Below are 56,501 nucleotides of genomic sequence, written 5' to 3'. Positions count from 1 at the left end.
GCAAGGGGCTCTTGCACAAAGATGCTACCCGAGGAAGCGAGGCAGGGCCGAGGTGGCGACTTTCGCGACGTCCGATCAGCTCCTGGTGGTCATCGATCCGGTCGCCCGTCGCGCGGACGGCGAGTCCGTGCGGATCGCGAAGGACGTGCTCAGCGCGGGTGCCGCGCACACCAAGGTGTGCCTTCCTGAGGGGCCGGAGGAGTTCGCCCGGGTCCTCGGCCGACGGGGGTCGCGGCGGCCGGTGCTGATCGGTGACGACCGGGCGCTGCTGCGGGCGGTGTCCCTGCTGCACCGGCAGCGGGAGCTGACGGCGTGCGCGCTGTCGCTGGTACCGGTCGGTCCGGCGCTCGGGCTCGCCCGCGCGCTCGGCGTGCCGACGGGCGCGGTGGCCGCGGCGCGGGCGGTCCTCGACGGGGCGGAACGGCGGCTGGACCTGCTCGTGGACGACAGCGACGGGGTGGTGCTGGGGACGGTGGGCATTCCGCCGGTGCCGGCGCGGGGCGGCCACCGGACGGGCGGCGGCCCGGACGGCGGGGCGGACGGCGGGGCGGCCGGTCCGCACGGTCGCCCCTGGCTGCGGACGTGCCAGTCCCTGGTCCGCACGCTGGCGCCGGCCCGGCCGGCGCGGACCGCGCTGCCCCTCGGGGGCGGCCCGGCCAGGCTGCGGGTGGAGGTCGACGGGGTCGTCCTGGTCGACCTGGACCAGGAGGTCGAAGGGGTGTCGCTGACGCCGGGCGCGGCGGGGGTGGCCGAGGTGGAGGTACGGCCGCTGCCGGACCCGGCCGGGGTGCGGCGCGGGCCCCTGACGGCGGTGGGCCGCACGGTGACCGTCTCGGGCGCCCACTTCCGCTATCGCGCCGACGCGGTGGAGTCGGGTCCGGTACGGACCCGGACGTGGACGGTCCTGGAGTCGGCGTGGGGGCTGACGCTGCCGGCAAAGTAGAAGTAGGAGTAGGAGTAGGTGCGGTCCGGCCTCCGGGACGGGGCTCGTCCCGGCTCCCCGCTCAGCGTCCGCCGAATCTCTCCTCCCGGTGGACCTGCCAGCGTTCCATCATGGCCGTGATCTCACCGTCGAGGAATTCGAAGAACGCGAGGGTCTCGGCCATGCGGCGGCCCGCCGGGGAGTCGGCGCCGAGGCTGTCCACGCCCTCGCGAAGGGCCGCCTCCCAGCGCCTGATGACCGTCTCGCGGCTGGTGAGCGCCTTGTACCACTGGTCGCCGTGCACCCGGTACCGCTCGCGCCGTGAGCCGGGTTCCCGCTCGCGCGAGACCATGTGCTGCTGGGCGAGGTAGCGCACGGCCCCGGAGACGGCGGCCGGGCTGACCTGGAGCTGCTCGCCGAGTTCGGCGGAGGTCAGGGTGCCCGGGTCGGAGGAGAGCAGCGCGGCGAAGACCCGGGCCGGCATCCGCTGCATCCCGGCCTCGACGAGCTGCGCGGCGAAGCCCTCCACGAACCTCGACACGGCGACGGGGTCGCGGCGCCGGGGGCGGGCCGCATCCGGCGATTCCGCCGGTTCCGCCGGCCTCGCCGGCCCCGCCGCCCTCGCTGTCTCCTTCGGATCCGTCATCGGTCGATCATCTCTCACCGCCGGCCCGGCACAGTCCTGCCCGTCCTGCCCAATGCCCGTCCTGACGATATTGATTGTTTCGTATATTCACAAAGTTCTGAAGTAAGAGTACTTTCCTCGGCATGACGAAGGCAATCACCGTCTCCGGTCTCCACAAGTCGTTCGGACGCACGCACGCGCTCGACGGTCTTGATCTGGCGGTCGAGTCCGGCGAGGTGCATGGTTTCCTCGGCCCCAACGGCGCGGGCAAGTCCACCGCCATCCGGGTCCTGCTCGGCCTGTTACGGGCCGACTCCGGCGCCGCCCAGGTGCTCGGCCGCGACCCGTGGGCCGACGCGGTGGAGGTGCGCCGCAGGATCGCGTACGTCCCCGGCGACGTGACCCTGTGGCGCAACCTCTCCGGCGGGGAGGTCATCGACCTCCTCGGACGGCTGCGCGGCGGCCTGGACCGGCGCCGCCGGGCCGAGCTGACCGAGCGGTTCGAGCTGGACCCGACGAAGAAGGGACGGACGTACTCCAAGGGCAACCGGCAGAAGGTCGCGCTGGTCGCCGCGTTCGCCTCGGACGTGGACCTGCTGATCCTGGACGAGCCGACGAGCGGGCTCGATCCGCTGATGGAGGGCGTCTTCCAGCGGTGCGTGGCCGAGGAGCGCGAGCGCGGCCGGACCGTCCTGCTCTCCTCCCACATCCTCAGCGAGGCCGAGGAGCTGTGCGACCGGGTCAGCATCATCCGCAACGGGCGCACGGTGCAGAGCGGTTCCCTCGCCGACCTGCGCCATCTGACGCGGACGAGCGTCACGGCCGAGCTGGCCGGCGAGCCGAACGGGCTGTCGGAGCTGCCCGGCGTGCACGGCCTGGACGTACAGGGTCACCGGGTACGGCTCCAGGTCGACACCGGTCACCTCGACGCGGTGCTCCGCTCGCTCGGCGCGTCCGGCGTACGGTCGCTGACGTCGGCGCCACCGACGCTGGAGGAACTGTTCCTGCGCCACTACCGGACCGAGCGGGCGGGCACGGGCACGGACGAGGCGCCCGGCACGGACGCGATGCCCGGCACGGACGAGGCGCCCGGCACGGACGACGAGGCGGCCGCGCGATGACCGCCGCGAGCCTCGCGGTGCGGGGCGCGGGGGCCGGGCGGCACCTGGCCGGCACCGGTACGCTGCTGCGCCTCGCGCTGCGCCGCGACCGCGTCCTGATCCCGGTCTGGGTGGGCGTGAACGCCCTGCTGGTGCTCTCCATGCCGAGCACCCTGGAGAACCTGTACGGCACCGCCGCCGAACGCGCCGACCTGCTGCGCCAGGTGGGCGGCAACGCCTCGCTGCGGGCCATGATCGGCCCGGTGCTCGGCGACTCCCTCGGCGCCCTGACCGCGTGGCGCGCCGGAGTGTACGCGGGGGCGCTGGCCGCGGTGGCCGGCCTGCTCGTCGTCGTACGGCACACCCGGGACGAGGAGGAGAGCGGCCGTCAGGAGCTGGTCTCGGCCGGGGTGGTGGGCCGCCGGGCCCCGCTGACGGCGGCCCTGCTGACGGCGGCGGTGACCCAGGCCGTCACGGCGCTGCTGGTCGCCGGTGGCCTGGCCGGGCTGGGCACCGGCGGGGCAATGGCCCTCGGGCTCGGGATCGCGGGCGTCGGCATGGTCTTCGCGACCGCGGCGGCGATCGTCGCCCAGTTCACCGAGAGCGCGCGGCTGGCCCGCGGGGTGACGGCCGCGGTACTGGGCGCGGCCTTCGTCCTGCGCGCGGCGGGCGACTCGGCGGTGGACGACGGTACGTCGGTGCTGACCTGGCTGTCACCGCTCGGCTGGCTGGAGAACGTGCGGCCGTTCGCGACCGAACGGTGGTGGGTGCTGCTGCTGTTCGCCGGGGTGACGGTCGCACAGGGGGCGGTGGCGTACGCGCTCGCCGGACGGCGGGACGTCGGCATGAGCTTCCTGCCCGGCCGGCCGGGGCCCGCGGAGGGGCGGTTGGGTACGGCGGGGGCGCTGGCCTGGCGTCTGCAGCGGGGCGGTGTGCTCGGCTGGAGCACCGGTTTCCTGCTCGCCGGGGTGGTGTTCGGTGCGATGACCGAGGGCGCGGCGGACCTGGTCGGCGACAACGACGGTACGCGGGAGATCTTCCAGCGGCTGGGCGGCCGGTCCGGGCTGACCGACACCTTCCTCACGGCGATGGCGGGGATGCTCGGTCTGGTGGCCGCGCTGTTCGTCGTGGCGTCGGTACTGCGGCTGCACGGCGAGGAGACGTCGGGCCGGGCGGAACCGGTGCTGGCGGGCGCGGTGGGGTGGTGGCGGTGGGCGGGGGGACACCTGGCCGTGGCCTTCGGCGGCTCGCTACTGATCATGCTGCTCGGCGGGTTGGGCCTCGGCCTCGGGTACGGCGCGGACCACGGGCGGGTCCTCGCCTCCTGCCTGGTGCAGCTCCCGGCGGTCTGGGTGGTCGGCGGGGTGGCGGTACTGCTGTACGGGCTGGTGCCGCGCGCAGCCCCGGTGGCCTGGGCCGTGGCCGGGGCGGTCCTGCTGATCGGCTGGGTGGGCCCGGCGCTGGACGTGCCGCGCGCGGTGCTGGACCTCTCCCCCTTCGGCCACCTGCCGAAGATCCCGGGCGAGGAGATGAACTGGCCCCCCGTGCTGACGCTTACCGCAGTCGCCGCGGCGCTGGTGGCCGGGGGGCTGGCGGGACTGCGACGCCGGGACCTGACGACGTAGTGGCGGCTGTCCCTCCCCGTCGCCGCCACCCGCCGACGGTCAGTTCACCCCCGTCGCTCAGTCCACCCCGGACGCCGATACCTCCACCGGCAGCCCGGCCAGCCCCCTGATGACGAAGTTCGGCTTGCGTTCGGGGTCCGTCGTGGGGGTGAGCCGCGGGGCTCGTTCCAGCAGGGCCCGCATCGAGGCGGCCAGTTCGATGCGGGCGAGCGGGGCGCCGATGCAGTAGTGGAGGCCGGCGCTGAAGGAGATGTGCGGGTTGTCCGCGCGGGTCAGGTCCAGGCGGGCGGGGTCGGCGAAGACGGCCGGGTCGTGGTTGGCCGAGCCGAAGAGGAGGGCCACCTCCGCGCCCCGGGGCAGGACCGTGCCGTCGATCTCGGTCTCCTCCAGGACCCAGCGTTCGAAGAGCTGGAGCGGGGTGTCGTAGCGCATCAGCTCCTCCACGGCCGTCGGGACCAGGGAGTGGTCGGCGCGGAGGGCGGCGAGCTGGGCGGGGTTGCGGAACAGCGCCCACCAGCCGTTGACGGTGGCGTTCACCGTGGCCTCGTGACCGGCGTTGAGCAGCAGTACGCAGGTGGAGATCATCTCCTGCTCGGTGAGCCGGCCGTCGTCCCCGTCGTGCGCGGCGATCAGCCCGGAGACCAGATCCTCGCCGGGTTCCTCGCGGCGGGCGGCGATCAGGCCGCGCAGGTACTCCGTGAACTCGACCGACGCGCGGACCGCCCGCGCCGCGGTCTCCTCGGACGGGTTCAGCTCGTACATGCCGCAGATGTCGGCGGACCAGGGGCGCAGCGGTCCACGTTCGGACTCCGGGATGCCGAGCATCTCGGCGATCACCGCGACGGGGAGCGGTTCGGCGACATCGGTCAGCAGATCGCCGCCGCCGGCCGCGACCAGCCGGTCCACCAGGTCGCCGGCGAGCCCGCGCACGTACGGCGTCAGCCGCTCCACCGTGCGGGGGGTGAACGCCTTCGACACCAGGCGGCGGATGCGGGGGTGGTCCGGCGGTTCCAGGTCGAGCAGGCCGTGGTCGTTGAGGGTGTGGAACGGCTCGTGCTCCGGCGGCGGCGCGGTGCGGCCGAACTCCTCGTGGGAGAAGCGGTGGGTGTAGGTACGGCCCAGGCGCCGGTCGCGCAACAGCGCCGAGACGTCGGCGTGGTGCGGGACCAGCCACTGGCCGGTGGGCGCGAAGTAGTGCACCCGGCCCCGGGCGCGCAGTTCGGCGTAGGCCGGATACGGGTCGGCGAGGAAGGCGGAGTCCCAGGGATCGAACGCGAGGTCGGGTGCAGCCGTCATGGACGGACGATAAGGGTTCGCGACGAGGCCGACACGTTCTGGGACGGAGACGCCGCCGAGGGCACCGGAGTGTTCGGCAGCCTGAAGGTCGGCACCGCCTACACCGACGTGGACTGACCCCCGCCCCGGACAACGACAAAGGCAGCGGCAGCGGCAGCGGCAGCGGCAGCGGCAGCGGCAGCGGCAGCGGAAATGACAAAGGCAAGGAGACGTCTCGCTCTCCTTGCCACTCTCAACGTATAGCGCACCGGGGGGCTTGCCACAAGGCCCTGGTCACGGCGGAGAATCGGCGGCCGACGGCCACCGCGCCCAGCGGAGTACGGCCGGCTCGGAGGTGGCGCGATGGTTGAGCGGGTTGAGCGGGTTGCGCGGTACGTGTGGGATCTGCGGGAGATCGATGAGACGTGGGTCGCGGCGGTCGGCGGTAAGGGCGCGCACCTGGGCGGGCTGTCGCGGATCGACGGCATCCGCGTGCCGGAGGGCTTCTGTGTGACGACGGACGCCTTCCGCCTGGTCCTGGCGCAGGCACCCTCGGTCGGCGACCGGCTCGAACAGCTCGACCGGCTGTCGGGCGCGACCCCGGACGGCCGGGAGGCGGTCCGCGGGCTCAGCGCGGAGATCCGCCGGACCGTCGAAGGCATCGCCGTCCCCGGCGACCTCGCGGCGGAGATCACCCGGGCGCTCGCCGGGCTCGGCGAGGGGGCCGCCTGTGCCGTCCGGTCCAGCGCGACGGCGGAGGACCTGCCGACGGCCTCGTTCGCCGGCCAGCAGGACACGTACCTGAACGTCGTGGGGCCGACGGAGGTCCTCCGGCACCTCAGCCGGTGCTGGGCGTCCCTGTTCACCGAGCGGGCCGTGACCTACCGGCGGCAGCACGGCATCGATCACCGTACGGTCCACATGGCCGTGGTCGTGCAGCGGATGGTGTTCCCGCAGGCGTCCGGCGTCCTGTTCACGGCCGACCCTGTCACCGGCAACCGCACGGTGGCCACCGTGGACGCGGGTTTCGGCCTCGGCGAGGCCCTGGTCTCCGGCCTGGTGAACCCGGACGTCTTCAAGGTGCGGCACGGCGAGGTGGTCGCCAGGACCATCGCCGCCAAGGAGCGTGCCGTGCGGGCGCTGCCGGCCGGGGGCACGCGGGAGGTGGCGATCGACGCGGAGCGGCAGGGGCAGCCGGCGTTGACGGATGCGCAGGCCGTGCGGCTGGTGCGGCTCGGGCGGCGGATCGAAGCGCACTTCGGCCGCCCGCAGGACATCGAATGGTGCCTGGCCGACGACGACTTCCAGATCGTCCAGAGCCGCCCGATCACGACACTGTTCCCCGTCCCCGAGAGCGAGACCGAGACCGGGAGCGAGAGCGAGACCGACGGCCGGGAGAATCGCGTCTACGTCTCCGTCGGCCACCAGCAGATGATGACCGACGCCATGAGGCCCCTGGGGCTCTCCATGTGGCGGTTGACGGCCATGGTGCCGATGCACGAGGCCGGCGGGAGGCTGTTCGTCGACGTCACCCCGCGCCTGGCCGGGCCCGCGAGCCGCGCCGCGCTCCTGGACCTCATGGGGAAGGGCGACCCGCTGGTCAGGGACGCGCTGGAGACCGTACTCGACCGCGACGACTTCGCCCTGTCGCTCCCGGACGCGGCTCCGGGCGGACCACCGTCCGGACCCGCGCCCGCCCCGATCGAGAACGACCCGGCCCTCGTCACCGAGCTGATCGAGCGCAGCCGGGCCTCCGTGGCCGCCCTGGAGCGCGACCTCCGGACGAAGAGCGGACCCGCGCTGTTCGACTTCCTGCCGACGGCGTTCGAGGAGCACAAGCGGGTCCTCAGCGACCCGTTGAGCATCCAGGTGATCATGGCCGGGATGGAGGCCACGTGGTGGCTCAACGACAAGCTGGGGCAGTGGCTGGGCGAGAAGAACGCGGCTGACACGCTCACGCTCTCCGCCCCCGACAACATCACCTCGGAGATGGGACTGGCGCTGCTCGACGTCGCGGACGTGATCCGCCCGCATCCGGAAGTGGTCGCGTTCCTGCGGGGCGTGGGCGTGGGCGTGGGCGTCGAGAACGACGACTTCCTGGACGAGCTGGCGAAACTCCCGGGCGGGGCCGAAGCGCGCGACGCCGTCGAGACCTACCTCGACCGGTACGGCATGCGCTGCGTCGGCGAGATCGACATCACGAGGCCACGGTGGCGCGAACGTCCCGCCACGCTCGTACCCGTGATCCTCGACAACGTCCGGAACTTCGAGGCGGGCGCGGCCGGGCGCCGCTTCGAGGAGGGGCGGCGGAAGGCGCGGGAGAAGGAACGGGACGTGCTGTCCCGCCTGCGGTCCCTCCCGGACGGGGACCGGAAGGCCGACGAGACGAAGCGGATGATCGACCGGGTCAGGACGTTCATCGGCTACCGGGAGTACCCGAAGTACGGCATCGTCAGCCGCTACTTCCTCTACAAGCGGGCCCTGCTGGCGGAGGCCGACCGCCTCGTGCGGGCCGGCGTGCTGCCCGAGCGGGAGGACGTCTTCTACCTCACCTTCCAGGAACTCGACGCCGCCGTGCGCTCGCACAAGGTGGACGACCGGCTCATCCAGCGACGCAAGGACGCGTTCCGGTCGTACCAGGCGCTCACCGTGCCCCGGGTGCTCACCTCGGACGGCGAGGCCGTCACCGGGGCGTACCGGCGCGACGACGTACCGGCCGGCGCCCTGACCGGCCTGGCGGTCTCCGCCGGGACCGTCGAGGGAAGGGCCCGCGTCGTCCTCGACATGGCGGACGCCGACCTCGAAGCGGGCGACATCCTGGTCACCACCTTCACCGACCCGAGCTGGTCACCGCTGTTCGTCGGCATCGCGGGCCTGGTGACGGAGGTGGGCGGCCTGATGACCCATGGCGCGGTGATCGCCCGCGAGTACGGGCTGCCCGCCGTCGTGGGCGTGGACCGGGCCACCCGCCTGATCCGGGACGGCCAGCGGATCCGCGTCCACGGGAGGGACGGGTACGTCGAGATCCTGCCCGCGTGAGGGTCACGCCGGGAAGGAGAGGGGGCTCGGGTGGGGCTCTTGTCAGTGCGGGTGTCCGGTGGCCTGCTCGTGCGGGTCCTGGTCCCCGCTTGGCTCACCGGGTCCGAAGAATGGGTCCTGCATGGGCAGGAGGATCGTCACATCGCAGACCTCACAGACGCTACAGCCTCCACCAGACTCCGAAGGGCAACTCATGAGACCTCTCGTGTTGTGGATGGGTAAAGCCCCGTCCGGTGCCACGAGGAGAGCACACGAACGGGGCCCTCTTCCCTGCGCCGGTGCTCGTGATCACCGACAGCAGCGGGTCTACACGGCCCTTCCCCGGGCGACTGTCAGGGCAACGACAGTCACCCATGCGAGCCACCCGCAGAGGGCCGCCAAGTGGCTCAGACGACGCGCAGCGCGCTTGGGGGCGCCGTCCACTCCACACCCCCGCCCACAGGCCGGACGAACGCCATGGGTTCCGTTATGCGCTTTCCCTCGCGAGGCTGCGCCGGATCGGTCCAGCGACGGTCAACAGCCGTCAGCACGCCGACCCGTTCGCCATCCGTCACGCGCTGGCCGATGAGGCGGTGAGTCACCATCACGCACCCCCCTTCCCGGGGGACGTGAACAAGTGGGGCAGGCCGGGTTCCCTGACCGACTGGTCAGCTTCCGCCTGCGCGGCCACCATGGACGGGTCGATGTACTCCCAGTCGCACCTGCCAGGGTGACCACGGAAAATCGTGCACCCCGAGGCCATCGGGTTCTCTGCCCTGAGGCAGACCTCGCCATCCGCAAGCCATTGAGGGCCCGACTCGTCACGCCAGCAGAGGTAAACGTCAGTACAGGGTTCCGAACTTGCCCCGTTACGGAGGAACGCCGCGTGATGGTCGTGCGGTACGTCCTCCACCTCGCAGCGAAACAGGTACTCCCCCACGGATTCCGACACCCACTCGATGCTGTCGAACGCGGTGGGCATCAGCTCCGCCGTCGCCTGGACGTCGCTGTCGAGCAGGGTTCGTGCCTCGCAGCGGTACATCACGCGACTCCGAACGCGTCGCACATCCAGCACTGACCGGGCGGGCAGGGTCCGTGCGGTTCGGTGTCCTGAAGACGGAACACGATCCATCCGTTCTCCAGCACTCCGCCGCACAGTTCCCACCAGAGGCCGTCAGGGCCCGTCTGCGGCTCTACGGGAACGTCCTGGGGGCTCGGCTCCGGGCCCGATAAGGCGCTCTCATGGGCCGTCAGGTGCTTTGAGGGGTGGTTCATGTCCTGCGTCCTGCCCGCCGGCAGTCGGTGTGCTCGTGCATGTGGGTGTGCGTCGTTTGGGTCTTCCCCGTCATACCTACCGTCCCCTCACGTCGTCAGTTCGGCTGCTCACAGAAAGCAACCGCGTAACCCAGCGGACGGGTACCGTTGCAAGAGCGTCGGAACTTAAGAGCTTTGAGCGGCTTACAGATGCGGGGAGTTGATCATCGGTGACCGGTCCCAACGAAACGCTCGTCCGGCTGCACCAGCAAACCGGCTGGACCCTCAGGCAGTTTGCCCAAGAAGTCAACAAGCTGGGAACTGAACGGGGTACGCCCCTCAAGTACCGCGAACCATCCGTGCACCAGTGGCTCAAAGGGCACCTTCCCAAAGAGTCGGTCCGCCCGCTGATTTTGGAAGCGTTGGCCCGCAAGTTAGGCCGCCCGATCACGCACAGCGAGGCGGGTTTCCCGGCTCCTCCAGCCGACGACTCCAATGCGCTCCGCGGTACCGCGGAAGGATTGCTGGACCTGGGAAGACAGGATATGGATCCGACGCGCCGCAGCGTGCTCGGCGTCGGCCTGTTCTCTGTCGCCCTCACGGTGCCGAATTGGCCGGACGTCGTAGGCCGCATGGAAGCTGTTCAAAGCGGCGATACTCAGCGCATAGGAATGTCTGACGTTCAGACAGTCATCGCGATGACGGAACGCCTTTCAGAAATTGATGACCAGTTCGGCGGCCGAACAGCACGACCGATGGCCGCCGCATATCTCGTGAACACCATTGCTCCATATCTCCGCGCTGACGCGCCGGAAGACGTACGCAAAGCAATGATGGCAGCGGCATCAGATCTTTTATACCTCACGGGATACATGGCGGTGGATGAGGGCGTGCACGGGATGGCACAGCGCTATTACCTAAAGGCCCTCGAACTTGCCGGGGCAGCCGAGGATCACCTCACGTTCTGCACCACTCTCCGGGGGATGAGTGTTCAGGCCGTGGACCTCGGGCACGGGCCCGAAGCCCTGCGCCTTGCTGACGCAGCCGCCGCAGCCGCCCCGCAGGCCAGTCCCCGCATGCGTGCTTTCCTCGCCGGACAACAGGCGCACGCAGCCGCGAAGGAGGGAGACAGGCGAACGGCTCTACAGCGCATCAAGGAAGCCGAAACAGCAATGGAAAAAGCTGAATCCCAGTACAGGATTTTCGGATCCTACAACCCTTCTGCATTGGCTTACCATATTGGTCAGGTGCGTTACGAACTCGGGGATGTGACCGGCTCTATTGCTTCTCTGGGGGAGTCGGACCGGTTGCGCCCAAGCTTCTTCCGGAGAACGAGCATTCGATACCTGTCCATGCTTGCTGAACGTCAGTTGCAGGTGGGTCATTTGGAAGCAGCATGCGATACCTGGGGTCGAGTCCTGGAGATCTACCCTCTCGTTCAATCCGGGCAATGCGACCGAAACATCATCGACATGCATAGGCGAATCCGCCCCTTCCTGAAGAACGCCAAAGCGCGCGATCTCCACGAACGGGCACGGACAGTAACTCCCGCAAACTTGCTCCCGTGAATCTGAATGCTTCAACCCTGGCATAACCGGGATGTGTAACAACCCCCGTAACGCACCCGTCGCCAGAAGACCGTGAAGCGATAGGGAAATACGTCTGGTGCGAACTCGGCGCCGCTCAGCCCGGCGTCACCAGTCGCGCCTCGTAGGCGAAGACCGCCGCCTGAGTGCGGTCCCGCAGGCCGAGTTTGACCAGGACTCTGCTCACATGGGTCTTGATCGTGGACTCGGCGACCACCAGCCGCGAGGCGATCTCCGCGTTGGACAGGCCCTGCGCGATCAGGACCAGCACCTCCGTCTCCCGGTCGGTCAGGTCGCCGTAGGCCGCGTGTGCGGTGGGCATCAGGCGCGGGGTGTCGGAGAGCTTGGAGAACTCGGTGATCAGACGCCGGGTGACGGAGGGGGCGAGGAGGGCCTCGCCGGAGGCGACCACCCGGACGCCGTCCGCGAGTTGGCGTGCCGAGGCGTCTTTCAGGAGGAACCCGGAGGCTCCCGCGCGCAGCGCCTGGTACACGTACTCGTCGAGGTCGAACGTGGTGAGGACCAGCACCTTCGACGTGCTGTCCGCGGCGACGATCTCGCGGGTCGCCTCGATACCGTTCAGCTCCGGCATACGGATGTCCATCAGGACGACGTCGGGGACGAGTTCGCGGACCTTGTCGACCGCGTCCCGGCCGTTGACGGCCTCGCCGGCCACCTCGATGCCGGGCATCGCGTTCAGCAGTACCGAGAAGCCCTCGCGGACCATCATCTGGTCGTCGGCGATCAGCACCCGGATCGTACGGCTGGTCATGCGTCCCCTTCGCGCACGGCGGCGACCGGCAGGAACACCGCCACCTCGTAGCCGCCGTCCGCCGTCGCACCGGCCGTCATCTCACCGTCGAGCATGCTCACCCGTTCCCGCATGCCGGTGACTCCGTGCCCGGCACCGGGTGAGGGCTTGATCAGGGCGGCGGCGGGCGGGGCGGCGTTGACGATCCGCAGGCCGAGGCCGCCCAGGACGTAGGAGACCTCGACGCGGGCGCTCGCGCCGGGCGCGTGCCGCAGCGTGTTGCTCAGCGCCTCCTGCACGATCCGGTACGCCGACAGCTCGACGCCGGGCGGCAGCTCACGGACCGCGCCGGTCACCGCCTTGTCCACCGCGAGCCCCGCCTCCCGCACGTTGGCGAGCAGGGCGTCCAGGTCGGCGAGGGTGGGCTGCGGGGCGTCGGGAGCCTCGTAGTCCTCGGCGCGCACGACGCCCAGGACGCGCCGCAGCTCGGTCAGGGCGGCCACCGCGTTCTCCCGGATGGTGGCGAAGGCCCGCTCCAGTTCCTCCGGCGGGTTCTGCACCCGGTAGGGCGCCGCCTCGGCCTGGATGGCGACCACCGACATGTGGTGGGCGACCACGTCGTGCAGCTCACGGGCGATGGTGGTGCGCTCCTCCAGCAGGGTGCGGCGGGACCGCTCGTGCGCGGTGACCGTCCGCTGTGCGGTGACCTCCTGCACCGCCTCGCGCCGGACGTGCCGGACGGCGACCGTCAGGAGGGCCAGCGCGGAGACGATCAGCATGGGGGCGGTGTTGGAGAAGTAGTAGTCCGCGCCGAGGAACGTGTCGGCGCCGAGGCTGTAGACGGCGGTGAGCGCCCACATCCAGGCCGCCGTCCGGGGCCGGGTGCGCAGTGCCACCACCGTCAGCACGATCAGATGGCAGGCGAAGCTCCCGGGAGACCAGGGCCACTCCTCCCCCTGTTCGGCGAACAGCACGGTGACCGGCGCCGCCGCCAGCGACACCCAGAACGCGCCGACCGGCCGCACCAGGGTCAGCAGGACGGGGACCAGGGCGAGCAAGGCGTACAGCAGCTCCACGACGCCGCCGGCGCCGATCGTCCCGCCGAAGGCGATGAGCATGGCGATCAGTCCGGCCGCCGCCACCGCGGCGTGCGGGGCGTGGGCCGCCAACTCCCGCGTGCGGCCGGACAGCCGCCGGGTGAGGCGGCCGTCGGTCCGCATGGGAGGCAGCGGGCGGTACGCGAAAGCGTCGTGGCACAGGTCCTGCCGCAGCCCGCGCAGGGCGTCCGCGGCCACCCGGAACTCCGGGCTGCGCGGTCCCTCCCCACGTTTCGGCGGAGTGGACGGTATCTGGGTCGTCTCGGTCACGTACCCAAACGTAGGGGCGCGCGGGCGGCGGCGTCGTCCGCTGCGAGAGGGGTCCTCAGGGGTCCCTCTCAAGTACTACGCACGGGGGCACCAGGAAAACGGGTCACCACGCGAGTTGGGCGATCTCCTCCGCCACCACCGCGCAGGCGTCCGCCGCCGGGTCGATCAGCGGGAAGTGGCCGACGTCCTCCAGCAGCGTCACCCCCACCACCTCCCCCGCCCTGGCCGCCGCGTCCGCGTACGAGTCGGCGACCGCCTGCGGCACGTCCGTGTCGGTCCGGCCCTGGACGAGGGTGGTGGCGATGCCGGTCGGCAGCAGCAGCGCCGGATCGGCGTACGGCCGACGCGCTACGAAGTCGTCGGCGCCGCCTAGGAGTTGGCGCGCGGCGTCCCCGCACACCTCCAGCTTGCCGGCGACCTCGAAGTCGGCGATCGGGGCGAGGGCGACCACCCCGCGCAGGGGCGGGGCGTGCTCGGTGCGCCAGGGGGCGTCGGCGGGCAGCACATGACGGGCCGCGGCCCACAGGGCGAGATGGCCGCCCGCCGAGTGACCGGTGAGGACGGTCCGGCGCGGGTCGGCGCCCGGCAGGTGCGCGCGGACCAGCGCGGGCAGGGCGTCGAGGGCGGCGGCCACGTCGTCGAAGGTGTCCGGCCAGCGCCCGGCCACCGGCGCGCCGCCCGCCTCGCCGCCGCCCCTGCGGTACTCCACGCTCGCCACCGCGAACCCCCGGCCGGCCAGGAAACCGGCGAACGGGCTGAGGTGGCGGCGGTCGTACGGGGCACGCCAGGCACCGCCGTGCAGGGCGACGACGACGGGCGCCGGTCCGCCGGGGCCGGCCGAGGTACGCGGGAGGTAGAAGTCGATCACCTGGTCGGCGTGGTCGCCGTAAGCGGCGGAGGCGTCGGGGGCGACCGGGGGGTGCGCCAGGAGCGACCTCTCCTCGGCGGCGTTCCGCGCGACGGCGTTCCCCGTTTCTGCGGCAGCGTCCGGCATGCTCCAACCTTCCTGCGACGAAACGGCGTTGACCCACCAGGAGAAAGGAATCGGCCGTTGGCGGGACGTTATCAGGCCCGTGACGTGCGCGAACACGGGGTTGTCACGCTGGGTGAGGGCAACCGGTACGGCAGGGGATGGGGGTGGACGGCGGTGAACGGCGGTGAACGGCGACTGACGGCGGCTGACGGCGATTGACCTGGTGATCCCGGTGATCCCGGTGATCCCGGTGATCCTGGTGATCCCGGTGATCCCGGTGTCACTCCCGGAACACCGGGGGCCCGGACGGCTCCCACCAAGCGGTGAGCCCCCACACCCCGAGCGCGAGGGCGGCCACCGCCCCCAGCACCGCCGCCCACGGCCGGCCCACCACCGTCAGCCCGGCCCGCCAGGCGACGACCGGCAGCAGTGCGCCGCCGAGGGCGATGAGCGGAAAGTCGAGATAGAGCACGCTGAGGTCGCGGTGCTGCCCCTCGAAGCCGCCGGTCACGTTGACCCGGGCGAGCGGGGCCCAGGCCAGCACGGCGATCACGGCCCCGGCACCCGCCAGCAGACAGCCGGCACCGCTACCGGCACCGGCACCGGCACCGGCCTGAGTCCGTCTCTTCACACCCGCCTCGACGTGCGGACTCCCCCGCACGGTTCCCGGCCCCTCTCAGAGCACCTCCGCCAGCACCCGTGCCGCCCGCTCCACGTCCGCGAAGGAGACGTACAGCGGGGTGAAACCGAAGCGCAGGAGGTCCGGGGGGCGGAAGTCGCCGACGACCCCGCGCCCGATCAGCCGCTCCATCACGGCGCCGGCGTCCGCGCAGCGCAGGGCGACCTGGCTGCCCCGCTCGGCGTGCGCGACCGGCGTCACCGACTCCACCCGGCCCGCGGGCACGTACTCCCCGACGCACCGCAGGAAGAAGTCGGTCAGCGCCAGCGACTTGGCCCGCACCGCCTCGACCGTCACGCCGTCCCACACGTCGAGGGCGGCTTCCAGGGCGAGCAGGGACAGGATGTCCGGCGTGCCGACCCGGCCGCGCGGGGCGCCCGGGGCCGGTGCGTACGCGGACCGCATACCGAACGGCTCGACGTGCGAGTTCCAGCCGGGCAGCGGCGAGTCGAAACGGTCCTGGAGGCCGTGGCGGACGTACAGGTAGGCGGGTGAACCGGGGCCGCCGTTCAGGTACTTGTAGGTGCAGCCGACCGCGAGGTCCACGCCGTGCGCGTCGAGCCCGACGGGCAGCGCGCCCGCGCTGTGGCAGAGGTCCCACACCGTGTACGCCCCCGCCGCGTGCACGGCGGCCGTGAGCGCGGGCAGGTCGTGGAGCCGGCCGGTGCGGTAGTCGACGTGGTTGAGCAGCACGGCGGCGGTGCGCGGGCCGAGCGCCGCCGGGACGTCTGCGGGCGCCACCGGCCGCAGCGTCCGGCCGGTCATCCGGGCCGCCGAGGCGGCGATGTACCCGTCGGTGGGGAAGGTGGTCGCGTCGACGAGGATCTCGTCCCGGTCCTCCCCCGCCATCCGCACCGCCGCCACGACGGCCTTGAAGACGTTGACGCTGGTGGAGTCGCCGACCACGACCTGCCCCGGCGCGGCCCCGACCAGCGGCGCGATCCGGTCGCCGATCCGCTCCGGCGCCGTCCACCAGTCGCTCTCGTCCCAGGACCGGATGCGCAGCTCGCCCCACTGCCGCCGTACGACGTCCTCGACCCGGCCGGGGACGTGCGCGGGCAGCGCGCCCAGCGAGTTCCCGTCCAGATACACCCCGTCGTCGAGGACGAACCGGCCGCGCACCGCGGCCAGTTCGTCACTCGCGTCCCACTCCGCCGCGCTGCTCGTCAGCTCAGACATACGACCGCGCCGTCCACAGCTCGGGGAACACGTTCTTCCGGGCCCGCTTCTCCAGCCAGGCCACCCCGGCGGAGCCGCCGGTGCCGGTCTTGGCGCCCATCGCGCGGCGGGTGGCGACCAGGTGGTCGTTGCGCCAGCGCCACACCAGCTCGGCGACGTCGCTCAGCGCCTCGCCGAGCCGCGCCAGCTCGCCGTTCTGGTCGCCCGAGTAGACGGCCGTCCAGGCCGCCTCCACCTCGGGCGCCGCCTCGTACGCCCGGGAGAGGTCACGGCCGAGCACGGCGTCCGGGATGTCGTACCCGCGCCGCGCCAGCAGCCGTACCGCCTCGTCGTACAGGCTCGGCTCGTGCAGCGCCTTCTCCAGCTCGGCGTGGGCGCGCGGCGACCCGCGGTGCGGGACCAGCATGGACGCGGACTTGTCGCCGAGCAGGAACTCCAGGCGCCGGTACATCGCGGACTGGAAGCCGGAGCCCTCGCCGAGGGAGTCCCGGTAGGAGTTGAACTGGGCCGGCGTGAGCCCGCCGAGCGGCTTCCAGGAGGCGTTGAGCGCCTCCAGCTCCCGCACCGACCGCTTCAGCGCGTCCTTGGCCACCTCGGTCCGGTCCTCGCGCAGCGCGCGGGCCGCGGTCTCCCACTCGTGGACGATGACGGTGAACCACAACTCCATGACCTGCGTCGTCACCAGGAACACCATCTCCCCGGGGTCGTCGGAGAGGAGGTGCTGAAGGTGGGTGAGCACGTCCGCCTTGACATAGTCCTCGTACGGCGTGCTGCCCTCGAAGTCGAGATTCGGGTCGGCATCCACCACGGGACGCGGGTCCGGGTTCGAGTTCGGGTCCGGGTTCGGGTTCGGGGCGTCGTGGGACATCGCTGTCTCCTGAGGGCACTACGGGTAGCGGTCCGCCCTGCCGTTACCGGCACGGGGCCCCGGTCCCCGACGGCATCCTCCGCAATCATCCCAGGTGACCGCAAGGCCCGCCCGTGCGGACGGGCCCCAAGGGGTCACGCGCGGGGTCAGCCGAGTACGTCGGCCGCCTCCGGCGAGGAGTCGCGCAGGAACTGGCTGCAGCGCTCGTACTCCTCCTTCTCGCCGATCGCCTGGGCGGCGCGGGCGAGGGCGTGCAGGGCGCGCAGGAAGCCGCGGTTCGGCTCGTGCTCCCAGGGCACCGGGCCGTGGCCCTTCCAGCCGCCCCGGCGCAGGGCGTCCAGGCCGCGGTGGTAGCCGGTACGGGCGTAGGCGTACGACTCGACCACACCGCCCCGGTCGAAGGCGTCGTCGGCGAGCTGGGCCCACGCGAGCGAGGACGTCGGGTACCGGGCCGCGACATCGGTGGGGGAGGCACCGCCCGCGAGCAGCTCACGCGGCCCGGGGTCGTCGGGAAGGAGGGTCGGAGGAGGTCCTCCGAGCAGGTTCTCGTGAATGGCCATGCACCCAGTCTGCTGCATGCCGGGGGCCCGGCACCGCGAGGGTGCCGGACCCGTCGTTCACTTGATCCGGGTGCCCGCCGAGCGGAGGTTGCCGCAGGCCTCGACGACGCGCGCGGCCATGCCGGCCTCGGCCAGCTTGCCCCAGGTGCGCGGGTCGTAGGTCTTCTTGTTGCCGACCTCGCCGTCGACCTTCAGGACGCCGTCGTAGTGGGCGAACATGTGGCCGGCCACCGGACGCGTGAACGCGTACTGGGTGTCGGTGTCCAGGTTCATCTTGATCACGCCGTTCTCCAGCGCGGTGGCGATCTCCGCCGCGGAGGAACCGGAACCGCCGTGGAAGACGAAGTCGAACGGCTTGGCGCCGGCCGGCTGCCCGTACTTCGCGGCGATGCCCTCGTTCAGCTCCTTGAGCAGCTCGGGACGGAGCACGACGTTGCCCGGCTTGTACACGCCGTGCACGTTGCCGAACGAGGCGGCGAGCAGGTAGCGGCCCTTCTCGCCCAGGCCCAGGGCCTCGACCGTACGGACCGCGTCGTCGACGGTCGTGTACAGCGAGTCGTTGATCTCGTGGGTGACGCCGTCCTCCTCGCCGCCGGTCGGGGTGATCTCGACCTCAAGGATGATCTTGGCGGCGCGGGCGCGCTCCAGCAGCTCGGTGGCGATGGCGAGGTTGTCGGCCAGCGTCTCCGCCGAGCCGTCCCACATGTGGGACTGGAAGAGCGGGTTGCGGCCGGCCTTGACGCGCTCCTCGGAGACCGCGATCAGCGGACGCACGTACCCGTCGAGCTTGTCCTTCGGGCAGTGGTCGGTGTGCAGGGCGATCGTCACGTCGTACTTCGCGGCGACGATGTGCGCGAACTCGGCGAGGGCGACGGCGCCGGTCACCATGTCCTTGCTGTGCTGGCCGCCCAGGAACTCGGCGCCGCCGGTGGAGATCTGGACGATGCCGTCGCTCTCCGCCTCCGCGAAACCACGCAGGGCCGCGTGCAGCGTCTGGGAAGAGGTCACGTTGATGGCCGGGTAGGCGAACTTTCCTGCCTTCGCCCGGTCCAGCATCTCGTTGTAGACCTCGGGAGTTGCGATGGGCATGTCCGCTCCTTGTTGTGCGGGTGGGCGTGGTGCGTGCTTACGGCCCTGACCTAGACCTTGCGGGCGACGTCATCGTCGGCCCCATCTTTCCAGACCCGGGGGCCGGGTGAAATGCGCCGAGTGGGCTCGGAACGGATCAGGGGCGGAGGGCCGGGCGGAGGGCCGGGCAGGGGGGCCGGGCGGGGGGTCAGTCCAGGCCCAGTTCGTCCTTGCCGAAGGCGAAGCGGTACGGGACGCCCGCGGCGTCCTGGATCTTCTCGGCGGCGCCGGTCGCCCGGTCGACGATGGTGGCGACGGCGACGACCTCGGCACCGGCCTCGCGGACGGCCTCCACCGCGGTGAGCGGGGAACCACCGGTGGTGGAGGTGTCCTCGACGACCAGGACGCGGCGGCCCGCGATGTCCGGGCCCTCGACGCGGCGCTGCAGGCCGTGCGCCTTCGCCGCCTTCCGTACGACGAAGGCGTCCAGCCGCCTGCCGCGCGCGGCGGCGGCGTGCAGCATGCTCGCGGCGACCGGGTCGGCGCCCATGGTCAGGCCGCCGACCGCGTCGAAGTCGAGGTCCTCGGTCAGGTCCAGGAGCACCTGCCCGACCAGCGGCGCGGCCTCACCGTCGAGGGTGACGCGGCGCAGGTCGACGTAGTAGTCGGCCTCCAGACCCGAGGAGAGGGTCACCTTGCCGTGCACCACGGCCTTGTCCTTGATCTGCTGCAGCAACACGCCACGTACATCACTCATGCCGGCCAGCTTAGAGGCGGCGCCAGCGCCACGTCGTGGTGGCCTCCAACGGCTCCAGGGGCGTGACCAGGCGCGGGGCGGTGTTGAGCCCGTTGGGCGGCCCGGTCTGCGGCTCCACGCACACGGCGGCCTCCTGCTCGTCGTAGACCACGGCCCACGGCTCGGGGCTGGTCACGTTCAGCTCCAGCGTGCCGGGCCAGGTGAGGGTGACGTCGACACCGTCGGGCATGCCGAAGCAGTCGTCCCAGGGGCCGGGGCGGGGGGCGGTGCGGTTGCCGGTGGGCAGGTGGTCCGCGCCGCGCTCCTCCTGCCAGGCGGCGTCGAAGGCGATCTGCACGCCGGTGCCGTCCAGCTCCCGCTGGAACCAGGGGTGCCAGCCGAGCTGCGCCGGGAAGGACGAGTCGTACGTCTCCACGGCCAGGGTGAGCGTCAGCGCGTCCGGCGCGAGGGCGAACACCTGGGTGACCCGGCCCGGGTAGGGCCAGGGATCGGTGAGGTCGTACGTGAGGACGGCCTCGTCGGGCGCGGTGCGGGCGGTGGCCCAGGCGCCGTCGCGGGCGAAGCCGTGGATGGCGTGCGGCGGGGAGTTCAGCGGCATCTGGTGGACGGTGGCCCCGTCGTGGAAGCGGCCGTCGCGGATGCGGCCGCACCAGGGGACCATCGGGAAGCAGCCGTAGCGGTCGCCCTGGCGGAGCAGTTCGACGCCGCCGAGGCGCAGCGAGCCGAGCCGGCCGCCATTGTCCGGCAGTACGGTCGCCTCCGCGTCGCCCGCGGTCAGAGTGATCTTCTTGGTACTCACGCCCCGACCCTACTGGGGTGAGGGCCGCCGATATGGCCCGTCCGGGTCAACGGCGTCGGCGCAGCGCGCGGCCCACGACGATCGCCGACGCGAGGACCACCGCGGCGGCGGGCGCGGCCCAGCGCAGGGAGGTGACGGAGGCGGAGTCCTCCGGGACCGGGACGGGTGCGTACCGTCCACGCGGCGGGGCGTGGTCGACCTCCTCGGCGCTGCGCCCGATCATCGTCCGCCGGGCATGAGCCGCCTCGGCCGGCGGCACCACCGCCCCGTCGTCCTCCGGCTCCCTGCCGAGGGCGGACGGGGGGACGTCGGCGTCGAAGACGGAGGAGGGGGGATCGGGGAGGGCCGGCGGCTCGGCATCCGTACCCGTGCCCGTACCCGCAGCCTCCTCCGTTTCCGTACCCGCCGCCGTGTCCGCGGCCCCCGTTTCCGTACCCGCCGCCGTGTCCGCGGCCTCCGCCTCCGTGGCCGATCCCTGACCTGCCGTTTCGGCGAGGCGTTCCGCGAAGCGGGTGAGCAGGCGGGTCGCGGAGGCGGCGACGGCGTCCGCGGGGAGTTCGGTGAGACGTCCGTCCGCCGTGGCCGTGCCGGTGAACGCCAGTGTGCAGCCGCCGTCGCTCTCCCGGACCCGCAGGGCCAGCGCCAGCGCCACCGTGCCGGTGCCCCGCGTCTCCGTGGCGTCGCCCTCCAGGACGTAGCCGCCGTCGCCCCCGGCGGACAGCCGCACCGCGCCGCGGTAGGTGACCGAGTGGCTGCCGACGCGGACCTTCAGCCGGCCCGCGATCGGCTCGGCGCCGGCGTCCTGCTGGAGCCCGGGCACCGCGCCGGCGACCCGGGCGGGGTCCGCCAGCGCCTCCCTGAGCCGCTCGGCCGGAACCGGAACGAACACCTCATGCTCCATGTCTGCGGAGCCTACCCAGCGGACGGCCGGAGCACCCCCTGTCCGAGCGAAGTAACGCTTCCCCCCTGGTGCCAGGCGGGTGAACGCCTCAGTAGCGGGGGTGCACGAGGGTCGAGGGCGGCAGATCCCGTACCCGGGTGGCGGCCGCGTCCCGGACGGCGCGGTCGAGCGTGTCGGGGGTGAGCGTGCCCGGCCGCGGCCCGGCCGGGTCCAGGCGCGGGACCGGCGGCGTACGGGCGGCGAGGACGAAGCCCCAGTCGGCGGGCGCGTGCCCCGCGGCCGTGCCCGCGTCGGTGCCGGTGCCGGTGCCGGTGTCGGCGTGGGTGCCGGGCGCGGTGCCGGGGCCGCGCACGCGGTACGCGGCGGTGCGCAGGCCGGCCGCGCGCAGCGTCGACTCCACCGTCCAGAACCGGGAGGGGCGCGCGGAGGTCGGCCCGGCGTGCACCACCAGCCGTCCGCCGGGCGCGAGCACCCGCCGGGCGAGACCGTAGAACTCCTGCGAGTACAGCTTCGTACTGGCCGTCAGGCGAGGATCGGGCAGGTCGGAGATGACCACGTCGTACTCGGCGACGGGCGCCAGGCGCAGCCGTCCGAAAGCGTCGTCGGTGCGCACGCGCAGCCGGGGATCGGCGTAGGCGTGCTCGTTGAGCGCGGACAGGCCGGGGTCCCGGCGCCCCAGGGTGACCAGGCGCGGGTCCAGTTCGACGAGGTCGACGCGGCGCACGCCCGGGTGGCGCAGCACCTCCCGGGCGGCGAGTCCGTCACCGCCGCCGAGAATGAGCACGCGGGCGTGGGTTCCCGCCATGGCGGGGTGGACGAGGGTCTCGTGGTAGCGGCGCTCGTCGCTCCCGGCGACCCGCAGCCGGCCGTCCAGGTACAGGTCGAGGGGCCGGCCGCCGGTGCCGCCGACGAGGACCACCTCCTGTACGGCGGTCTGCTCGGCCACCCGGACGTCGGGGCCGTACACGGCGTGCCGGGCGGCCCGTTCGAAGTCGTCGACGAGGACGGCGGCGGAGGCGAGCAGCCCGACCACGACGACGTTGGCGACCAGCAGCAGCCAGCGGGCCCGGCGGCTCAGGTCGCGCCGGAACAGGCCGAGCACCAGGGCGGCGCCGACGACCGCGTTGACGGTCCCGGTGAGCAGCGCGCCCTCCAACTGCCCGAAGAACGGCAGCAGCAGGAAGGGAAAGGCCAGCCCTCCGACGAGCGACCCGGTGTAGTCCGCGGCGAACAGGTCGGCGACGGCACCGCCCGCGTCCTGCCGCCGGATCCGCTGGATCAGCTCCATCAGCAGCGGCACCTCGGCGCCGATCAGCAGGCCGATGGCGAGCGAGAAGGCGACCAGCAGGAAGCGCGGCCCCTGGACCCACAGGCCGCCCCAGTCGCCGGTCCAGGCGAAGACGGCGTACAACACCATGGCACTGCACCCGCCGACCAGGGCGAGGGCGGTCTCGATGGCGCCGAAGCCGGCCGCCCCGAGCCGGCGCAGCCGCTTGGCGGCGAGCGAGCCGATGCCCATCGCGAACACCATCACGGAGAGCACGACGGACGCCTGGGTGACCGAGTCGCCCATCAAATAGGAGGCCAGGGCGACGAGTTCGAGTTCGTAGACGAGTCCGCAGGCGGCGCAGACGAAGACACCGGCGAGGACCAGGAAGCGTCCGGTACCGGGCCGGACGGGCAGCCGCGCGGGGGCGGGGGCGGGGTCGGGCCCGCGGGGGCCGTCCCAGGGCGGCGGGGAGCCCGGTGGGGCGGGCGCGCGCGGTTCGATCACTCTGTGACGTTACGTTACTTCTCCGCTGCGCATCGTCACCCACACGAGTGGAATCGCCGGTGGGAACGGCGCCGGAGGTTTAACTCGGGTCACACACCGGAGGAGGCGGTGAACCGGGGTGCACCGGCGTGCGCGCCGACCCGGGTCCGGGTGGCCACGAGCTGGCCCTCCTGGGGGTAGGCGTGCCAGGTCCGCCAGTGCACCTGCCCCGCGTGGCGCTGGGCGAGCAGCGCGGTGAAGGCGTACGGGCTGCCCGGGAAGACCCCGACCAGTCCGTGCGGATGCTCGGAGACCAGGGCGAGCAACTCCTGGGCGCGGCCCGCGAACGAGCCCGGTGACAGCACCTCGACATGGGCCGCGAACTCGTACTCCCAGTCACCCACGCGCTTGGCGACGCCCAGCGGGAGCGGGGTCCGGCTGCCCGGCATGCAGGCGACGGTCTCCGAGCAGGTGCCCCGCTCCTCCTCCAGGAGTACCTGGTGCGAGGCACCGAGAAGTCTCAACTGAATCTTGGAACGGTCCAGTTCGAGATCGAGCCAGGCCAGTGCGGGTAGTGGTTCGCGGCCCAGAGCCCAGGCGAGGTCCGCGGCGCGCGTGTCGGTGTAGACGGTGTTCAGGGTGGTGAGCATGGATCGGCTCCGCAAACACACAAGGAAGGGAGGGGTGGGCCCTGGACATCCCGATCACCGAAGGATGCGGCCCGGTCAGCCCAGTCGGCCGGTCAGGAGGGGCCGCGGGAACGTCCCAGGGGCTGCGTTGCTGTCTGAGAGGGAACCACGAACAGGGGCGCCGCCACAGCGGTTTTACCCAACTTCAGAGGGTTTCCATCCCTCAGAGGGCTCCTCAGCGCAACTGTTCAGTCTGGCGTGCGCCTGCCGCGTGCCTCGCACGCCGGTGCACGTGAGCGTCCGCCGGGCGTGCTGCCCGGCGGACGCTCGTGTTCCGGCCCGGGGTCCGCGTCGCGCGCGGGCCCCGGGCCGGGGATGCGGCCCCCCGTTCGGGGAGCTGGCTGCCCCGTGTCAGCTACCTCCCCCGCCGCATCCGCCTCCTCCGCCCCCGCAGGAGGAGGAGCCGCCTCCGCACGAGGACGAACCGCCCCCGCACGAGTGCCCTCCCGAGTGACCGCCCGAATGGCCACCCGAGTGACCACCAGAACCGCCACCCGAGTTCCCGTCCGCATACCCGTCCGAGGACGAGGACCCGCCGGCCTCCCCGCCGGCCGCCCACCAGCTCGGGCCGCCGCTGTCGCCGCTGTGCCCGCCGCCGCTCCCACCGCGCGACGACCGTCCGGCGCGGCTCCGCGTCCGGCGGGCGTTCGCGTCCCGGCGGGTGACGGACTTCCAGGTGATGGCCGTGATCACGATGAATACCAGGATGATGCCGATGATCATGACGTCACCCTCCTTCCGATGCCGACCCCGGAGATCTCTCCCGGGGGCTCCCCCGAAGCAACCCCCCGTAGGGTGCCTCGCTCGTTGCGCTGGTCGTTCTCGTTCCGCTGGTCGTTCTCGTCGCGCTGGTCGTTCTCGTCGCGTTGGTCGTTCTCGTCGCGCTGGTCGTTCTCGTCGCGTGACCGGGAGATGCCCATGCCCGCGACGGCCCAAAGCGGAGTTGAGCAACTCCAGAGCTTCGGCGCAGGATGACCGGCATGACCTCCAGCGCACGCCCTCTGCTCAACCGCCGGCTCGCCGGGTTCGGGACGACGATCTTCGCGGAGATGTCCGCCCTGGCCGTGAAGACCGGCGCGATCAACCTGGGCCAGGGCTTCCCGGACACCGACGGCCCCGAAGAGGTCAGGGAGGCCGCCGTGCGGGCCCTGCGCGAGGGCCGCGGCAACCAGTACCCGCCGGGCCCCGGCGTCCCCGAGCTGCGCGCCGCCGTCACCGCCCACCAACAGCGGCACCACGGCCTGTCCTACGACCCCGACACGGAGGTCCTGGTCACCGCCGGGGCGACGGAGGCCATCGCCGCCTCCCTGCTGGCCCTGGTCGAGCCCGGCGACGAGGTCGTCGCCCTGGAGCCCTACTACGACTCCTACGCCGCCTGCATCGCCATGGCGGGCGGCACGCGCGTGCCGGTCACCCTGCGCCCGCACGAGGGTGTCTTCCGCCTCGACCTGGACGAGCTGCGCGCCGCGGTCACCGACCGCACCCGGCTGCTGCTGATCAACACCCCGCACAACCCGACCGGCACCGTACTGACCCGCGCCGAGCTGGCGGCCGTCGCCGAACTGGCCGTCGAGCGGGACCTGCTGGTGGTCACCGACGAGGTCTACGAACACCTGGTCTACGACGACGCCACGCATGTGCCGCTGGCGTCCTTCCCGGGCATGCGCGAGCGCACGGTCACGATCAGCTCGGCGGGCAAGACGTTCTCGTTCACCGGCTGGAAGGTCGGCTGGATCACCGCCGCCCCCGCCCTGGTCACGGCGGTCCGCTCGGCGAAGCAGTACCTGACGTACGTGTCGGCGGGCCCGCTGCAGTACGCCGTCGCCGAGGCGCTCGCCCTGCCCGACTCCTACTTCACCGGCTTCCGCGACGACATGCGGGCCAGGCGGGACCTGCTCACGGCGGGCCTGGAGGAGGCGGGCTTCGGCGTCTTCCGCCCCGCCGGCACGTACTTCGTCACCACCGACATCCGCCCCCTCGGCTACGACGACGGCTTCGCCTTCTGCCGCGCCCTGCCGGAACGCGCGGGCGTCGTCGCCGTGCCCAACGCGGTCTTCTACGACCACCGGGAGGCGGGGGCCCCGTTCGTCCGGTTCGCGTTCTGCAAGCGGCACGAGGTGATCCAGCAGGCGATCGAAAGGCTGTCCACCCTGCGCCGGCAGCTCTGACGGCACGCTCGCCGTCCGGGCGCCAGGTCCGGCGTCCACAGCCTGTGGACGCGCGGGAGCCCGGTCGGGCGCGTCGCCACCTGGGGGGGGTGCGCGGCCGGCCGGGCTCTCGCGGGCGGGAGGGGGTTACTCCTCCTCGTCGCCCGGCTTCTCCGCCTCGTCGACCTCCTGCTCCAGGCCGAGCTGTTCCACGAGCCACTTGTCGAACTCGATGGCGGCGCGGACCCAGCTCACCGTGGAGGAGACGAAGTGCTCCAGGCTCACGCCCATGCCGATCAGCATCTGGGCCTCGCCGATCAGGCGGACCGTGCCGTCGTCATGGGTGTGGGAGTACACCTTGGGCCACAGGGTGCGCCGGTTCCAGTCGTCGATCGACTCCAGGAGCTGCGGCTTCTCCTCGATCTGGTGGGGGCGGTCGTAGAAGGTCCGCACCGAGAAGACCTTCTGGTCGTCCTCGCCGCGGAACATGAAGTACGTACGGAACTGCTCCCACGGCGCCGCGAGGTCACCCTCGTCGTCGACGACGTACTTCAGCTCCATCTGTTCGAGGAGCTGCTTCACCAGGTCCTGATCCGGGACGACGGGGCCCGCCGGTCCTTGCGGCTGCGGCTCGGGCTGGCCCCCGAAGTTCGGAATCGAGGACGGGTCGATGGTCACCGTGATTTTCCCTTCGTACGGATTCCGCCATCCTCCCCCATGCGGGGAGGGGGGTGGCAAGCCCTGCCGGGCGCGTCAGCCGTGGGCTGACCCGATCCGGTCAGCGATCCTCTGTCCGCCGCACGAGACGCCACACTCCGGTGGCCGGATCGGGGCTGTGCCCGACACCGCTGGGATCGAGCCCGCGGGCCCGCGCGACGGGCCGGAGAACCGCCGGCCGTCAGAGCGACTTCTCCGTCGCCCCGGACGCCGCCGGTCCCACGATCAGGTCGTCGCCGAAGCGGTCCACCCGGACCGTGTCGCCGTCCTTGACCTCGCCGGAGAGGATCTCCCGGGCCAGCCGGTCGCCGATCGCGGTCTGGACGAGGCGCCGCAGCGGGCGCGCGCCGTACGCCGGGTCGTTGCCCTCGTCGGCGAGCCACTCCAGGGCCTCGTCGGTGACCTCAAGGGTGAGGCGCCGCTCGGCCAGCCGGCGGGACAGGGAGCCGATCTGGAGCCGCGCGATCCGGCTCAGCTCGTCCTTGGTGAGGGCGGAGAAGACCACCAGGTCGTCCAGGCGGTTGAGGAACTCCGGCTTGAAGGAGGTCCGGACCACCTCCAGGACCTGTTCCTTCTTCTCCGCGGCGGTGGTCAGCGGGTCGACCAGGAACTGGCTGCCCAGGTTGGAGGTGAGCACCAGGATCGTGTTGCGGAAGTCGACCGTGCGGCCCTGCCCGTCGGTGAGCCGCCCGTCGTCCAGTACCTGGAGCAGGATGTCGAAGACCTCGGGGTGGGCCTTCTCCACCTCGTCGAGCAGGACGACGCTGTACGGACGCCGGCGCACCGCCTCGGTGAGCTGGCCGCCCTCCTCGTAGCCGACGTAGCCGGGAGGGGCGCCGACCAGGCGGGCCACCGAGTGCTTCTCGCTGTACTCGCTCATGTCGATGCGGACCATCGCCCGCTCGTCGTCGAAGAGGAAGTCCGCGAGGGCCTTGGCCAGCTCGGTCTTGCCGACGCCGGTGGGGCCGAGGAAGAGGAAGGAACCGGTGGGGCGGTCGGGGTCGGCGATCCCGGCCCGGCTGCGGCGCACGGCGTCCGAGACGGCCCGTACGGCCTCGGTCTGGCCGATCAGCCGCCGGCCGAGTTCGTCCTCCATCCGCAGCAGCTTCTGCGTCTCGCCCTCCAGCAGACGGCCGGCCGGGATGCCGGTCCAGGCGGCCACGACGTCGGCGATGTCGTCGGCGCCGACCTCGTCCTTGACCATGGTGTCCCTGGCGACCTCCTCCTCGGCCTCGGAGGCGGCCTCCAGGTCCCGTTCCAGGGTGGGGATCTCGCCGTAGAGCAGCTTGGAGGCGGTGTCGAAGTCGCCGTCACGCTGGGCGCGTTCGGCCTGCCCGCGCAGCTCGTCCAGCTTCTCCTTCAGCGCACCGACGCGGTTGAGGGACTGCTTCTCCTTCTCCCAGCGGGCGTTGAGGCCGCGCAGCTCCTCCTCCTTGTCGGCGAGGTCGCGGCGGAGCTTCTCCAGGCGCTGGAGGGAGGCGGCGTCGGTCTCCTTGCCGATCGCCAGCTCCTCCATCTTCAGCCGGTCCACGGCGCGCTGGAGCTCGTCGATCTCGACGGGCGAGGAGTCGATCTCCATGCGCAGCCGCGAGGCGGCCTCGTCCACCAGGTCGATCGCCTTGTCGGGCAGGAAGCGGGAGGTGATGTACCGGTCGGAGAGGGTCGCGGCGGCCACCAGCGCGCTGTCGGCGATCTGCACCTTGTGGTGGGCCTCGTAGCGGCCCTTGAGTCCGCGCAGGATCGCGATGGAGTCCTCGACGCTCGGCTCGGCGACCAGCACCTGCTGGAAGCGGCGCTCCAGCGCCGGGTCCTTCTCGATCCGCTCGCGGTACTCGTCCAGCGTGGTCGCGCCGACCATGCGCAGCTCGCCGCGGGCCAGCATCGGCTTGAGCATGTTGCCGGCGTCCATCGCGGAGTCGCCGCCGGCGCCCGCGCCGACGACCGTGTGCAGCTCGTCGATGAAGGTGATGATCTGGCCGTCGGAGTCCTTGATCTCGGCCAGGACGGTCTTCAGCCGCTCCTCGAACTCACCGCGGTACTTGGCGCCGGCCACCATGGCGCCCAGGTCGAGCGAGACCAGCCGCTTGTTCTTCAGCGACTCGGGCACGTCGCCCTTGACGATCCGCTGGGCCAGCCCCTCCACGACGGCGGTCTTGCCGACGCCGGGCTCGCCGATGAGGACGGGGTTGTTCTTGGTGCGGCGGGAGAGCACCTGCACGACCCGCCGGATCTCCTGGTCCCGCCCGATGACCGGGTCGAGCCGGCCCTCACGGGCGGCGGCGGTGAAGTCGGTGCCGAACTTCTCCAGCGCCTTGTACTGACCCTCCGGGTCCGCGGTGGTCACCCGGCGCCCTCCCCTCGCCTTCTGGAAGGCGTCCTGGAGCCTCTTGACATCGGCTCCCTGCTGCTTGAGCACCTCACCGGCCGCCCCGCCCTTGGCGGCGATGCCGAGCAGGAGGTGTTCAGTGGAGAGGTACTCGTCGCCGAGGTCCTTGGCGCGCGTCTGCGCGTCGGCGACGACGGCGAGCATCTCACGGCTGGGCTGCGGCGGCGCCACGGTCGACCCGGTCACGCTGGGCAGCCCGGCGACCACCCGCTCGGCCCCGGTGCGTACGGCCGCCTGGTCGGCGTCGACGGCCGCGAGCAGGTCGGTGATGTTCTCGTTGTCCTGCCTGCGGCCTTGCCCCTGGAGCAGAGCCAGGAGCAGGTGGGCGGGGGTGAGGTCGGCGTTCCCCTCGGTCACGGCCCGGTTGCTGGCGGCGTTGATCGCGTCCCGGCTCCGGTTGGTCAGCTCGGCGTCCACGTTCGAGTACTCCTCCTGGCGACGGCGGTCGGCCTTGTTGTCCAGTTACGTGTTTCCAGTGGTGCTTCCTCCGGTGGCGCCTCCGACGGCGCTTCCGGTGGCGCTTCCCGTTGCGCGTTCCCTTGTGTCTCCGTGCTGACTCAAGCAACGTGCACAAAGTTGAGTCTATTCCACTCAAGGCGCGGGTGGGAGGTGCGTCGGTGGCGACTTCCCGGCCGGACGGTAGGTTCCCGGGTCATGGCCTCAGCGAACACGGTCGACCCAGGCGCCCCGGACCCGCTCTACCTCGCCTTCTGGCGCGAGCGGCACGTCTGCACCCTGACCACACTCCGCCCGGACGGCTCCCCGCACGTCGTGCCGGTGGGCGTCACCTACGACCCCGGGGCGCGGCTGGCCCGGGTGATCACGGACGGGGGCAGCGCGAAGGCCCGGCACGTCCTGGCGGCCGGCCCCGGGGGCGCGCGGGTGGCGGTGTGCCAGGTGGACGGCAGGCGGTGGGCGACGCTGGAGGGCCGGGCGCGGGCGTACACGGACCCGGAGCGGATCGCGGAGGCGGAGCGGCGGTACGCCGAGCGGTACCGGCCACCGCGTCCGAATCCGACGCGGGTGGTGATCGAGATCGCGCTGGAGCGCGCGCTGGGGCACGGCTGAGCGCGTCCCGCGCCGCCGATGCGGACCGACCGGTTCCGGCCAGTGATCGAACCGCCCGCCACCCGGACACGCCGGGGAAAAATGCAGCGGCGTCACCGTGTTCAGGTCACGGTGACGCCGCTGCGGGGGGAAGCACCTGAGCGATCTGTTGCGACGGGGGAATCGCGTCAGGCACTGCGGGGGGTGGCAGAGATGGTCCTCGGTTCCGGTTCCTCCGGCTGAGCGAGCCGGTGGTCCCGCTGGTCCAGGTTCACAAAGATCATTCCGTACCGGATGGCACAGCGCACGGGCTGCGGAGCCCCGCGTGGCCGCCGCAGACACCGGTACGCCCGTACGTCGTCGTCATCGTCCCGGGTGACGACGACCGGCTCGCCGAAGACGGTCACCATCAACGAGTCACCGCTGTGGGGGATGGCGGTGGCCAGGTCGATGAAGTGCCAGCCGGACCGGTAGGCGGTGGCCATCTCACGACGGAAGGAGCGGTCGTCGGGTGGAATCGTCATGTCATGACCAAACGCTGTCATCCGTGCCGGACTCGACGTCCGTACCGACAGGCCCGGCAGACACCACCGTCATCGACCACACGCTGTCCGCTCGCCCGTCGCCCTGCGCAGCATCGAGGCCATTCAGCGTTCCGAAGGCCACAACGGCGGAGAAGGCGGCGACAAGCACCGAGCGAAGCAATCTCTTAGACATAGTCGGCTTCGTCCTCACTTGAAGGTCCCCTCGTTCCCCCGTCGGATAAGACGATGGCTCATATAAGCACGTCATGGCCACACAATCGGTGCATCATGTTCCTGCATGTTCAGGACCCTGGGGGGTGGAGATATGACAACAAATCAGGCACAAGCGAGACATCCCCATGCTGTCACTGAGCTGTGCGAGGAAGGTGGGCGTCTGTACGCAAACGCCCTGCGCATGGGGCGGATCGCCCGCGCGGACGCGGAACCCGCTCCGTGTCTGCTGGAACTCGCGCTGCTGCACGCCGATCCCGACGACCCGAACTGGCTGCGCCCCGTACCTCCCTCGGTGGCGCTGGCCCGGCGCCTGATGCCGATCGAGCGCGAGATCTCCGAACGCCGGCACACCTCGATCGCGCTGGCCGAGACGTTCGAACCGTTCCTGGCACTCAGTGCGCAGGGAGCGGCCCCCACCCACTCCATCACCGTGCTGGAGGGACTCGACCGCATCAACGGCGCCCTCGATCTGGCCACCGAGCAGTGCCGCGGCGAGATGCTCACGGTCCAGCCGAGCGCCCGCCATCCGGAGCGCCGGCTCATCGAGGGCATGGAACGCGACAAGACCCTGATCGACCGGGGCGTGCGGATCCGCACCCTCTACCAGCACACGGCGCGCTACAGCCCGGAGCGACTGGCCTACGTGGACCGGTTCGCGAGCGGCAAGGCCGAGTACCGCACCATCGACGAACTGGTGGAGCGGCTCATCGTCTGCGACGAGACCGTCGCCTTCATCCCCATCCGGGAGGACCGCCAGGTCGCCCTGGAGATCCGGCACGTCGGCCTCGTCCGCTACCTGGTCAAGGTCTTCGAGTTCATGTGGGGCCGGGCGGTCCCGCTGAGCGCCGGCGCCCCCTACGAGACCGCCGCCGACGGCATCACCGACATCCAGCACTCCATCGCCAAGCTGCTGGTCGAGGGCCACGTCGACGAGGCGATCGCCCGCCGCCTGGGCATGAACGTCCGCACCTGCCGCGCCCACATCGCCAAGCTGGCCCTCGTGCTCGGCAGCGGCAGCCGCGCCCAGCTCGGCTACCTCATCGCGCAGTCCGGAATCCTCGACAAGAAGCACAAGGTCGCCCACACCCCGCCGGACCCCCAGGACCCCTGAGCCTCTCGGACCCCCTGGGCCTCTCGGACCCCCTGGGCCTCTTGGACCCCCTGGGCCCCGTGGGCTCTCCGCGTCCCCCGGACCGGCCCGGCCGGGCCCCTACGGGCCGTCTCAGCGCGCGGTCGGGGTCCCCCGGCCACCGGGCGCCCCGACCGGCGCGGAGGAGCCCGGCAGCGCGTCCAGGCCGGTCTGCGCTATCCGCACGCCCAACTGGGTGCGGCTGGCCGCGCCCAGCGTCTCCGAGAGCCGCGCGATGTGGGCCCGGCAGGTGCGCACGCTGATCCCCAGCCGCTCGGCGATCACCGCGTCCTGATGGCCCTCCGCCAACAGCGCGGCGATGGACCGCTCGCGGTGCGAGATGCCCTCGATGCCGGTGTCCGGCAGCGGGGCGGTGAGCGGGAGCGCCAGCCGCCACAACCGCTCGAAGACGGTCACCAGGTACTCCACCAGCGCCGGGTGGCGCAGCTCCAGCGCCATCGTGCGGTCGGTGTTGGCCGGGACGAAGGCCACCGTGCGGTCGAAGAGGATCAGCCGGTCGATCACCTCGTCCAGCGTCCGCGCCTCCACCGCGTCACCCATCAGCTCCAGATAGTTGAGCAGCCCCTGACCGTGCCGGGCGACATGGGTGTACAGGTCCCGCATCCGCACCCCGCGCCCGCGCAGCGCCAGCGCCCGGTGCAGCCCCTCGGAGAGTTCGTGCTCGCGCCGGATGCCGCCCGGCTGGACGGTGAGCACCTCCGTGGTGCACGCCTGGGTCGCCTCGTCCATCGCGGCCTGGATACGGGCCAGGCCGTCCAGTACGCGGATCGAGGTGCCCTCGGCCGCCGCGGGCGCGAGCCGGCGCTGCCCCAGGTCGGCGTACCACTCGAAGGCCGTCACCGCCGAGCCCACCCGGCGCTGGCTGGCGCTGACCTCGTCGTAGAGGCCGCGCAGCAGCCGGGTCATGACCTCCTGCGGGGAGGTGGGCACCAGCCAGTCCATGTCGTCCGGATCGGGGTGCAGCAGGGCGAGGTCGAGCAGACAGGGCACCGGCCCGGCGTCCCGGCGCGGCACGCGGCCCCGCCGTACGGCCCGGGAGTACACGCGGTCCCCGGCAGCGCACAGTCGGTCAGCACCGTGTGGATGCTCGTCCGTCCCGTGCCCGGCCATCGCCCGTCCCACCCCCGGTATCCGGCTCTTTCCGCAGCGCAACTATGCGCGGCCCGGACCCGGTCCGCAACACGGCTCCTGATACCCCGAAAAGCGGAAAACAGGGGTAGGGACGGGTATGCCCCTCGCTGAGGAGACGGGGGAGGGGGGAGACAGGGGGACGGGGAGGCGGGACGGGCAGACAGGCGCCTCCTCCGGGAGTTCGGGTCCGCCGGGCCCACCGGGCCCACCGGGCCTACTTGAGGCCGGCCGCCTCGCACCGCTCCTCGTACGCGGCGGTGCAGATGTCGGAGACCTTGTGGATGCCGTCGGCGACCACGGTCTCCGCGATGTTGTCCTTCGTCAGGGCGACCACCGGGACCAACTGGGCGGGAATGCCCTTGTGGGTGGGGCTGTCGACCTTGTCGCGGGTGAACGAGTCGAACTGGATGTCCCGGCCCTGGACCCGGGCCACCGCCATCTCGGCGGCGCTCTCCGCCTCCTGCGGGTACGACTTGTAGACGCTCATGTACTGCTCGCCGGCCAGGATCCGCTGTACGGCGCCGAGTTCGGCGTCCTGGCCGGTGACGGCCGGCAGGTCGGTCACGCCCGCCGCCTTCAGCGCCTTGATGATGCCGCCGGCCATGCCGTCGTTGGCGGAGTAGACGGCGGCGATGTTGTCGACGCCGTACTTGCCGATCGCCTCGGCCATGTTCGCCTGCGCGTTCTCCGGCTTCCAGTCCACGGTGTCGTACTCGGCGGCGATCTTCACCTTGCCGGCCAGCTCGGTCAGCGCCCCCGCCTTGAACTGCCGGGCGTTGGGGTCGGTCTTGGAGCCGTTCATCATGACGATCTCCTTGGCGGCGGCGTCGCTGCCGAGGGCGTCGAGCAGGGAGCGGCCCTGGACCTCGCCGACCAGCTCGTTGTCGAAGGAGATGTAGGCGTCGATCGGGCCCTCGGCCAGCCGGTCGTACGCGATCACCGGGATGCCCGCGTCCTTGGCCGCCCGCACCCCGTCCGCGATGGCGTGCGCGTCGACCGCGTCCAGGACGATCACGTCGATCCGGTCCTCGACCATCCGCCGGAGCTGCTCGTCCTGCCTGCTCGCGCTCGCGTCCGCGTTGGCGTACTCGACCTTGCCCTTGCCGTCGGTGAGGGAGTCGATCTTCTTGGCGAACATGGGGTGGTCGAACTGGTCGTAGCGGGTGTTCGCCTTCTCCGGCAGCAGCAGCCCGACCGTGAGGTCGTCGCCCCTGGTGGGACTCGCTCCGCCGGTGCCGCCGGCGGCACCGACCATCCCGCAGCCGGCCAGGGAGACGGCCATCGTGGACGCGGCCAGGAACAGGGCGGTACGACGGATACGTGAGCTCACTTCTGGTGCCTTCCGGACGCGGGGGCCGCGGTGCAACCCGAGTGACTGAAAAGCCAACGCTGCCGACGTCGACAGCGTCAAGCACCATCCACTTAACGAGATGGCAACATCACACTCCGCGATCATGGTGAAGACGGAGCGGATTCTTCACCCACTCCTCTTCACACACCGCCCACCGAAAACGCTCGGACGACCGGACAAGATCCGTACAACCAACGGCATTCCCCGCGAGTCGTGATCACGGAGGAGGCCACCTACGCCTCCGTGTTCCCTGAGCAGAGGACCGAATGAACCCAGCCAGACGTACGACCACGGCCGCCGCCGCGACCGCTGTCGTGCTCGCCACCGCGGGCGGGCTTCTCACCGCGGCCACCACGTCGGCCGCGGCGGCCACGACCTGTGCCTCGCCGGTCTTCACCCGGCAGTTCTTCGCGAACACCGCCTTCTCCGGCAAGCCGAAGAAGACCGACTGCGACAGCGTCATCGACCAGAACTGGGGCACCAAGGCCCCGGCCTCCGGTCTGCCGTCCGACAACTTCGGCGTCCGCTGGTCCGTCACCCGCGACTTCGGCGGCGGCGGCCCGTTCACGTTCAGCGCCGCCGCCCAGGACGGCATCCGCGTCTACCTCGACGGCACCCGCAAGGTCGACGTGTGGAAGAACGTGTCGTCGACGAAGAAGAAGACGGTCGACGTCACCGTCCCCAAGGGCAAGCACACCCTGCGGATCGACTTCGTCAACTGGACCGGCGCCGCCGACGTCAAGTTCTCCTACTCGCCGAGGACGTCGGCGACCGTCGACAAGGTCGAGCCGCTCACGCCCGCGGGCGCGGCCGTCACCTACGACAAGGCGACCGCCAAGGCCACCCTGACCTGGACGAAGAACAAGGAGATGGACCTCGCCGGGTACCGCGTCTACCGGCGGCTGAAGGGCGCCGCCTACCCCGCCGAGCCGCTGGCCAAGACGACGAGCACGACGTACAAGGACTCCGCCCTGCCGAGGTCGGGAGAGACCTACTACTACGAGGTCCGCGCCTACGACAAGGCGGGCGGCGAGTCGGCGGGGACGGCCGACAAGGCGGTGACCACGGTCCGCGACGCCACCGCTCCCGCCGCGCCGAAGGGCGTCGAGGACAACTGGGAGATCGGCCACTCCACCGAGGCGAAGCTGTGGTGGGACGGCAACACCGAGAGCGATTTGGCCGGTTACCGCGTCTACCGCTCGACCGGGCCGACCGTGCCGACCACGGCCGACCACCTGGTGGCGACCCCGGCCAACAGCTACTACGCGGAGCCGCTGCCGCAGACCGGCGACGACTACCGGTACGTGGTCACCGCCGTGGACATCTACGGCAACGAGTCGGCCGCCTCGCAGCCCGCCTTCTTCTCCACCCTGGACGAGACCCCGCCCACCTGGACCCCGCGGGGGCTGACGGTGGTCGACAGCGAGCACTCCATCACCGTGACCTGGTCCCCCATGGCCGATTCCGACGAGGGGGAGTTCCAGCTCTACCGCGACGACGCGATCATGGCCACCACCCGGGGCACGAGCTTCACCGACGACTGGGGCCTGAAGCCGGGCGACACCCACACCTACTGGCTGCGGTCCATCGACTCGGCCGGCAACCCCGGCCCGTCCTCCGAGAAGGTCACCGTCCGCCACGAAGGCGATGTCGTCGCCCCCGCCGCGGTCACCGGCCTGACGGCGACGGCCCGGGACAACGGGGTGTTCCTCGACTGGGACGACAGCACCGCGGAGGACTTCGACCACTACCGGGTCGTCTTCCAGGACGTCGACGACCCCGGCCAGTGGTACGGCTCGGACGAGCCGCGGACCTCCGAGCTGACGCACCACACGCTCCCCGACGGCGCCCGGCTGCGCTACGTGGTGATCGCCGTCGACGACGACGGCAACGCCCTGGCCCAGGACGACCCGGCCGCCGCCACCGTCGAGGTCACGGAGCACAACGTGGTCCCGCCGCACGAGAACGTGCCCACCGACCACGCCATCCAGGCGTTCGACGTGGAGGCCTACGACTCGGCCGCCGGCACCATGACGCTGCACTGGAACTACACACCGGAGTACGACCACCGCGGCGCGGCGGCCTCCTTCCGGGTGGAGCGCTGGAACGCGGCGGCCGGTACCTGGACGGCCGTCACGGTCGTCGCCAGGGACAAGGAGGACAGCGCCTACTACTTCGCCACCGATCCCCAGGCGCCCGCCGCGAGCACCGTCTTCTACCGCGTCGCGCCCGTGTACCCGGACGGCTCCACCGCGCCGACCGACGACGTGGTCCAGCACTACACCTGATCCGCACCGTACGTACGGAGCCGCAGCGCACGTACGGAGCCGCACGCACGGACGGAGGGGCCCGCGGGCAAACTGCCCGCGGGCCCCTCCGTCCGTGTCCGTCCCGGTTCCGGTCCGCCCGGCCCTCAGTCCGGGGACTGCCGTCCCTTCGGGCGCCACACCACCAGCGCGCTGGTCTGCTGGACCTCCTGATACGGGACCAGGTCCCGGCGGTAGGAGGCGTGCACGGCCGCCTCGCGCTGGCGCATCGCCGCCGCCGCGCCGTCCAGCGCGGACTCCATCTCGGCCACCCGGGACTGCAGGGCCAGGACCTGGTTCTCCAGCTCGATGATGCGCTTGATGCCGGCCAGGTTGATGCCCTCGTCCTGCGACAACTGCTGCACCTGACGGAGCAGGTCGATGTCCCGGGCCGAGTAGCGCCGGCCCCGCCCCGCGGTCCGGTCCGGGGAGACCAGGCCCAGGCGGTCGTACTGACGCAGGGTCTGCGGGTGCAGGCCGGAGAGCTGGGCCGCCACCGAGATGACGTAGACCGGGGTCTCCTCGGTCAGTTCATACGGATTGCGTCGACGGCCGTCCATCTCCCTCAAGCTCCCTTCGCGGCCTGGAACAGCTCCGCCCGCGGATCCTCGTCCGCGGTCGCCTCGCGATACGCCTCCAGTGCGTCACGAGCCTTCCCCGTCAGGTCCTGCGGCACACTCACCTCGACGGTGACCAACAGGTCGCCGCGGGTGCCGTCCTTGCGGACCGCGCCCTTGCCCCGGGCGCGCATGGTCCGTCCGTTGGGCGTGCCGGCCGGCAGCTTCAGCGTCACCGGCGGGCCGCCGAGCGTCGGGACCCGGATCTCCCCGCCGAGGCACGCCTCCGCGAAGGTGACCGGGACGGTGACGGTGAGGTTGTCGCCCTTGCGGCCGAAGACGGGGTGGTCCTTGACGTGCACCACCACGTACAGGTCGCCCGCCGGACCGCCCCGCTCGCCCGGCGCGCCCTTGCCGCGCAGCCGGATGCGCTGCCCGTCCGACACCCCGGCCGGGACCCGGACCTGCATGGTCCGGGAGGACTTGGCGCGTCCGGAGCCCTTGCAGATGTCGCAGGGGGTCTCCGCGATCAGGCCGCGGCCCTTGCAGTCGGGGCAGGGGTCGGTCAGCGAGAAGCCGCCGCCGGAACCCCGCGCGACCTGCCCGGTGCCGACGCAGGTCGGGCACACGCGCGGCGTGCCGTTCTTGTCGCCGGTGCCCGAGCACGCCTTGCAGGGCGCCTGCGAGGACATCCGCAGCGGAACGGTGGCACCCTCGATGGCCTCGGTGAAGCTCAGGGTGACCTCGGACTCGACGTCCTGGCCGCGTCTGGGCTGGGTCCGGGGGCCACCGGCGGCGCCGCGGTTGAACAGGCCCCCGAAGACGTCACCCAGTCCGCCGCCGAAACCGCCGGCGCCCTGGCCCTGGCCCTGGGCGCCGCCTCCGAAGAGGTCGCCCAGGTCGAAGTTGAAGTTGCCGCCGCCGCCCGCGCCCGGCCCCGGACGGAAACCGCCGTTGCCGAAGAGCGCGCGCGCCTCGTCGTACTCCTTGCGCTTCTTGGTGTCCCCGAGGATGTCGTTCGCCTCGGAGATCTCCTTGAAGCGCTCCTCCGCCTTGACGTTTCCCTTGTTGGCGTCCGGGTGGTTCTCGCGGGCGAGCTTCCGGTACGCCTTCTTGATCTCGGCGTCGGTGGCGTCCTTGGGGACGCCGAGGACCTTGTAGTAGTCCTTCTCGATGAAGTCCTTGGTGCTCATCCCCGACGTCCCTCCTCTCTCCTTCGTACGTCAGCCCTCGTCCGGGCCACCGCTCTCCTTGTCCTCGGCGGAGTCCGCCTTCGGCTCGGTGCTCTCCTCGGCCGCCTTGGCCGGCTGCGCGCCCGGCTGCGGTTCGGCCACCGCTACCCGCGCGGGGCGGATGGTGCGCTCGCCGAGCCGGTACCCGGGCTGCAGGATGGCCACGCAGGTCGTCTCGGTGACGTCCGGCGCGTAGCTGTGCATCAGGGCCTCGTGGATGGTCGGGTCGAAGGGCTCGCCCTCCTTGCCGAACTGCTGCAGGCCCAGCTTGGCCGCGACCGCCTCGGTGGACTCCCCGACGGACTTGAAACCGCCGACGAGTTCGCCGTGTTCCCGCGCGCGGCCGATGTCGTCGAGCACCGGGAGGAGTTCGGTCAGGAGGTTCGCCACGGCGACCTCCTTGACCGCGACCCGGTCCCGCTCGACCCGGCGCCGGTAGTTCTGGTACTCGGCCTGGAGCCGCTGCAGGTCCGCCGTGCGCTCGGTGAGCGCCGTACGCACCTGGTCGAGCTGGGCCAGCAGACCCGCGTCCTGGTTCACGTCCCCGGCCGGGGCCGCCCCCGCCTCCGAAGAGGCGGCGGCGGCCTTCGGCTCGGCGTCGTCGGGGGTGGCGCCGGAAGGGACGTCGGGCTTCTCGTCAAAACCCGGGGTCTCCTCCGTCACGCGGCACCGTCCTTGCGCTCGTCGTCCACGATCTCCGCGTCCACCACGTCGTCGTCGGCCTTGGCCTGGCCGGCGTCGGCGCCCGGCGCCTCGCCGCCCGCGGCCTGCGCGCCCTGGGCGTCGGCGTAGAGCGCCTGGCCCAGCTTCTGCGAGACGGCGGCGACCTTCTCGGTGGCGGTACGGATCTCCGCGGTGTTGTCGCCCTCGGCGGACTCGCCCTTGAGCTTCTCCTTCAGCTCGGCGACCGCTTCCTCGACCTCGGTCTTGACGTCACCCGGGACCTTGTCCTCGTTGTCCTTGAGGAACTTCTCGGTCTGGTAGACGAGCTGCTCGCCCTGGTTGCGGGTCTCGGCGGCCTCGCGGCGGGCGTGGTCCTCCTCCGCGTACTTCTCGGCCTCTTCGCGCATCCGGTTGACCTCGTCCTTCGGCAGCGAGGAGCCACCGGTGACGGTCATCTTCTGCTCCTTGCCCGTGCCGAGGTCCTTCGCGGTCACGTGCATGATGCCGTTGGCGTCGATGTCGAAGGAGACCTCGATCTGCGGGACACCGCGCGGGGCCGGCGGCAGACCGGTCAGCTCGAACATCCCGAGCTTCTTGTTGTACGCCGCGATCTCGCGCTCGCCCTGGTAGACCTGGATCTGCACGGAGGGCTGGTTGTCCTCGGCGGTGGTGAAGATCTCGGACCGCTTGGTCGGGATCGTCGTGTTCCGCTCGATCAGCTTGGTCATGATGCCGCCCTTGGTCTCGATACCGAGGGACAGCGGGGTGACGTCGAGGAGCAGGACGTCCTTGACCTCACCCTTGAGGACACCGGCCTGCAGGGCGGCGCCGATGGCGACGACCTCGTCCGGGTTGACGCCCTTGTTGGCGTCCTTGCCGCCGGTCAGCTCGCGGACCAGCTCGGCGACGGCCGGCATACGGGTCGAGCCACCGACGAGAACGACGTGGTCGATCTCGGAGAGCTGGATGCCCGCGTCCTTGATGACGTTGTGGAACGGCGTCTTGCAGCGCTCCAGCAGGTCGGCCGTGAGCTGCTGGAACTGGGCGCGGGTGAGCTTCTCGTCCAGGTGCAGCGGGCCCTCGGCGGAAGCCGTGATGTAGGGCAGGTTGATCGAGGTCTCGGTGGACGAGGACAGCTCGATCTTGGCCTTCTCGGCGGCCTCACGCAGGCGCTGGAGGGCCATCTTGTCCTTGGCGAGGTCCACGCCGTGACCGGACTTGAACTGCTGCACCAGGTAGTCGACGACGCGCTGGTCCCAGTCGTCACCACCGAGGTGGTTGTCACCGTTGGTGGCCTTCACCTCGACGACGCCGTCGCCGATCTCCAGGAGGGACACGTCGAAGGTGCCGCCACCGAGGTCGAAGACGAGGATCGTCTGGTCGTCCTTGTCGAGGCCGTACGCCAGGGCGGCGGCGGTCGGCTCGTTGACGATGCGCAGGACGTTCAGGCCCGCGATCTCGCCGGCCTCCTTGGTGGCCTGGCGCTCCGAGTCGTTGAAGTACGCCGGGACGGTGATGACCGCGTCGGTCACCTTCTCGCCCAGGTACGCCTCGGCGTCCCGCTTCAGCTTCTGCAGGACGAAGGCGCTGATCTGCTGCGGGTTGAACGGCTTGCCGTCCAGCTCGATCTTCCAGTCGGTGCCCATGTGGCGCTTGACCGACCGGATGGTCCTGTCGACGTTCGTGACCGCCTGGCGCTTGGCCACCTCGCCGACCAGCACCTCGCCGTTCTTGGCGAAGGCGACGACGGACGGCGTGGTCCTGGCGCCCTCTGCGTTGGTGATGACGGTGGGCTCGCCGCCCTCCAGAACGCTGACGACGGAATTAGTCGTGCCCAGGTCGATGCCGACCGCACGTGCCATGGTGATTCCTCCAACGGACTTGAGTGGAACAGGCTCAAGTGTGCACGACGACGGCCGTCCGGTCAACAGACCTGAGCCGAGCAGGCTCAAGTCTTATCCGTTCCTTACGCGCAACCCCGCCCTGACCTGCGAAGACGTGCTCCGCCGAGTCTGCCGAACCGGGAAATCCGATACCGGCCGAGGCTCCCCAAGCGGCTCCGGCAGGGGCTCCGGCGGGGACTTCGGCCGCGATACGGGGCGGGCGGCGGGGCCGGATCCGGCTCGGCACCCGGCAGGCCCCGCGGGCAGCCGCCGCAGCCGCGGCATCCGCACCCGCAGCATCGCGAGCACTCCGACGATCACCACACCGGCCACCCACAGCACGGCGACCTCTCCCAGCCGGCCGGTGTGCACGAGTACCCCGACGAGCACGCACCCGAACGTCACGGCGGTCAGCACCACCACCGCGCCGCGCGCCGTCAGCCCGAGCCGCCGCAGCCGGTGACCGAGGTGACCGGGCGCCCCGCGCGCCGCCGGGCGCCCGGTCCGCCGGCGCGCGAGCAGCACCAGTAGGGCGTCACCGGCCGCCACGGCGGTGAGCGCGAACAGCACCAGGCCGCCCGAGGCCGGATCGTGCCCCGCGCGTGCGAACACCGCCCCCGCGGCGACCACGAACCCGGTGAACAGCGAGCCGCAGGCGCCGAGCCCCACCCGCGCCGGAGCCCAGTTGTGCAGCAGGAACCCGGCGAGGGCCGCGGCCAGCACGCTCAGCAGCACCGCCAGCCCGTCCATCAGCTCCGCCGCCGCGCAGGCGGCGACACCGAAGGCGGTCACCACCCCCACCGCACCGGCCAGCCCGTCGACGTGGTCGAGCCCCCGGAAGGCGACGGCGACGAACGCCACCCACACCGCCGCCAGCGCCCCGGCCACCACCCCGGTCTCCTCGTACGGCATCACGCACGCCGCCGCCGCGGCCGTCCCCGCGAGCAGCCGGCGCGGGCGCAGCCGCCACACATCGGCGGCCAGCCCCAGCAGGCCGACCGCGGCCCCGGCGACGAGCAGGCCGCCCACCGCCGGGCCGAGCGGGACGACACCGGCCCGGGTGAGGACACCCGCGACCAGCCCGGTGGCGAGCACGACGGCGACCCCGCCGAGCAGCGGCACAGGACGACGGCGTCGGCGTTCGACGAGCCCCAGCCGCAGGGCCGGGGCCCGCACCAGCGAGGCGAGCAGGGCGGCGAGGAGGAAGGAGACGGTGGCTGCGACGATCGCTGAGAGCACGGACCCAAACTAAGCGGAATATCACCATTTACGATGATGACCTGTCCGATGCGGCGTGGCGGACCGGAGTGCCGGGTGCCCGACCGGAGGGCCGGGTGCCGGACCGGCCGACCAGTTCCCGGGGCCGGGGCCGGGGCCGGTCGCCCGGGATATGGATCTCGGCCTTCTTCCGGTGAGGGCCGTCGCCCCGCTGGTCAGGGTCGCCTCAGCGACACAGATCACCGCACGCCCGGCTACAGTGCGGCCCAGGATCGGGGTAGTCTCAGACGGACTACCTAAGTTACCGCTTAGTAATACCGCCCCCTCGTCACCTCGCAGGCCCGAGGAGCCCCCAAATGCAACTCGCCGCGATCATCGTGTCGCTGGTCCTGATCGTGGTCGGCGTGGCTCTGTTCGGCCGCGCCCTCCTGCAGATCTTCCACTTCATGCGGCTGGGCCAGCCCGTACCGGCCGGCACCCGGACCGACGAACCCGTCCAGCGCACCCTGACCGTGGCCAGGGAATTCCTGGGTCATACCCGGATGAACCGCTGGGGTGTCGTCGGGGTGGCGCACTGGTTCGTGGCGGTGGGCTTCTTCTCCCTGCTGCTGACGATCGTCAACGCGATCGGCCAGCTCTTCCAGGCCGACTGGATCCTGCCGGTCATCGGCGAGTGGGCGCCGTACAACGTCTTCGTCGAGTTCATCGGCACCATGACCGTGCTCGGCATCCTCGCCCTGATCGTCATCCGGCAGCTCAGCCACCCGCGCGAGCCGGGCCGCAAGTCCCGTTTCGCCGGCTCCAACTTCGGCCAGGCGTACTTCGTCGAGGCGGTCATCCTGATCGTCGGCGTCTGCATCTTCATGCTGCACGCCCTCGAAGGCGCCCTCCACCACGTCGACGGCTACGAGGCGTCCTTCTTCATCTCCTACCCCGTGGTGTCGGGCCTGAGCGGCCTGGACGTCGCCACCCTCCAGAACCTCGTCTACCTCTTCGCCGGCCTGAAGATCGCGACCTCCTTCATCTGGATGATCACGGTCGCCCTGAAGACGGACATGGGCGTCGCCTGGCACCGCTTCCTGGCCTTCCCCAACATCTTCTTCAAGCGCGACGCCAAGGGCGGCACCTCGCTGGGCGCCCTGCTCCCGATGACGAGCGGCGGCGAGCCGATCGACTTCACCGACCCCGGTGACGACGACGTGTTCGGCGTCTCCCAGGTCGAGCAGTTCTCCTGGAAGGGCCTGCTGGACTTCTCCACCTGCACCGAGTGCGGCCGCTGCCAGTCGCAGTGCCCCGCCTGGAACACCGGCAAGCCGCTCTCCCCCAAGCTCCTGATCATGTCGCTGCGCGACCACGCGCACGCCAAGGCCCCCTACCTGCTGGCCGGCGGCGGCAAGACCATGGAGGGCGCGGAGAAGGCGTCCGAGGAGCAGCTCAAGGACGTCCCCGCCGCCGCCCTGGCGGAGGCCGAACGGCCCCTGATCGGCACCCTCGAAGAGAACGGCGTCATCGACCCGGACGTCCTGTGGTCCTGCACCACCTGCGGCGCCTGCGTCGAGCAGTGCCCCGTCGACATCGAGCACGTCGACCACATCGTCGACATGCGCCGCTACCAGGTCATGATCGAGTCGGCGTTCCCGTCCGAGGCGGGCACGATGCTCAAGAACCTGGAGAAGAAGGGCAACCCCTGGGGCCTGGCGAAGAAGCAGCGCCTGGAGTGGCTCAAGGAGGTCGACTTCGAGGTCCCGGTCGTCGGCAAGGACATCGAGGACCTCTCCGAGGTCGAGTACCTGTACTGGGTCGGCTGCGCCGGCGCCCTGGAGGACCGCGCCAAGAAGACCACCAAGGCCTTCGCCGAGCTGCTGCACACCGCGGGCGTGAAGTTCGCGATCATGGGCGGCGACGAGAAGTGCACCGGTGACTCCGCGCGCCGCCTGGGCAACGAGCCGTTGTTCCAGGAGCTGGGCATGGAGAACGTCATGGCGCTGAACATGGCCTTCGGCGAGGAGACGGACGACGAGGGCAAGGTGACCGAGGAGTCCCGCAAGCCCAAGTCGGCCAAGAAGATCGTCGCGACCTGCCCGCACTGCCTGAACACCCTCGGCAACGAGTACCCGCAGCTCGGCGGCGACTACGAGGTCATCCACCACACCCAGTTGCTCCAGCACCTGGTGGACGAGGGCAAGCTGGTCCCGGTCACCCCGGTCGAGGGCATCATCACCTACCACGACCCCTGCTACCTGGGCCGGCACAACAAGATCTACACGCCCCCGCGCGAGATCATCGCCGCCGTCCCGGGCGTCCGCAACGAGGAGATGCACCGCCACAAGGAACGCGGCTTCTGCTGCGGAGCCGGCGGCGCGCGGATGTGGATGGAGGAGCGGATCGGCAAGCGCGTCAACAACGAGCGCGTCGACGAGGCCCTCTCCGTCAACCCCGACATCGTCTCCACCGCCTGCCCGTTCTGCCTGGTGATGCTCACCGACTCCGTCAACGGCAAGAAGAACGACGGCCAGGCCAAGGAGTCCATCCAGGTCGTGGACGTGGCCCAGCTCCTCCTCGACTCCGTCCGCACCCCGCTGGACGAGGAGCCCCCGGCGGGGACGACCGACTCGGAGAACGCGCCGGAGCCACAGCCGGTGAAGTAACCGGAGCCATAGCCGACCCCTGTCCACGCCGCCGTGCCGGACGGGGGCATCGGCGTTCCCCGCCCGCCCGCCCGCCTCACGTTCCAACGACCCGCCCCGCCCCGACCTGTCTCGTCTCGGCTCGACCCGTCTCGAACTCATGTACAACCCTCACCCCCCGTCGGCGGTCTCCTGATCGCCGACCGCAGCATGAACGTGGAGCCAACTCCCGTCGAACGCGCCCCGCGAGGGGTGCCCGCGGTCGCACCCCATCCCCTGCGGGTGTCCACCGGGCATCCCGCGTGCAGCAGGAGAACCGCATGCACAGACACGTGCGTCTCGCCCTCGCCACGGCCGCAGCGGCCGGGCTGACGGGCGGACTGCTCTCGGCCGCCACCGTGACCGCGACGGCCGCCGACTCCACAGCCGTCGCCCGGGCCGACTTCAACGGCGACGGCCGCGGCGACATCGCCTTCTCCGCCCCCGGCGCCCACGTCGCCGGCCGGACCACGGCCGGCCAGATGGTCGTCCTCTACGGCACGGCCACCGGCGTCTCGGCCGCCAAGCGCACCACCCTCAGCCAGAACAGCACCGGCGTCCCCGGCTCCGCGGAGGCCGCCGACTGGTTCGGCAACGACTCCGCCTACGCGGACTTCAACGGCGACGGCTACGACGACCTCGTCGTCAGCTCCCCCGGCGAGGACGTCGGGGGCGACAAGGACGGCGGCGCCGTCACCCTCCTGTGGGGCTCCAGGTCCGGCCTCACCGGCAGCAGCGTCACCGTCGCCGACCCGGCCGCCGGCGGCCACGACTTCTGGGGCACGAACCTCGCCGCCGGCGACTTCGACGGCGACGGGAAGGCCGACCTCGCCGTCGGCAGCGACAACGCCACCGTCCACGTCCTCAAGGGCGGCTTCAGCAGCGCGGGCAAGCCCGGCGGCAAGTACACCGTCAAGCCCCCGATCCTGGACAAGGGGGCGGGCGGCCCGCTCAACCTCACCGCCGGCGACATCAACGGCGACCGGCGCACCGACCTCGTGGTCGACGGCTACGAGACGGCCACCGAGTACGGCTGGAACCGCAACTACTACCTCCCCGGCTCCGCGAGCGGCCTCAAGACGTCCTCCGCCCAGGCCCTCAAGCCCGGCGTGATCACCGCGATCGGCGACATCGACCACGACGGACGCGGCGACATCGTCAGCGGCGCCTACTGGAACACCAAGAGCGAGGACGGCACCGCGATCCCCGACTCCGCCAACGGCGGCAAGGTCTGGGTCACCTACGGCACGAGCACCGGCCCCGGCTCCGCCACCGGCATCACCCAGAACACCGGCAACGTCCCCGGCACCGCCGAGGGCAACGACTTCTTCGGCTACGAGCTGGACCTCGGCGACGTCAACGGCGACGGCTTCCTCGACCTCGCGATCGGCGTCGCCGGGGAGAACATCGGCAGCGCCACCAACGCCGGTTCGGTCACCCTGCTCTACGGCACCGCGGACGGCCTGAACACCGGCTCCGGCGCCCAGTCCTTCTCCCAGGACTCCGCGGGCATCCCCGGCGCCAACGAGAAGGACGACTTCTTCGGCACCGACGTCAAGCTCGACGACGTCACCGGCGACGGCCGCGCCGACCTCGTCATCGGCTCCCAGGAGAACGCGGGCAACGGCGCGGTGACCTACCTGCCGTCCAACGGCGCGAAGATCGCCCCCGCCGGCGCCCGTACCGTCTCCCCGAGCCAGGCGGGCGTGTCGACGACCGGTACACCGGTGTTCGGCGCCAACTTCGCCGACTGATCCCGACCCGGGGACCCGGACGACCCGGCGGCCGGACGGCCCGGGTCCCCTAGGGACCTGGTGTCCCGTCCCCGTAAGGGATGTCACAGCTCGGCCGCAAAGCCGGGTCCGGACGCCCGGGTCCGGCACGTCACTCTCCGGGACCAGGTACGTTCGAAGACGTGGCTGGATTCAGGATCGGACGCGGCCGGGACAACGGCGCTCCTCAGACGCGACCGCACAACCCCTCGCACGGGCAGCAGGCGCCGCAGGGACAGTCGTACGGCTATCCCCCGGCGCCGCAGCAGCCGTACCCGCAGCAGCAGCCGTACGGCGCGGGCGGCGGCCAGTGGCCGCAGCCCCACGGCGGCGGGCAGGCCGGCGGGCACGGCGGCCAGGGCGGGGGGCACGGCGAGCCGGAGTACTTCGGCGACGGCGGGTACGCCGGACAGGGCGGCCCCGCGTACGGTGCGCCCGGCGGACCCGGCGGACCCGGCGGGCCCGGCGCGCCGCACGACCCGTACGCGGCCAACAACCCCGGCCACACCCAGGCGTTCTCGGTCGGCGAGGACCCCTACCAGCAGGGCGACACCTACCGCGCGGGCTCGGCCGCGGCCGGTCCGGTCGGCCCGCGGCTGCACTGGAAGGCGCTGCTGAGGGGCGTCTTCACCGCCCCCAACCAGACCTTCCTCCAGATGCGGGACTACACGATGTGGGGCCCCGCCCTCGTCGTGACCTTCATCTACGGCCTGATCGCGGTCTTCGGCTTCGACGGCGCCCGCGAGGACGCGATCAACGCCACGCTCTCCAACGCGATCCCGATCGTGCTGGTCACCGCCGTGGCGATGGTCCTCGCCGCGTTCGTCCTGGGCGTGGTCACCCATACCCTGGCCCGGCAGTTCGGCGGCGACGGAGCCTGGCAGCCCACGGTCGGCCTCTCCATGCTGATCATGTCGCTGACGGACGCGCCCCGGCTGATCGTGGCGATGTTCGCGGGCGGTGACGCGCCCTTCGTCCAGATCCTGGGCTGGATCACCTGGGTCGCGGCCGGTGTCCTGCTGACCCTGATGGTCAGCCGCTCCCACGACCTGCCCTGGCCCAAGGCGCTCGGCGCCTCCGCGATCCAGTTGATCGCGCTGCTGTCGATCGTGAAGCTGGGCACGTTCTGAGCGGGCGGGCGCGCGACCGGACCTGACGCAGGCATGAGGAAAGGGGCTCCCGAGGGAGCCCCTTCGCCGCGTTTCACGCCCCTCAGGCGTCGAGCACCTGCCCGCTCCGCTTCACCACGGGCTTCTCGACCGACCACGGGAAGTTGATCCAGTCGTCGGTCCGCTTCCACACGTACTCGCACTTCACCAGCGAGTGGGACTTCTCGTAGATGACCGCGCTGCGCACCTCGGCGACGGTGTCGAGGCAGAAGTCCCGCACCAGCTTCAGCGTCTTGCCGGTGTCGGCGACGTCGTCGGCGATGAGGACCTTCTTGGCGGAGAAGTCGATGGCGTTGGGGACGGGGGCCAGCATGACCGGCATCTCCAGCGTGGTCCCCACACCGGTGTAGAACTCCACGTTCACGAGGTGGATGTTCTTGCAGTCGAGCGCGTAGGCGAGCCCGCCCGCGACGAAGACCCCGCCCCGGGCGATGGAGAGCACGACGTCGGGCTCGAACCCGTCGTCGGCGACCGTCTGCGCCAGCTCGCGGACGGCGACGCCGAACTGCTCGTAGCTCAGGTTCTCCCGTACGTCACTCATACCTGCGTCACTCGTCCCTGCGTCGTGCTCGTGTGGGTGTGCTGCTCGGAGGGGTGTGCTGCTCAGACCTGGGTCCGGTGGAAGTTGAGGAAGGACCGGGAGGCGGTCGGTCCCCGCTGGCCCTGGTACCGCGATCCGTAGCGCTCACTGCCGTACGGGTGCTCGGACGGCGAGCTGAGCCGGAACATGCAGAGCTGGCCGATCTTCATGCCGGGCCAGAGCTTGATGGGCAGCGTCGCGAGGTTGCTCAGTTCGAGCGTCACGTGCCCGGAGAAACCGGGGTCGATGAAGCCGGCCGTGGAGTGCGTGACGAGCCCGAGCCGCCCGAGCGAGGACTTCCCCTCCAGCCGCGAGGCGAGGTCGTCGGGGAGCGAGATCACCTCGTACGTGCTGGCCAGCACGAACTCACCGGGGTGCAGGATGAACGGCTCGTCCCCCTCGGGCTCGACCAACCGCGTGAGGTCCACCTGCTCGACCGACGGGTCGATGTGGGGGTAGCGGTGGTTCTCGAACACCCGGAAATACCGGTCGAGACGTACGTCGATGCTCGACGGCTGCACCATGGAGTCGTCGTACGGATCGATCCGTACCCGTCCGGCGTCGATCTCGGCCCGGATGTCCTTGTCTGAGAGAAGCACGTCCCGAGGATACGCAAGGCGCGCGGAGCAGCCACAATCGACCGCCCCGCGCGCCTCGGAGTCCGCTAGCGCGGCTCCAGACTCACCGGTACGACGCTGCGCAGCCGTGTGCACCGCGGGCAGCGCACGAGCCGTCCGGGGCCGAGTCGCTCGGCCTGCCGCATCGGCAGCGAAGAGGTGCTGAACACATGCCCGTCACCACAACGGACGAGAGTGCCCTCCGCCAACCCCTGCGACCCCTGCGACCCCATCAAGTCCTTCAAGTCCCTCAAGTCCCTCAAGTCCCTTCCCCAAGAGCCCCGTCTGGCCATGTCTTCCCTGACGACAAAAGCCACACTACGGGATGAAAGGAACGCCCTTGCCGACGGCACGACACCGCGCCGCACCCCTCACCGAAGACCCCCACGCTACGCCCCAACTCCCTTCCCCCACAGCCGCGTCCCACACCCCGGAAAGACCCCCCGCAAACACGCACAGGCCCCACGGCACGAGCACCGGGGACCTGCCATGGGGTAGAGTGACCAAGCATCCGGACACCGGTTCCGACCGGGCTCCGTGCGCGCATGCGGGTGTAGTTTAATGGTAGAACATCAGCTTCCCAAGCTGAGAGCGCGAGTTCGATTCTCGTCACCCGCTCCATGAAGAAGGCCCAGGTCAGAGACCCGGGCCTTTTTGCTGTGCGTTGTCATCAGTCGTCGCGTGCCAGATCCGTGCCAGAAGGCCCGGCGGGCGGCTTCCCAGTCGCCGCGGCTCTCGCCTTCCGGACGGTGGCGTCGAGTCCGGCGGCGACCTCCTGCTGTCGCTCCTCGTCGGAGTGCTGGTAGATCAGCGCGGCCTTCTCGGAGGACTGGCCGGCGCGGACCATTGTGTCCTTGAGGGTGGCGCCGGAGCGGGTCGAGAGCGTGTGTCCGGTGTGCCGGAGGTCGTAGAACCGGAAGCCTTCCGGCATGCCCACCACGTCCCGAGCCTTCCGCCACTTCCGCCCGAAGCTGCTGCGCCGGAAGGGCGCCCCCTTCTCCCCCACGAAGAGCAGCCCGTCCGGGCCCGGTTCGGCGTAGCTCTCCAGGTGCCAGCGGAGCTCCCGGCGGAGGAACGCGGGAAGAATCACAGTCCGGGTTCCGGCCTCCGACTTGGTGTCGCCCCGGACGCGCCGACCGTTCATCCGCTCAGGCTCGGCGAGGCGGACACGGACGCGGAGGGTGTCGACGTCGACGTCCCGGCGGCAGAGGCCGGCCAGCTCCTCCGGACGCATCGGGCCGTAAGCGCCGAGGTAGACCATGAGCCGCCAGCGCATCCCCACGGCGTCGGCGAGCGCGTCGACCTGGGTGACGGTGGCAATGCGCCGCTCTGCTGCCTTTTCCTTGCCGGCGCCCTTGATCCGGCACGGGTTGCGCTGGATCAGCTCGTCGTCGACGGCCGTCTCCATGATGGCTTTCAGAAGGCGGTACGCCTTTGCCGTCATCGTCTTGGCGTTCGTGGTGCGGAGCCGTTCGGCACGCCACTCACGGACGCGGGGTGCGGTGATCTCGTCGAGGTCGAGGTCCGAGAAGGCGGTCAGGTGCTTGTCGAGGAGGTAGCGGTAAAGGTCCCGGGTGAGGGGTGCGAGGTCGCGTTCGTCCACCCACTTGTCGGCGTAGGCCCGGAAGCTCACGGCACCGGCATCAGGGTCCCGCCACTCGCCCCGGCGGATCTCCGTCTGTTTCTCGGCCAGCCAGTCGTCAGCGTCCGCCGTCGTCGCGAAGGTTTCAGGGGCCGGACGCATCACACCGTCCGGGCCCGGATAACGAGCCTGGTAACGGCCGGAAGGCAGCTTCCTGATCGCGCCGAAGCGGCGACGCCTGCCACGGTTGTTGGCCATCAGGCGGCCCTCCCGTAGCGGGAGCGGGACCGCCTGACCGGCTCGACCGTGCGGGCCCGGAGGAACTCGTCGACCGCGCTCTCCGGGATGCGGACGTGACGGCCCACCTTCACGTACCGGATGCGCCGCTCCTCGATGAGGCGACGGGGGAAGCGGGACGTGGTGCCGAGCAGCTCGGCGACCTGGTCGACGGAGAGATGGCGCTCAGCCACGGGTGGGTTCCCCTTCCGTTCCGGGGGCGGGTTCGAGGGTTTCGACGAGCCAGGCTTCGGCGTCGGTGAGGCCCGTACCGGCGTAGACCCAGTGGGCAAGGACGAGCGTGGTCGTCTCCGAGCCGTCCTCGTGCGCGGCTGCTGCTGTGGCCTGGGCGCGGCGCCATTCGGCGCGGGCGGTGCGCAGCGCGCCGAGGGTGGTGGAGTAGCGGCGGGACTTGGTGGAGAAGTGGCCGCGGAAGCCGAGCATGTGGACCCAGGCGCGCAGGCGGAGGTGTTCGAGGTCTTTGCGGGCGCCGAGAGTCCAGGCGGTGCGTATGAGGCGGCGGGCGTGGTCGGTGATGTCGAGCTGGGCGAGTTCGGCGAGGAACTTCAGCAGCCGGTCCAGGCCTCCCGTGGCGGTCTCGGCGCCCTTGGTGGCGTACTTGGCGATGTACGCGGCCACGGCGCGTTCGGTCAGCTCCTGGCCGCTGCTGAAGTCGGCGGAGCGGATGGTGCGGACGTCGAGCTGTCGTCCGAAGGCGAAGGTGTGGGCCCGGCCGTCGATGGTCGGGCCGTCGACGCGGGCGGCGGTGGCGGCGGCGCGGATGGCGTCGGTGAGCAGCTCAGCGGTGGCCCAGGCCGGGGGCGGGGTGTCGCCACCTTCCGGGCCGTCGATGCGGATCACCGCATGGAAGTGGACCGCGCCGCGCTTTTGGTACTCGGCGACCTTGGCGAAGGACACCCGCGCGTGTTCGCGGAAGTCGCGTTGGGTGAGGCCGGCCCGCTTGGCGACTTCCCGGCGGAGGTAGATGGAGAAGCGCCGCCACAGGAGGCCGGCGTGCGCGTTCCACAGGACGGCCGCTTCGTAGTCGTAGGTGTCGGGGTCGAGGGCGGTGCCGAGGGCGGGGTCGTCGGGGTGGTGGAGGGTGCCGCAGCGGCAGGGGCGGACGGTGCGGGCGGGGCCGGTGGGGCGGTTGTGGACCGGGCCGAAGCCGGGGGCGGTGAAGGTGACGAAGACGCAGGGGTGTGCGGCGACGCGTTCGGGGACGCCCTTGCCGCCGCGCAGGCCCGAGGTGATCAGGTGGAAGGTGTCGCGGCGGTAGACCTCCGCGCAGGCCGGGCAGCGGGTGGTGCGGCGGTTGTTGCAGCGGACCAAGAGGTGACCGGCGGGGAGGGTGGTGGAGGCGGTTGCCTATCTCGCCGGTGCGGGTGTTCACGGCGTACTCGGTGCGGTGGCCGTCGAGGCGGATCGGGTGGGTGCAGCCGCCCAGGCCGGAGAGCTGGTGGGCGAGCTGGGGGAGGTTGCCGGATGCGGCCAGCTTGGAGAGTTCCGCCAGCGGGGGCGGAGTCTGCCGGGTGATGATGGGGGTTCCTTTCGGCTGTTACGGCGGTCGGGAGGGACGGCCCCGGGGCGGCGGGATGCTTGGCGGCTTGTTGCCGCCCCGGCGGCCGGTCAGCGCTTGGTCGCGCTGGTGACGAGGGAGCGCAGGACGACGGCGGCGACGGCCACCGAGACGGCCGTGATGGCGACCGCCGCCAGGAGCGCGGTGAGGACGACGCCGACGATGACCACGGCGGCGACCGGGCCGACGTACGGGACGAGGGCGCGGCCGGCGGAGGGCACCGGGTCGTGGGTGTGGTGCTGGGTGAGGGTGGTCGGGGTCGGGACGTCGGGCAGCTTGGGACGGAACACGGCGGATCTCCTTGTCAGTCGTGGGTGCCGTTGATGACGTCGACCCCGGAGCGGGTGCCGGAGTCGATGAGCGGGGCGAGGACGGTCCGGGAGAGCAGGAAGCCGAAGAGCGCGATCACGACGACGATCCAGACGCGGACGCCGAGGAAGCGGACCGCGCCCCAGGCGATGAGGCCCAGGACCAGGACGAGCGGCAGTGAGACGGTCACGGGGGCTCCCTCAGCGGACGCGACAGCGGTGGGTACGGGCGGCGAGTTCGGCGGCGGCGCGGCTGTCGTAGTCGGCGGAGAAGCCGCAGCGCGGGGCTGTGCAGGCGGCGGTGTGCTTCTCGCGGCCCCGGTCGTCGTAGTAGGTGGCGACCTGTACGGGGCCGATGCGGACGGCGCGGCGGAAGCGTGGGGTGCGGGGCATCAGGGCAGCTCCTTCGGGTCCTCGTGGTGCTCGCCGGTGAAGTCGGTGACGTGGTCGAGGAGCCAGCGCCGGATCTCCTCGCCCTCGTACTCGTCGGCGGTGAGGATCACGGGTTCGGCGATGAGCATCGCTTCGGTGAGGCGGTTCTGGCGGGTCAGCTCGGCGGCGCGGTTGAGCGCGCGGAGCGTGGACGGGCGCACGGTCGGAGGTCCTCCGTTGATCAGGTGAGGTGTGCGGCGATGGCTTCGGCGAGCGGCATCGGGACGCCGAGCCGGGCGCGAAGGGTCGAGGTGTCGATGGCGGTTCCGGTCCGTGTCCGGTGTTCGTCGGCGACCTTGCGGGCCAGGGTGACGAGTGCCGGCGGGACGGACGCGGGGACGGGTGCGGGTGCGGGTGCGGTGGGCAGCTCAGGGGCCGTCGGCGCGGCCGGATCTTCGGTCTCCGGGCGCCCGGTCGTCTCCGCTTCCGGTGCCGTCGGTGTCTTCGGTACCTCGGGGAGCGCCCGTGTTCCGTGGGCGAGCAGGGTTCCGCCGAGGAAGGCGACCGCGGGCCATCCGGCGACGAGGATGCGCAGCCAGGCCGGTACGTCGTGCAGGTCGAGGAGGCCGGCGGTGGCGACGTTGGCACCGAGGGAGGCGACCAGGGCGACGAGGAACCAGCACCAGGCCGACGCCTTCGCGCCGCCGGTACGGAGCCGGTGCCAGGCGGCGACGAGGAGCAGGTCGACGGAGACCGGGTAGGCCCACGCCTTCCATCCGTCCTGTCCGGCAGCGGCGGCGAGGTCGTGGAGGTGGGCGAAGGACAGGGCTCCGGCGATGACGGCCTGGACGAGGACCGCGTCGGCGCGCACGGCGGTGAGGCGGGCCATCAGGCCGACTCGTCGGGGAAGTGGCCCGGCGGAGGCTCGGGCAGTGACCCGGCCAGCGCCGGTCCCACGGCCTCTACGAAGGCCGCGTCAGCGCCGGGCGTCTCGGCGTAGGTGGCGAGGTGGCCCAGCAGGAGCACGGTGCGGGCGAAGTCCTCGCAGTCGGGGCACACGGTGGGTGTCTCCTTTCTTGAGGCATGGCGGGGGTAGGGACTCGGCGCGGGACGGCCGCGCCAGCCGTGGGAGGGGTGCGGGCTACGGGGCCGGGTGCGGTGCGGGCACGGGCCGGGGCGACTGCGCGGGCACGGTCGGGGGCGACGGCCGGAAGGGCGCGAGCCCCGGTACGTCGGGGGTGAGGACGGACGCGGCGCGGCAGGTGGCCGCGGCTTCGGCGAGGGTCAGGTGCGGGGTGCGGATGCGGGACCAGCCGCCGGAGGTGTCGCCGACGGCGGCGAGGCCGGGCCGTTCGGCGGGGATGGAGCAGGCCGCGTACACGGCTTCCGGGGCGATGTCGCCGAGCGCCATCTTGGCGGAGGCTTCGTCGTTGACACGGTGGCAGACGCGGCCGGTGAGCTGGGCCCGCAGCATGGTCGCGCCCTTGCCCAGCTCGGCGCCGAAGCGTTGTCCACAGACCTCCAGGTAGATGCCGGCGGCGCGGCCGAGCTGGGCGAGGCGGATGAGCTGGGTGACCATCTCGTCGCGCCGGTCCTCGTCCTTCCTGCTCGCGACGAGGAAGAGTTCCGCCACCTCGTCGATGAACAGCACGATGGGCGGCGGACGGTCCTCGTCGGGCAGTCCCCAGATGTCCGAGGTGATCAGTTCGTCGGGGGTGCCGGGGGCGATGCCCTGCCGGGCCTTGATCAGGTCGTAGCGGTCCTCCATCTCGGTCACGAGGACGGGCAGCAGGGCGGCGGCCTGTCGCTGGTCGACGGCGAGCGCGGAGAAGCGGTCGGCGAAGGGCGACAGTTCGACACCGCGCTTGCAGTCGATGCCGGCCAGGGCCACGGGCTGAGTGGCCAGTCCGGCGATGAGGTTGCGCAGGTACATGGACTTGCCGGACAGCGTGGCGCCGAGGACGAGTTCGTGCGGTACGGCGCGGTAGTCGCGGACGAACGCGGTCGCGTCCTCCCGCAGCGCCACCGGCACCCGCAGCAACCCGCCCCGAGCACGCCGGGGCATCCGTACGTCGCGCAACACGTCGAAGCCGACGAGCCGCAGTTCGACGACGCCCGGCTTGATGTCACGTACGTACACGGCGTGGACGCCCCAGGCGTGCCGCAGCCGTTCCGCCGAGGCGGCGATGTCGGCGGGTTCCTGCCCGGGAGCGAGCCGCAGCCGCATCCGCAGGCCGGTCGCGGTGGGCCGGATCAGCCCCCGGCGGGGCGGGACCGGACGGATCTCCCGGCGAGTGGTGGCCTTGACCGCCAGGGCCCGCCAGCGAGGCGGTTCGACGGTCAGGCCGCAGGCGTCCATGGTCGAGGAGTACGAGGTCAGCAGCCGGACCACCGAGGCCGGGAGTCCGACCGCGGACCAGTACGCGGCGGGGTGGGCGTGCCGGGCGTAGGCCGCGCCGCCTATCGCGGTGAGCGACCCGCCCACCTCCGCCACCGTCGTCCAGTCGGTCATGTCGGTCAGCCCGCCTGTGCCATCGGGAAGGCGCCGGGGGTGACGGCGGTGGCACGGTAGGCGATGCCGTGCCGCTGCTGACCGTTGAAGACGCTCTCCCACGGACGGGCCACCAGGCCGGGCAGGGAGACGGGCGCACCGACGGTCAGACCGTCCGTGACTCCGCTCTCCGGGATGGTGACCTGGATCAGCGACGACTCGCCCTCGTCGATGTATACGACGCCAACCGTCATCAGGGCCTCACCGCTCACGGCGTCCTTGGCGATCTCCCCGGTCTTCCGGTCGCGCACCTTCGGCGCCGGCGCTTCGGTGAGCAGGACGGTGGCGGACGAGGCGTCGATACGGATCACACGCACAGATGTCTCCTTGAGCTTGAGAGTCGGCAACCTGCCGCCTGACAAGTTGACTTAGCAAGTTCGAAGCTAGAGTTGTCAGGTTGACTTGTCAAGTGGCATTCAAGGTGAACGGGCCCGCATCCAGGGTCAGTTCAGCCGGTAGGTGTCTTCCAGTTCCTGCCGGTCGGCAGGCAGGAGCACGTCAGAGACTTGCAGCGCCTGCCCGGAGGCGTCACAGGCGATGACGAGGACACTCAGCACCGGTACACCGTCCGGCAGGGCCAACAGCTCACGTTCGGTCGCGTGGGGCAGGCGAGCGGAGACGCGCTCCGTCACGTGGTCGAAGCGGACCTTCTTGCGCGCCTCCAGGTGCGCGCGCGTACCGGACTCCAGCGCCTCGGGACTCGCCAGATCGGTGCCGTCGACCAGGCCGGCGGG

General features: G+C 71.5%; 52 protein-coding genes, 1 tRNA gene and 1 pseudogene (1 of these 54 cut by a window edge). 13 read left to right on the top strand and 41 right to left on the bottom strand.

The features are described from left to right. The first annotated feature begins 52 nt into the window (after positions 1-52). Complete coding sequence (locus ABEB00_RS12535) at positions 53-943, top strand: diacylglycerol kinase (RefSeq protein ID WP_345619493.1); 891 nt, start codon at positions 53-55, stop codon at positions 941-943. A gap of 61 nt (positions 944-1,004) precedes the next feature. Here the strand turns inward: ABEB00_RS12535 and ABEB00_RS12530 are convergent, their stop codons facing one another. Further along, a complete protein-coding gene (locus ABEB00_RS12530) occupies positions 1,005-1,568 on the bottom strand; it encodes a GbsR/MarR family transcriptional regulator (RefSeq protein WP_345619492.1) in 564 nt (187 codons plus the stop codon). 122 nt (positions 1,569-1,690) lie between these two features. On the opposite strand from ABEB00_RS12530, the gene ABEB00_RS12525 reads away from it, so the two are divergent. Both ABEB00_RS12525 and ABEB00_RS12520 read left to right on the top strand, forming a co-directional pair. Beyond that, positions 1,691-2,668: an ABC transporter ATP-binding protein gene (locus ABEB00_RS12525; RefSeq protein ID WP_345619491.1), complete on the top strand. Its 978-nt coding sequence runs from the start codon at positions 1,691-1,693 to the stop codon at positions 2,666-2,668. After that, a complete protein-coding gene (locus ABEB00_RS12520; protein WP_345619490.1) occupies positions 2,665-4,272 on the top strand; it encodes an ABC transporter permease in 1,608 nt (535 codons plus the stop codon). Before ABEB00_RS12525 ends, ABEB00_RS12520 begins: the two co-directional genes overlap by 4 nt. A gap of 57 nt (positions 4,273-4,329) precedes the next feature. Here ABEB00_RS12520 and ABEB00_RS12515 read toward each other — a convergent pair whose 3' ends face one another. After that, positions 4,330-5,568, bottom strand: a complete 1,239-nt coding sequence (locus ABEB00_RS12515; RefSeq protein WP_345619489.1) for a cytochrome P450 — start codon at positions 5,566-5,568, stop codon at positions 4,330-4,332. 342 nt (positions 5,569-5,910) lie between these two features. Between ABEB00_RS12515 and rph the strand changes: the two genes are divergently transcribed. Next, the gene (gene rph, locus ABEB00_RS12510; protein WP_345619488.1) at positions 5,911-8,586 is read left to right on the top strand and encodes a rifamycin-inactivating phosphotransferase; all 2,676 of its coding nucleotides are present in this window, start codon (positions 5,911-5,913) and stop codon (positions 8,584-8,586) included. 1,463 nt (positions 8,587-10,049) lie between these two features. Next, positions 10,050-11,387, top strand: coding sequence for a tetratricopeptide repeat protein (locus tag ABEB00_RS12505; protein ID WP_345619487.1), 1,338 nt, complete (start codon positions 10,050-10,052; stop codon positions 11,385-11,387). Positions 11,388-11,502: 115 nt separating this feature from the next. On the opposite strand, the gene ABEB00_RS12500 is transcribed toward ABEB00_RS12505, so the two are convergent. From ABEB00_RS12500 to ABEB00_RS12435, 14 genes are all read right to left on the bottom strand, one after another. Further along, positions 11,503-12,177, bottom strand: a complete 675-nt coding sequence (locus ABEB00_RS12500; RefSeq protein WP_345619486.1) for a response regulator — start codon at positions 12,175-12,177, stop codon at positions 11,503-11,505. After that, positions 12,174-13,523, bottom strand: a complete 1,350-nt coding sequence (locus tag ABEB00_RS12495; RefSeq protein WP_345619485.1) for a sensor histidine kinase — start codon at positions 13,521-13,523, stop codon at positions 12,174-12,176. The genes ABEB00_RS12500 and ABEB00_RS12495 overlap by 4 nt, the downstream gene beginning before the upstream one ends. 103 nt (positions 13,524-13,626) lie before the next feature. Next, a complete protein-coding gene (locus ABEB00_RS12490) occupies positions 13,627-14,517 on the bottom strand; it encodes an alpha/beta hydrolase (protein ID WP_345619484.1) in 891 nt (296 codons plus the stop codon). Between the two features lie 259 nt (positions 14,518-14,776). After that, positions 14,777-15,127, bottom strand: a complete 351-nt coding sequence (locus ABEB00_RS12485; protein WP_345619483.1) for a hypothetical protein — start codon at positions 15,125-15,127, stop codon at positions 14,777-14,779. Positions 15,128-15,172: 45 nt separating this feature from the next. After that, positions 15,173-16,354, bottom strand: coding sequence for a kynureninase (gene kynU / locus ABEB00_RS12480; RefSeq protein ID WP_345619482.1), 1,182 nt, complete (start codon positions 16,352-16,354; stop codon positions 15,173-15,175). Beyond that, positions 16,347-17,222, bottom strand: coding sequence for a tryptophan 2,3-dioxygenase family protein (locus ABEB00_RS12475; protein ID WP_345619480.1), 876 nt, complete (start codon positions 17,220-17,222; stop codon positions 16,347-16,349). Before ABEB00_RS12475 ends, kynU begins: the two co-directional genes overlap by 8 nt. Positions 17,223-17,368: 146 nt before the next feature. Then, a complete protein-coding gene (locus ABEB00_RS12470) occupies positions 17,369-17,782 on the bottom strand; it encodes a DUF3151 domain-containing protein (protein WP_345619478.1) in 414 nt (137 codons plus the stop codon). A 57-nt stretch (positions 17,783-17,839) separates the two neighbouring features. Next, positions 17,840-18,871, bottom strand: a complete 1,032-nt coding sequence (gene fbaA, locus ABEB00_RS12465) for a class II fructose-bisphosphate aldolase (RefSeq protein WP_345619477.1) — start codon at positions 18,869-18,871, stop codon at positions 17,840-17,842. A gap of 187 nt (positions 18,872-19,058) precedes the next feature. After that, positions 19,059-19,607 (bottom strand): orotate phosphoribosyltransferase, encoded by a 549-nt coding sequence (pyrE, locus tag ABEB00_RS12460; protein WP_345619476.1) that lies wholly within the window; start codon positions 19,605-19,607, stop codon positions 19,059-19,061. A 10-nt stretch (positions 19,608-19,617) separates the two neighbouring features. Next, a complete protein-coding gene (locus tag ABEB00_RS12455; protein WP_345619475.1) occupies positions 19,618-20,406 on the bottom strand; it encodes an aldose epimerase family protein in 789 nt (262 codons plus the stop codon). Positions 20,407-20,452: 46 nt separating this feature from the next. Continuing rightward, positions 20,453-21,307: an SRPBCC domain-containing protein gene (locus tag ABEB00_RS12450; protein WP_345619474.1), complete on the bottom strand. Its 855-nt coding sequence runs from the start codon at positions 21,305-21,307 to the stop codon at positions 20,453-20,455. Positions 21,308-21,395: 88 nt separating this feature from the next. Continuing rightward, the gene (locus ABEB00_RS12445) at positions 21,396-23,081 is read right to left on the bottom strand and encodes a polyamine aminopropyltransferase (RefSeq protein WP_345619473.1); all 1,686 of its coding nucleotides are present in this window, start codon (positions 23,079-23,081) and stop codon (positions 21,396-21,398) included. An 89-nt stretch (positions 23,082-23,170) separates the two neighbouring features. Continuing rightward, entirely contained in the window at positions 23,171-23,710 is a 540-nt protein-coding gene (locus ABEB00_RS12440; RefSeq protein WP_345619472.1) for a DUF2617 family protein, read from the bottom strand. A 758-nt stretch (positions 23,711-24,468) separates the two neighbouring features. Continuing rightward, entirely contained in the window at positions 24,469-24,669 is a 201-nt protein-coding gene (locus tag ABEB00_RS12435) for a hypothetical protein (RefSeq protein ID WP_345619471.1), read from the bottom strand. A gap of 51 nt (positions 24,670-24,720) precedes the next feature. Between ABEB00_RS12435 and ABEB00_RS12430 the strand changes: the two genes are divergently transcribed. After that, positions 24,721-25,917, top strand: coding sequence for a pyridoxal phosphate-dependent aminotransferase (locus ABEB00_RS12430; RefSeq protein WP_345619470.1), 1,197 nt, complete (start codon positions 24,721-24,723; stop codon positions 25,915-25,917). Positions 25,918-26,043: 126 nt separating this feature from the next. Here the strand turns inward: ABEB00_RS12430 and ABEB00_RS12425 are convergent, their stop codons facing one another. Beyond that, positions 26,044-26,574, bottom strand: a complete 531-nt coding sequence (locus ABEB00_RS12425; protein WP_345619469.1) for a YbjN domain-containing protein — start codon at positions 26,572-26,574, stop codon at positions 26,044-26,046. A gap of 220 nt (positions 26,575-26,794) precedes the next feature. Further along, complete coding sequence (gene clpB / locus ABEB00_RS12420; protein WP_345619468.1) at positions 26,795-29,416, bottom strand: ATP-dependent chaperone ClpB; 2,622 nt, start codon at positions 29,414-29,416, stop codon at positions 26,795-26,797. Positions 29,417-29,653: 237 nt separating this feature from the next. On the opposite strand from clpB, the gene ABEB00_RS12415 reads away from it, so the two are divergent. After that, entirely contained in the window at positions 29,654-30,067 is a 414-nt protein-coding gene (locus ABEB00_RS12415; protein WP_345619467.1) for a pyridoxamine 5'-phosphate oxidase family protein, read from the top strand. A 167-nt stretch (positions 30,068-30,234) separates the two neighbouring features. Here ABEB00_RS12415 and ABEB00_RS12410 read toward each other — a convergent pair whose 3' ends face one another. Continuing rightward, complete coding sequence (locus ABEB00_RS12410; protein ID WP_345619466.1) at positions 30,235-30,570, bottom strand: hypothetical protein; 336 nt, start codon at positions 30,568-30,570, stop codon at positions 30,235-30,237. Between the two features lie 325 nt (positions 30,571-30,895). On the opposite strand from ABEB00_RS12410, the gene ABEB00_RS12405 reads away from it, so the two are divergent. Further along, the gene (locus ABEB00_RS12405) at positions 30,896-31,915 is read left to right on the top strand and encodes a helix-turn-helix transcriptional regulator (RefSeq protein ID WP_345619465.1); all 1,020 of its coding nucleotides are present in this window, start codon (positions 30,896-30,898) and stop codon (positions 31,913-31,915) included. Positions 31,916-32,026: 111 nt separating this feature from the next. Here ABEB00_RS12405 and ABEB00_RS12400 read toward each other — a convergent pair whose 3' ends face one another. Both ABEB00_RS12400 and ABEB00_RS12395 read right to left on the bottom strand, forming a co-directional pair. After that, entirely contained in the window at positions 32,027-33,064 is a 1,038-nt protein-coding gene (locus tag ABEB00_RS12400; protein WP_345619464.1) for a helix-turn-helix transcriptional regulator, read from the bottom strand. 235 nt (positions 33,065-33,299) lie between these two features. Next, complete coding sequence (locus ABEB00_RS12395; protein ID WP_345619463.1) at positions 33,300-34,415, bottom strand: sugar ABC transporter substrate-binding protein; 1,116 nt, start codon at positions 34,413-34,415, stop codon at positions 33,300-33,302. A 287-nt stretch (positions 34,416-34,702) separates the two neighbouring features. On the opposite strand from ABEB00_RS12395, the gene ABEB00_RS12390 reads away from it, so the two are divergent. Next, the gene (locus ABEB00_RS12390; protein WP_345619461.1) at positions 34,703-36,724 is read left to right on the top strand and encodes a fibronectin type III domain-containing protein; all 2,022 of its coding nucleotides are present in this window, start codon (positions 34,703-34,705) and stop codon (positions 36,722-36,724) included. A 125-nt stretch (positions 36,725-36,849) separates the two neighbouring features. On the opposite strand, the gene ABEB00_RS12385 is transcribed toward ABEB00_RS12390, so the two are convergent. From ABEB00_RS12385 to ABEB00_RS12365, 5 genes are all read right to left on the bottom strand, one after another. Further along, positions 36,850-37,302, bottom strand: coding sequence for a heat shock protein transcriptional repressor HspR (locus ABEB00_RS12385; protein ID WP_345619459.1), 453 nt, complete (start codon positions 37,300-37,302; stop codon positions 36,850-36,852). A gap of 5 nt (positions 37,303-37,307) precedes the next feature. Beyond that, positions 37,308-38,492 carry a molecular chaperone DnaJ gene (dnaJ, locus tag ABEB00_RS12380; RefSeq protein WP_345619458.1) on the bottom strand — a complete coding sequence of 395 codons (1,185 nt, stop codon included), beginning with the start codon at positions 38,490-38,492 and terminating at the stop codon, positions 37,308-37,310. Between the two features lie 30 nt (positions 38,493-38,522). Next, positions 38,523-39,194 carry a nucleotide exchange factor GrpE gene (gene grpE / locus ABEB00_RS12375; protein ID WP_345619457.1) on the bottom strand — a complete coding sequence of 224 codons (672 nt, stop codon included), beginning with the start codon at positions 39,192-39,194 and terminating at the stop codon, positions 38,523-38,525. Continuing rightward, complete coding sequence (gene dnaK, locus ABEB00_RS12370) at positions 39,191-41,056, bottom strand: molecular chaperone DnaK (protein WP_345619456.1); 1,866 nt, start codon at positions 41,054-41,056, stop codon at positions 39,191-39,193. Before dnaK ends, grpE begins: the two co-directional genes overlap by 4 nt. Positions 41,057-41,149: 93 nt before the next feature. After that, on the bottom strand, positions 41,150-42,316 hold the full coding sequence (locus ABEB00_RS12365) for an MraY family glycosyltransferase (RefSeq protein ID WP_345619455.1): 1,167 nt from the start codon (positions 42,314-42,316) through the stop codon (positions 41,150-41,152). Between the two features lie 335 nt (positions 42,317-42,651). Here ABEB00_RS12365 and ABEB00_RS12360 point away from each other — a divergent pair, with 335 nt between their 5' ends. The 3 genes from ABEB00_RS12360 to ABEB00_RS12350 all read left to right on the top strand — a co-directional run bounded on the left by ABEB00_RS12360 (position 42,652) and on the right by ABEB00_RS12350 (position 47,863). After that, positions 42,652-44,943 carry a (Fe-S)-binding protein gene (locus ABEB00_RS12360; RefSeq protein ID WP_345619454.1) on the top strand — a complete coding sequence of 764 codons (2,292 nt, stop codon included), beginning with the start codon at positions 42,652-42,654 and terminating at the stop codon, positions 44,941-44,943. A 299-nt stretch (positions 44,944-45,242) separates the two neighbouring features. Further along, complete coding sequence (locus tag ABEB00_RS12355; protein ID WP_345619453.1) at positions 45,243-46,715, top strand: FG-GAP and VCBS repeat-containing protein; 1,473 nt, start codon at positions 45,243-45,245, stop codon at positions 46,713-46,715. Positions 46,716-46,795: 80 nt separating this feature from the next. Continuing rightward, positions 46,796-47,863, top strand: a complete 1,068-nt coding sequence (locus tag ABEB00_RS12350) for a Yip1 family protein (RefSeq protein ID WP_345619452.1) — start codon at positions 46,796-46,798, stop codon at positions 47,861-47,863. An 82-nt stretch (positions 47,864-47,945) separates the two neighbouring features. On the opposite strand, the gene ABEB00_RS12345 is transcribed toward ABEB00_RS12350, so the two are convergent. From ABEB00_RS12345 to ABEB00_RS12335, 3 genes are all read right to left on the bottom strand, one after another. Continuing rightward, entirely contained in the window at positions 47,946-48,443 is a 498-nt protein-coding gene (locus tag ABEB00_RS12345; RefSeq protein WP_345619451.1) for a phosphoribosyltransferase, read from the bottom strand. A gap of 62 nt (positions 48,444-48,505) precedes the next feature. After that, positions 48,506-49,081, bottom strand: a complete 576-nt coding sequence (gene dcd, locus ABEB00_RS12340; RefSeq protein ID WP_345619449.1) for a dCTP deaminase — start codon at positions 49,079-49,081, stop codon at positions 48,506-48,508. A gap of 65 nt (positions 49,082-49,146) precedes the next feature. Next, positions 49,147-49,332 (bottom strand): hypothetical protein, encoded by a 186-nt coding sequence (locus ABEB00_RS12335; protein WP_345619675.1) that lies wholly within the window; start codon positions 49,330-49,332, stop codon positions 49,147-49,149. Positions 49,333-49,646: 314 nt separating this feature from the next. On the opposite strand from ABEB00_RS12335, the gene ABEB00_RS12330 reads away from it, so the two are divergent. After that, a tRNA-Gly gene (locus ABEB00_RS12330) sits at positions 49,647-49,720 on the top strand. Positions 49,721-49,769: 49 nt separating this feature from the next. Here the strand turns inward: ABEB00_RS12330 and ABEB00_RS12325 are convergent. From ABEB00_RS12325 to ABEB00_RS12270, 12 genes and pseudogenes are all read right to left on the bottom strand, one after another. Beyond that, positions 49,770-50,939, bottom strand: a complete 1,170-nt coding sequence (locus ABEB00_RS12325) for a tyrosine-type recombinase/integrase (protein WP_345619447.1) — start codon at positions 50,937-50,939, stop codon at positions 49,770-49,772. Beyond that, positions 50,939-51,151: an excisionase family DNA-binding protein gene (locus ABEB00_RS12320; protein WP_345619446.1), complete on the bottom strand. Its 213-nt coding sequence runs from the start codon at positions 51,149-51,151 to the stop codon at positions 50,939-50,941. The genes ABEB00_RS12325 and ABEB00_RS12320 overlap by 1 nt, the downstream gene beginning before the upstream one ends. Further along, positions 51,144-52,452: pseudogene (locus ABEB00_RS12315) on the bottom strand (replication initiator). The gene ABEB00_RS12320 and the pseudogene ABEB00_RS12315 overlap by 8 nt, the downstream one beginning before the upstream one ends. A 134-nt stretch (positions 52,453-52,586) precedes the next feature. After that, positions 52,587-52,826, bottom strand: a complete 240-nt coding sequence (locus tag ABEB00_RS12310; RefSeq protein WP_345619445.1) for a SpdD protein — start codon at positions 52,824-52,826, stop codon at positions 52,587-52,589. A 14-nt stretch (positions 52,827-52,840) separates the two neighbouring features. Next, a complete protein-coding gene (locus ABEB00_RS12305; protein ID WP_193512406.1) occupies positions 52,841-53,035 on the bottom strand; it encodes a hypothetical protein in 195 nt (64 codons plus the stop codon). Between the two features lie 10 nt (positions 53,036-53,045). After that, the gene (locus ABEB00_RS12300; protein WP_228900241.1) at positions 53,046-53,237 is read right to left on the bottom strand and encodes a mobile element transfer protein; all 192 of its coding nucleotides are present in this window, start codon (positions 53,235-53,237) and stop codon (positions 53,046-53,048) included. Beyond that, positions 53,237-53,437 (bottom strand): hypothetical protein, encoded by a 201-nt coding sequence (locus ABEB00_RS12295; RefSeq protein WP_053216615.1) that lies wholly within the window; start codon positions 53,435-53,437, stop codon positions 53,237-53,239. The genes ABEB00_RS12300 and ABEB00_RS12295 overlap by 1 nt, the downstream gene beginning before the upstream one ends. A 20-nt stretch (positions 53,438-53,457) precedes the next feature. Beyond that, complete coding sequence (locus ABEB00_RS12290; protein WP_345619443.1) at positions 53,458-54,105, bottom strand: DUF2637 domain-containing protein; 648 nt, start codon at positions 54,103-54,105, stop codon at positions 53,458-53,460. Beyond that, a complete protein-coding gene (locus tag ABEB00_RS12285; protein ID WP_345619442.1) occupies positions 54,105-54,275 on the bottom strand; it encodes a hypothetical protein in 171 nt (56 codons plus the stop codon). Before ABEB00_RS12285 ends, ABEB00_RS12290 begins: the two co-directional genes overlap by 1 nt. An 82-nt stretch (positions 54,276-54,357) precedes the next feature. Continuing rightward, entirely contained in the window at positions 54,358-55,728 is a 1,371-nt protein-coding gene (locus ABEB00_RS12280) for an FtsK/SpoIIIE domain-containing protein (RefSeq protein WP_345619441.1), read from the bottom strand. Between the two features lie 5 nt (positions 55,729-55,733). Next, on the bottom strand, positions 55,734-56,084 hold the full coding sequence (locus ABEB00_RS12275; RefSeq protein WP_142194138.1) for an SCO3933 family regulatory protein: 351 nt from the start codon (positions 56,082-56,084) through the stop codon (positions 55,734-55,736). A gap of 126 nt (positions 56,085-56,210) precedes the next feature. Next, on the bottom strand, positions 56,211-56,501 hold the end of the coding sequence (locus tag ABEB00_RS12270; RefSeq protein ID WP_345619440.1) for a GntR family transcriptional regulator. The gene runs 438 nt beyond the window's last position; the window shows 291 of its 729 coding nt (coding positions 439-729); its start codon lies off the right edge, out of view; it ends in the stop codon at positions 56,211-56,213.

The organism is Streptomyces ziwulingensis (assembly GCF_039542605.1).
Taxonomy (GTDB): domain Bacteria; phylum Actinomycetota; class Actinomycetes; order Streptomycetales; family Streptomycetaceae; genus Streptomyces; species Streptomyces ziwulingensis.
This window is presented reverse-complemented; position numbering and strand designations above follow the sequence as displayed.

What these genes read in the sequence shown, in the direction of transcription:
- ABEB00_RS12450 (WP_345619474.1), bottom strand. Translation starts at nt 21,307, where the DNA reads ATGGAGCATGAGGTGTTCGTTCCGGTTCCGGCCGAGCGGCTCAGGGAG.
- ABEB00_RS12390 (WP_345619461.1), top strand. Translation starts at nt 34,703, where the DNA reads ATGAACCCAGCCAGACGTACGACCACGGCCGCCGCCGCGACCGCTGTC.
- rph (WP_345619488.1), top strand. Translation starts at nt 5,911, where the DNA reads ATGGTTGAGCGGGTTGAGCGGGTTGCGCGGTACGTGTGGGATCTGCGG.
- ABEB00_RS12410 (WP_345619466.1), bottom strand. Translation starts at nt 30,570, where the DNA reads ATGACGATTCCACCCGACGACCGCTCCTTCCGTCGTGAGATGGCCACC.
- ABEB00_RS12280 (WP_345619441.1), bottom strand. Translation starts at nt 55,728, where the DNA reads ATGACCGACTGGACGACGGTGGCGGAGGTGGGCGGGTCGCTCACCGCG.
- ABEB00_RS12355 (WP_345619453.1), top strand. Translation starts at nt 45,243, where the DNA reads ATGCACAGACACGTGCGTCTCGCCCTCGCCACGGCCGCAGCGGCCGGG.
- ABEB00_RS12290 (WP_345619443.1), bottom strand. Translation starts at nt 54,105, where the DNA reads ATGGCCCGCCTCACCGCCGTGCGCGCCGACGCGGTCCTCGTCCAGGCC.
- ABEB00_RS12530 (WP_345619492.1), bottom strand. Translation starts at nt 1,568, where the DNA reads ATGACGGATCCGAAGGAGACAGCGAGGGCGGCGGGGCCGGCGAGGCCG.
- ABEB00_RS12470 (WP_345619478.1), bottom strand. Translation starts at nt 17,782, where the DNA reads ATGGCCATTCACGAGAACCTGCTCGGAGGACCTCCTCCGACCCTCCTT.
- ABEB00_RS12435 (WP_345619471.1), bottom strand. Translation starts at nt 24,669, where the DNA reads ATGGGCATCTCCCGGTCACGCGACGAGAACGACCAGCGCGACGAGAAC.
- kynU (WP_345619482.1), bottom strand. Translation starts at nt 16,354, where the DNA reads ATGTCTGAGCTGACGAGCAGCGCGGCGGAGTGGGACGCGAGTGACGAA.
- ABEB00_RS12440 (WP_345619472.1), bottom strand. Translation starts at nt 23,710, where the DNA reads ATGCTCACCACCCTGAACACCGTCTACACCGACACGCGCGCCGCGGAC.
- ABEB00_RS12400 (WP_345619464.1), bottom strand. Translation starts at nt 33,064, where the DNA reads ATGGCCGGGCACGGGACGGACGAGCATCCACACGGTGCTGACCGACTG.
- ABEB00_RS12405 (WP_345619465.1), top strand. Translation starts at nt 30,896, where the DNA reads ATGACAACAAATCAGGCACAAGCGAGACATCCCCATGCTGTCACTGAG.
- ABEB00_RS12475 (WP_345619480.1), bottom strand. Translation starts at nt 17,222, where the DNA reads ATGTCCCACGACGCCCCGAACCCGAACCCGGACCCGAACTCGAACCCG.
- dnaK (WP_345619456.1), bottom strand. Translation starts at nt 41,056, where the DNA reads ATGGCACGTGCGGTCGGCATCGACCTGGGCACGACTAATTCCGTCGTC.
- ABEB00_RS12525 (WP_345619491.1), top strand. Translation starts at nt 1,691, where the DNA reads ATGACGAAGGCAATCACCGTCTCCGGTCTCCACAAGTCGTTCGGACGC.
- ABEB00_RS12325 (WP_345619447.1), bottom strand. Translation starts at nt 50,939, where the DNA reads ATGGCCAACAACCGTGGCAGGCGTCGCCGCTTCGGCGCGATCAGGAAG.
- ABEB00_RS12500 (WP_345619486.1), bottom strand. Translation starts at nt 12,177, where the DNA reads ATGACCAGCCGTACGATCCGGGTGCTGATCGCCGACGACCAGATGATG.
- fbaA (WP_345619477.1), bottom strand. Translation starts at nt 18,871, where the DNA reads ATGCCCATCGCAACTCCCGAGGTCTACAACGAGATGCTGGACCGGGCG.
- ABEB00_RS12350 (WP_345619452.1), top strand. Translation starts at nt 46,796, where the DNA reads ATGTCACAGCTCGGCCGCAAAGCCGGGTCCGGACGCCCGGGTCCGGCA.
- ABEB00_RS12385 (WP_345619459.1), bottom strand. Translation starts at nt 37,302, where the DNA reads ATGGACGGCCGTCGACGCAATCCGTATGAACTGACCGAGGAGACCCCG.
- ABEB00_RS12300 (WP_228900241.1), bottom strand. Translation starts at nt 53,237, where the DNA reads ATGCCCCGCACCCCACGCTTCCGCCGCGCCGTCCGCATCGGCCCCGTA.
- ABEB00_RS12490 (WP_345619484.1), bottom strand. Translation starts at nt 14,517, where the DNA reads ATGCCGGACGCTGCCGCAGAAACGGGGAACGCCGTCGCGCGGAACGCC.
- ABEB00_RS12430 (WP_345619470.1), top strand. Translation starts at nt 24,721, where the DNA reads ATGACCGGCATGACCTCCAGCGCACGCCCTCTGCTCAACCGCCGGCTC.
- ABEB00_RS12515 (WP_345619489.1), bottom strand. Translation starts at nt 5,568, where the DNA reads ATGACGGCTGCACCCGACCTCGCGTTCGATCCCTGGGACTCCGCCTTC.
- dnaJ (WP_345619458.1), bottom strand. Translation starts at nt 38,492, where the DNA reads ATGAGCACCAAGGACTTCATCGAGAAGGACTACTACAAGGTCCTCGGC.
- ABEB00_RS12520 (WP_345619490.1), top strand. Translation starts at nt 2,665, where the DNA reads ATGACCGCCGCGAGCCTCGCGGTGCGGGGCGCGGGGGCCGGGCGGCAC.
- ABEB00_RS12335 (WP_345619675.1), bottom strand. Translation starts at nt 49,332, where the DNA reads ATGGGGTCGCAGGGGTCGCAGGGGTTGGCGGAGGGCACTCTCGTCCGT.
- ABEB00_RS12415 (WP_345619467.1), top strand. Translation starts at nt 29,654, where the DNA reads ATGGCCTCAGCGAACACGGTCGACCCAGGCGCCCCGGACCCGCTCTAC.
- pyrE (WP_345619476.1), bottom strand. Translation starts at nt 19,607, where the DNA reads ATGAGTGATGTACGTGGCGTGTTGCTGCAGCAGATCAAGGACAAGGCC.
- ABEB00_RS12360 (WP_345619454.1), top strand. Translation starts at nt 42,652, where the DNA reads ATGCAACTCGCCGCGATCATCGTGTCGCTGGTCCTGATCGTGGTCGGC.
- ABEB00_RS12345 (WP_345619451.1), bottom strand. Translation starts at nt 48,443, where the DNA reads ATGAGTGACGTACGGGAGAACCTGAGCTACGAGCAGTTCGGCGTCGCC.